The 57,671-nt window shown below is 32.4% G+C and carries 61 protein-coding genes and 1 pseudogene (1 of these 62 only partly in view); 39 read left to right on the top strand and 23 right to left on the bottom strand.

All coding sequences use genetic code 11. The features are described 5' to 3' along the window. The 6 genes from pta to HYI43_10775 all read left to right on the top strand — a co-directional run. Nucleotides 1–56 carry the 3' end of a phosphate acetyltransferase gene (gene pta, locus HYI43_10800; GenBank protein UDI79024.1) on the top strand. 934 nt of this gene lie to the left of the window's left edge, so only the last 56 of its 990 coding nucleotides appear in the window; the start codon falls outside the window, past its left edge; its stop codon occupies nucleotides 54–56. Next, on the top strand, nucleotides 56–898 hold the full coding sequence (locus HYI43_10795) for a lipoate--protein ligase family protein (protein ID UDI79023.1): 843 nt from the start codon (nucleotides 56–58) through the stop codon (nucleotides 896–898). The genes pta and HYI43_10795 overlap by 1 nt, the downstream gene beginning before the upstream one ends. Nucleotides 899–1,709: 811 nt before the next feature. Further along, entirely contained in the window at nucleotides 1,710–2,633 is a 924-nt protein-coding gene (gene mvk, locus HYI43_10790) for a mevalonate kinase (GenBank protein ID UDI79022.1), read from the top strand. Between the two features lie 4 nt (nucleotides 2,634–2,637). Next, nucleotides 2,638–3,621 (top strand): diphosphomevalonate decarboxylase, encoded by a 984-nt coding sequence (mvaD, locus tag HYI43_10785; GenBank protein ID UDI79021.1) that lies wholly within the window; start codon nucleotides 2,638–2,640, stop codon nucleotides 3,619–3,621. 12 nt (nucleotides 3,622–3,633) lie between these two features. Then, nucleotides 3,634–4,710 carry a phosphomevalonate kinase gene (locus HYI43_10780; GenBank protein ID UDI79020.1) on the top strand — a complete coding sequence of 359 codons (1,077 nt, stop codon included), beginning with the start codon at nucleotides 3,634–3,636 and terminating at the stop codon, nucleotides 4,708–4,710. 199 nt (nucleotides 4,711–4,909) lie between these two features. Further along, a complete protein-coding gene (locus HYI43_10775) occupies nucleotides 4,910–5,251 on the top strand; it encodes a DUF1450 domain-containing protein (protein UDI79019.1) in 342 nt (113 codons plus the stop codon). A gap of 168 nt (nucleotides 5,252–5,419) precedes the next feature. On the opposite strand, the gene HYI43_10770 is transcribed toward HYI43_10775, so the two are convergent. From HYI43_10770 to HYI43_10755, 4 genes are all read right to left on the bottom strand, one after another. Then, entirely contained in the window at nucleotides 5,420–7,117 is a 1,698-nt protein-coding gene (locus tag HYI43_10770; GenBank protein UDI79018.1) for an IS1182 family transposase, read from the bottom strand. A 286-nt stretch (nucleotides 7,118–7,403) separates the two neighbouring features. Further along, a complete protein-coding gene (locus HYI43_10765; protein ID UDI79017.1) occupies nucleotides 7,404–7,607 on the bottom strand; it encodes a cold-shock protein in 204 nt (67 codons plus the stop codon). 237 nt (nucleotides 7,608–7,844) lie between these two features. Next, a complete protein-coding gene (locus HYI43_10760; protein ID UDI79016.1) occupies nucleotides 7,845–9,167 on the bottom strand; it encodes an FAD-dependent oxidoreductase in 1,323 nt (440 codons plus the stop codon). Further along, nucleotides 9,154–9,594 carry an Rrf2 family transcriptional regulator gene (locus tag HYI43_10755; protein UDI79015.1) on the bottom strand — a complete coding sequence of 147 codons (441 nt, stop codon included), beginning with the start codon at nucleotides 9,592–9,594 and terminating at the stop codon, nucleotides 9,154–9,156. Before HYI43_10755 ends, HYI43_10760 begins: the two co-directional genes overlap by 14 nt. Before the next feature lie 129 nt (nucleotides 9,595–9,723). Here HYI43_10755 and HYI43_10750 point away from each other — a divergent pair, with 129 nt between their 5' ends. The 5 genes from HYI43_10750 to HYI43_10730 all read left to right on the top strand — a co-directional run bounded on the left by HYI43_10750 (nucleotide 9,724) and on the right by HYI43_10730 (nucleotide 13,955). Further along, a complete protein-coding gene (locus tag HYI43_10750) occupies nucleotides 9,724–10,659 on the top strand; it encodes an aldo/keto reductase (protein ID UDI79014.1) in 936 nt (311 codons plus the stop codon). A 245-nt stretch (nucleotides 10,660–10,904) separates the two neighbouring features. Continuing rightward, nucleotides 10,905–11,441, top strand: a complete 537-nt coding sequence (locus HYI43_10745) for a flavodoxin family protein (GenBank protein UDI79013.1) — start codon at nucleotides 10,905–10,907, stop codon at nucleotides 11,439–11,441. Nucleotides 11,442–11,565: 124 nt separating this feature from the next. Further along, nucleotides 11,566–12,042, top strand: coding sequence for a GNAT family N-acetyltransferase (locus HYI43_10740; protein ID UDI79012.1), 477 nt, complete (start codon nucleotides 11,566–11,568; stop codon nucleotides 12,040–12,042). Between the two features lie 18 nt (nucleotides 12,043–12,060). Continuing rightward, nucleotides 12,061–13,377 carry an HD domain-containing protein gene (locus tag HYI43_10735; GenBank protein ID UDI79011.1) on the top strand — a complete coding sequence of 439 codons (1,317 nt, stop codon included), beginning with the start codon at nucleotides 12,061–12,063 and terminating at the stop codon, nucleotides 13,375–13,377. A gap of 71 nt (nucleotides 13,378–13,448) precedes the next feature. Continuing rightward, on the top strand, nucleotides 13,449–13,955 hold the full coding sequence (locus HYI43_10730) for a YwhD family protein (protein ID UDI79010.1): 507 nt from the start codon (nucleotides 13,449–13,451) through the stop codon (nucleotides 13,953–13,955). 119 nt (nucleotides 13,956–14,074) lie between these two features. Here the strand turns inward: HYI43_10730 and larC are convergent, their stop codons facing one another. The 4 genes from larC to larA are packed head-to-tail and all read right to left on the bottom strand — an operon-like array spanning nucleotide 14,075 to nucleotide 18,166. After that, on the bottom strand, nucleotides 14,075–15,265 hold the full coding sequence (gene larC, locus HYI43_10725) for a nickel pincer cofactor biosynthesis protein LarC (GenBank protein ID UDI79009.1): 1,191 nt from the start codon (nucleotides 15,263–15,265) through the stop codon (nucleotides 14,075–14,077). A gap of 15 nt (nucleotides 15,266–15,280) precedes the next feature. Continuing rightward, nucleotides 15,281–16,039: a nickel pincer cofactor biosynthesis protein LarB gene (gene larB / locus HYI43_10720; GenBank protein UDI79008.1), complete on the bottom strand. Its 759-nt coding sequence runs from the start codon at nucleotides 16,037–16,039 to the stop codon at nucleotides 15,281–15,283. Nucleotides 16,040–16,051: 12 nt separating this feature from the next. Then, nucleotides 16,052–16,879, bottom strand: a complete 828-nt coding sequence (gene larE / locus HYI43_10715) for an ATP-dependent sacrificial sulfur transferase LarE (protein UDI79007.1) — start codon at nucleotides 16,877–16,879, stop codon at nucleotides 16,052–16,054. Between the two features lie 18 nt (nucleotides 16,880–16,897). After that, the gene (gene larA / locus HYI43_10710; GenBank protein ID UDI79006.1) at nucleotides 16,898–18,166 is read right to left on the bottom strand and encodes a nickel-dependent lactate racemase; all 1,269 of its coding nucleotides are present in this window, start codon (nucleotides 18,164–18,166) and stop codon (nucleotides 16,898–16,900) included. Nucleotides 18,167–18,457: 291 nt separating this feature from the next. Between larA and adhP the strand changes: the two genes are divergently transcribed. The 3 genes from adhP (at nucleotide 18,458) to HYI43_10695 (ending at nucleotide 21,400) form a co-directional block, all read left to right on the top strand. Further along, on the top strand, nucleotides 18,458–19,468 hold the full coding sequence (gene adhP, locus HYI43_10705) for an alcohol dehydrogenase AdhP (protein UDI79005.1): 1,011 nt from the start codon (nucleotides 18,458–18,460) through the stop codon (nucleotides 19,466–19,468). A 136-nt stretch (nucleotides 19,469–19,604) separates the two neighbouring features. Further along, entirely contained in the window at nucleotides 19,605–20,126 is a 522-nt protein-coding gene (locus tag HYI43_10700) for a VOC family protein (GenBank protein UDI79004.1), read from the top strand. A gap of 401 nt (nucleotides 20,127–20,527) precedes the next feature. Beyond that, nucleotides 20,528–21,400, top strand: coding sequence for a hypothetical protein (locus HYI43_10695; GenBank protein ID UDI79003.1), 873 nt, complete (start codon nucleotides 20,528–20,530; stop codon nucleotides 21,398–21,400). Between the two features lie 126 nt (nucleotides 21,401–21,526). Here HYI43_10695 and HYI43_10690 read toward each other — a convergent pair whose 3' ends face one another. Continuing rightward, nucleotides 21,527–22,090: an LPXTG cell wall anchor domain-containing protein gene (locus tag HYI43_10690; protein ID UDI79002.1), complete on the bottom strand. Its 564-nt coding sequence runs from the start codon at nucleotides 22,088–22,090 to the stop codon at nucleotides 21,527–21,529. A gap of 83 nt (nucleotides 22,091–22,173) precedes the next feature. After that, nucleotides 22,174–23,088 (bottom strand): phosphate/phosphite/phosphonate ABC transporter substrate-binding protein, encoded by a 915-nt coding sequence (locus tag HYI43_10685; GenBank protein UDI79001.1) that lies wholly within the window; start codon nucleotides 23,086–23,088, stop codon nucleotides 22,174–22,176. A gap of 696 nt (nucleotides 23,089–23,784) precedes the next feature. On the opposite strand from HYI43_10685, the gene HYI43_10680 reads away from it, so the two are divergent. Then, nucleotides 23,785–24,327, top strand: coding sequence for a hypothetical protein (locus HYI43_10680; protein UDI79000.1), 543 nt, complete (start codon nucleotides 23,785–23,787; stop codon nucleotides 24,325–24,327). Nucleotides 24,328–24,579: 252 nt separating this feature from the next. Here HYI43_10680 and HYI43_10675 read toward each other — a convergent pair whose 3' ends face one another. From HYI43_10675 to HYI43_10660, 4 genes and pseudogenes are all read right to left on the bottom strand, one after another. Next, the gene (locus HYI43_10675; protein UDI78999.1) at nucleotides 24,580–25,251 is read right to left on the bottom strand and encodes a type 1 glutamine amidotransferase; all 672 of its coding nucleotides are present in this window, start codon (nucleotides 25,249–25,251) and stop codon (nucleotides 24,580–24,582) included. Between the two features lie 256 nt (nucleotides 25,252–25,507). After that, a complete protein-coding gene (locus tag HYI43_10670) occupies nucleotides 25,508–25,957 on the bottom strand; it encodes a DUF523 domain-containing protein (GenBank protein UDI78998.1) in 450 nt (149 codons plus the stop codon). Between the two features lie 78 nt (nucleotides 25,958–26,035). Further along, a pseudogene (locus HYI43_10665) lies at nucleotides 26,036–26,144 on the bottom strand (recombinase family protein). Between the two features lie 409 nt (nucleotides 26,145–26,553). After that, a complete protein-coding gene (locus HYI43_10660; GenBank protein UDI78997.1) occupies nucleotides 26,554–26,655 on the bottom strand; it encodes a type I toxin-antitoxin system Fst family toxin in 102 nt (33 codons plus the stop codon). Nucleotides 26,656–27,015: 360 nt separating this feature from the next. On the opposite strand from HYI43_10660, the gene HYI43_10655 reads away from it, so the two are divergent. The 12 genes from HYI43_10655 to HYI43_10600 all read left to right on the top strand — a co-directional run bounded on the left by HYI43_10655 (nucleotide 27,016) and on the right by HYI43_10600 (nucleotide 37,700). Further along, entirely contained in the window at nucleotides 27,016–27,432 is a 417-nt protein-coding gene (locus HYI43_10655; GenBank protein UDI78996.1) for a DUF1934 family protein, read from the top strand. After that, nucleotides 27,429–29,090, top strand: coding sequence for an arginine--tRNA ligase (locus tag HYI43_10650; GenBank protein ID UDI78995.1), 1,662 nt, complete (start codon nucleotides 27,429–27,431; stop codon nucleotides 29,088–29,090). The genes HYI43_10655 and HYI43_10650 overlap by 4 nt, the downstream gene beginning before the upstream one ends. Before the next feature lie 93 nt (nucleotides 29,091–29,183). Next, the gene (locus HYI43_10645; GenBank protein ID UDI78994.1) at nucleotides 29,184–29,831 is read left to right on the top strand and encodes an endonuclease III domain-containing protein; all 648 of its coding nucleotides are present in this window, start codon (nucleotides 29,184–29,186) and stop codon (nucleotides 29,829–29,831) included. 90 nt (nucleotides 29,832–29,921) lie between these two features. Continuing rightward, nucleotides 29,922–30,686 carry a MerR family transcriptional regulator gene (locus HYI43_10640; GenBank protein ID UDI78993.1) on the top strand — a complete coding sequence of 255 codons (765 nt, stop codon included), beginning with the start codon at nucleotides 29,922–29,924 and terminating at the stop codon, nucleotides 30,684–30,686. A gap of 65 nt (nucleotides 30,687–30,751) precedes the next feature. Then, nucleotides 30,752–31,249, top strand: coding sequence for a DUF805 domain-containing protein (locus tag HYI43_10635; GenBank protein UDI78992.1), 498 nt, complete (start codon nucleotides 30,752–30,754; stop codon nucleotides 31,247–31,249). 198 nt (nucleotides 31,250–31,447) lie between these two features. Then, nucleotides 31,448–32,368: an ABC transporter substrate-binding protein gene (locus tag HYI43_10630; protein ID UDI78991.1), complete on the top strand. Its 921-nt coding sequence runs from the start codon at nucleotides 31,448–31,450 to the stop codon at nucleotides 32,366–32,368. Between the two features lie 242 nt (nucleotides 32,369–32,610). After that, nucleotides 32,611–33,570, top strand: a complete 960-nt coding sequence (locus HYI43_10625) for an iron ABC transporter permease (GenBank protein ID UDI78990.1) — start codon at nucleotides 32,611–32,613, stop codon at nucleotides 33,568–33,570. Nucleotides 33,571–33,669: 99 nt separating this feature from the next. Beyond that, nucleotides 33,670–34,374 (top strand): HAD family hydrolase, encoded by a 705-nt coding sequence (locus HYI43_10620; protein UDI78989.1) that lies wholly within the window; start codon nucleotides 33,670–33,672, stop codon nucleotides 34,372–34,374. A gap of 1 nt (nucleotide 34,375) precedes the next feature. Beyond that, nucleotides 34,376–35,170 (top strand): alpha/beta hydrolase, encoded by a 795-nt coding sequence (locus HYI43_10615; protein UDI78988.1) that lies wholly within the window; start codon nucleotides 34,376–34,378, stop codon nucleotides 35,168–35,170. Between the two features lie 153 nt (nucleotides 35,171–35,323). Further along, complete coding sequence (locus tag HYI43_10610) at nucleotides 35,324–35,830, top strand: hypothetical protein (GenBank protein UDI78987.1); 507 nt, start codon at nucleotides 35,324–35,326, stop codon at nucleotides 35,828–35,830. A 190-nt stretch (nucleotides 35,831–36,020) separates the two neighbouring features. Beyond that, nucleotides 36,021–36,737 (top strand): hypothetical protein, encoded by a 717-nt coding sequence (locus tag HYI43_10605; GenBank protein ID UDI78986.1) that lies wholly within the window; start codon nucleotides 36,021–36,023, stop codon nucleotides 36,735–36,737. A 153-nt stretch (nucleotides 36,738–36,890) separates the two neighbouring features. Then, nucleotides 36,891–37,700 carry an alpha/beta hydrolase gene (locus HYI43_10600; protein UDI78985.1) on the top strand — a complete coding sequence of 270 codons (810 nt, stop codon included), beginning with the start codon at nucleotides 36,891–36,893 and terminating at the stop codon, nucleotides 37,698–37,700. Nucleotides 37,701–37,889: 189 nt separating this feature from the next. On the opposite strand, the gene HYI43_10595 is transcribed toward HYI43_10600, so the two are convergent. The 5 genes from HYI43_10595 to HYI43_10575 all read right to left on the bottom strand — a co-directional run bounded on the left by HYI43_10595 (nucleotide 37,890) and on the right by HYI43_10575 (nucleotide 41,433). Beyond that, nucleotides 37,890–38,264: a transcriptional regulator gene (locus tag HYI43_10595; GenBank protein ID UDI78984.1), complete on the bottom strand. Its 375-nt coding sequence runs from the start codon at nucleotides 38,262–38,264 to the stop codon at nucleotides 37,890–37,892. A gap of 319 nt (nucleotides 38,265–38,583) precedes the next feature. Beyond that, complete coding sequence (locus HYI43_10590; protein ID UDI78983.1) at nucleotides 38,584–39,516, bottom strand: efflux RND transporter periplasmic adaptor subunit; 933 nt, start codon at nucleotides 39,514–39,516, stop codon at nucleotides 38,584–38,586. Nucleotides 39,517–39,748: 232 nt separating this feature from the next. Beyond that, nucleotides 39,749–40,675, bottom strand: a complete 927-nt coding sequence (locus tag HYI43_10585) for a DMT family transporter (protein UDI78982.1) — start codon at nucleotides 40,673–40,675, stop codon at nucleotides 39,749–39,751. 297 nt (nucleotides 40,676–40,972) lie between these two features. Continuing rightward, on the bottom strand, nucleotides 40,973–41,194 hold the full coding sequence (locus HYI43_10580) for a DUF2922 domain-containing protein (protein UDI78981.1): 222 nt from the start codon (nucleotides 41,192–41,194) through the stop codon (nucleotides 40,973–40,975). Between the two features lie 32 nt (nucleotides 41,195–41,226). Further along, nucleotides 41,227–41,433 carry a hypothetical protein gene (locus HYI43_10575; protein ID UDI78980.1) on the bottom strand — a complete coding sequence of 69 codons (207 nt, stop codon included), beginning with the start codon at nucleotides 41,431–41,433 and terminating at the stop codon, nucleotides 41,227–41,229. 141 nt (nucleotides 41,434–41,574) lie between these two features. On the opposite strand from HYI43_10575, the gene HYI43_10570 reads away from it, so the two are divergent. From HYI43_10570 to HYI43_10535, 8 genes are read left to right on the top strand one after another with little or no spacing between them, the layout of a single operon-like run. After that, nucleotides 41,575–42,132, top strand: a complete 558-nt coding sequence (locus HYI43_10570; protein ID UDI78979.1) for a tyrosine-type recombinase/integrase — start codon at nucleotides 41,575–41,577, stop codon at nucleotides 42,130–42,132. A 29-nt stretch (nucleotides 42,133–42,161) separates the two neighbouring features. Continuing rightward, nucleotides 42,162–44,564, top strand: coding sequence for a DUF4040 family protein (locus tag HYI43_10565; protein UDI78978.1), 2,403 nt, complete (start codon nucleotides 42,162–42,164; stop codon nucleotides 44,562–44,564). Beyond that, entirely contained in the window at nucleotides 44,551–44,976 is a 426-nt protein-coding gene (mnhB2, locus tag HYI43_10560) for a Na+/H+ antiporter Mnh2 subunit B (protein ID UDI78977.1), read from the top strand. The genes HYI43_10565 and mnhB2 overlap by 14 nt, the downstream gene beginning before the upstream one ends. Then, nucleotides 44,973–45,323, top strand: a complete 351-nt coding sequence (mnhC2, locus tag HYI43_10555; GenBank protein ID UDI78976.1) for a Na+/H+ antiporter Mnh2 subunit C — start codon at nucleotides 44,973–44,975, stop codon at nucleotides 45,321–45,323. The genes mnhB2 and mnhC2 overlap by 4 nt, the downstream gene beginning before the upstream one ends. Continuing rightward, nucleotides 45,313–46,812 carry a Na+/H+ antiporter Mnh2 subunit D gene (gene mnhD2, locus HYI43_10550; GenBank protein ID UDI78975.1) on the top strand — a complete coding sequence of 500 codons (1,500 nt, stop codon included), beginning with the start codon at nucleotides 45,313–45,315 and terminating at the stop codon, nucleotides 46,810–46,812. Before mnhC2 ends, mnhD2 begins: the two co-directional genes overlap by 11 nt. Next, on the top strand, nucleotides 46,809–47,291 hold the full coding sequence (gene mnhE2 / locus HYI43_10545; protein ID UDI78974.1) for a Na+/H+ antiporter Mnh2 subunit E: 483 nt from the start codon (nucleotides 46,809–46,811) through the stop codon (nucleotides 47,289–47,291). The genes mnhD2 and mnhE2 overlap by 4 nt, the downstream gene beginning before the upstream one ends. Continuing rightward, a complete protein-coding gene (mnhF2, locus tag HYI43_10540) occupies nucleotides 47,288–47,590 on the top strand; it encodes a Na+/H+ antiporter Mnh2 subunit F (protein UDI78973.1) in 303 nt (100 codons plus the stop codon). The genes mnhE2 and mnhF2 overlap by 4 nt, the downstream gene beginning before the upstream one ends. Then, a complete protein-coding gene (locus HYI43_10535) occupies nucleotides 47,565–48,086 on the top strand; it encodes a Na+/H+ antiporter subunit G (GenBank protein ID UDI78972.1) in 522 nt (173 codons plus the stop codon). The genes mnhF2 and HYI43_10535 overlap by 26 nt, the downstream gene beginning before the upstream one ends. Nucleotides 48,087–48,179: 93 nt before the next feature. Here HYI43_10535 and HYI43_10530 read toward each other — a convergent pair whose 3' ends face one another. The 3 genes from HYI43_10530 to HYI43_10520 all read right to left on the bottom strand — a co-directional run bounded on the left by HYI43_10530 (nucleotide 48,180) and on the right by HYI43_10520 (nucleotide 50,406). Beyond that, nucleotides 48,180–48,425: a DUF3923 family protein gene (locus HYI43_10530; GenBank protein UDI78971.1), complete on the bottom strand. Its 246-nt coding sequence runs from the start codon at nucleotides 48,423–48,425 to the stop codon at nucleotides 48,180–48,182. A 34-nt stretch (nucleotides 48,426–48,459) separates the two neighbouring features. Beyond that, complete coding sequence (locus HYI43_10525; protein ID UDI78970.1) at nucleotides 48,460–48,972, bottom strand: GNAT family N-acetyltransferase; 513 nt, start codon at nucleotides 48,970–48,972, stop codon at nucleotides 48,460–48,462. Between the two features lie 519 nt (nucleotides 48,973–49,491). Further along, nucleotides 49,492–50,406: a phosphatase PAP2 family protein gene (locus HYI43_10520; GenBank protein UDI78969.1), complete on the bottom strand. Its 915-nt coding sequence runs from the start codon at nucleotides 50,404–50,406 to the stop codon at nucleotides 49,492–49,494. A 343-nt stretch (nucleotides 50,407–50,749) separates the two neighbouring features. On the opposite strand from HYI43_10520, the gene HYI43_10515 reads away from it, so the two are divergent. From HYI43_10515 to HYI43_10505, 3 genes are all read left to right on the top strand, one after another. After that, nucleotides 50,750–52,384 (top strand): NAD-dependent malic enzyme, encoded by a 1,635-nt coding sequence (locus HYI43_10515; GenBank protein ID UDI78968.1) that lies wholly within the window; start codon nucleotides 50,750–50,752, stop codon nucleotides 52,382–52,384. 384 nt (nucleotides 52,385–52,768) lie between these two features. Continuing rightward, nucleotides 52,769–54,811 carry a sodium:proton antiporter gene (locus HYI43_10510; protein ID UDI78967.1) on the top strand — a complete coding sequence of 681 codons (2,043 nt, stop codon included), beginning with the start codon at nucleotides 52,769–52,771 and terminating at the stop codon, nucleotides 54,809–54,811. Nucleotides 54,812–55,137: 326 nt separating this feature from the next. Then, nucleotides 55,138–55,785, top strand: a complete 648-nt coding sequence (locus HYI43_10505; protein ID UDI78966.1) for a metal-dependent transcriptional regulator — start codon at nucleotides 55,138–55,140, stop codon at nucleotides 55,783–55,785. Nucleotides 55,786–55,862: 77 nt separating this feature from the next. On the opposite strand, the gene HYI43_10500 is transcribed toward HYI43_10505, so the two are convergent. Beyond that, on the bottom strand, nucleotides 55,863–56,606 hold the full coding sequence (locus tag HYI43_10500) for a M50 family metallopeptidase (GenBank protein UDI78965.1): 744 nt from the start codon (nucleotides 56,604–56,606) through the stop codon (nucleotides 55,863–55,865). A 218-nt stretch (nucleotides 56,607–56,824) separates the two neighbouring features. Here HYI43_10500 and HYI43_10495 point away from each other — a divergent pair, with 218 nt between their 5' ends. Then, entirely contained in the window at nucleotides 56,825–57,586 is a 762-nt protein-coding gene (locus HYI43_10495) for a WecB/TagA/CpsF family glycosyltransferase (protein UDI78964.1), read from the top strand. Nucleotides 57,587–57,671: the final 85 nt, after the last annotated feature.

Here is a 57,671-nt window from a genome sequence, read left to right as displayed (position 1 = left end):
CAACTGAAGACGTTTATAAATTATCAATTATTACAGCAGCTCAAACATTACAATAATGGACTTAGCAAGTAAATATTTTAATGATATTGATTGGCGCTATGTTGACCATTCTTCTGGTTTAGCGCCAATGCAATCATTTGCTTTTGATGACACGTTTTCAGAAAGTGTAGGTAAAGATTTGTCTTGTAACGTAGTTAGAACATGGATACATCAGCATACAGTAATTCTTGGTATTCATGATTCTCGCTTACCATTTCTTAAAGATGGTATTCGCTATTTAACTGATGAAATTGGTTATAATGCCATTGTGAGAAATTCAGGTGGCCTTGGCGTCGTGTTGGACCAAGGGGTATTGAATATTTCGCTTATCTTTAAAGGTCAAACTGAAACGACGATTGATGAGGCATTTACAGTGATGTACTTATTAATTTGTAAAATGTTCGAAAATGAAGACGTAGAGATTGATACGCGAGAAATTGAGCACTCATATTGCCCGGGAAAATTCGACTTAAGTATAGACGGTAAGAAATTTGCCGGCATTTCACAACGTCGTGTTCGTGGTGGCATTGCTGTACAAATATATTTATGTGTTGAAGGCTCAGGTTCAGAACGTGCAGAGATGATGCGTGTCTTTTATGAACGTGCGCTTAAAGGTGAGACAACAAAATTTAAATATCCAGATATACAACCTGAATGCATGGCATCATTGGAAACACTGTTTGGGCGTGAAATCAAAGTACAAGACGTCATGTTCCAATTATTACATGCGATTAAAGATTTAGGTGGAAATCTTAATATGGATCCAATCACAGAAGATGAATGGACGCGTTATGAAGGTTATTTCGATAAAATGATTGAGCGCAATGAAAAAATGAATCATTCTATGAATGAAAAGTAAACGCTAAATCTACTAATATAAAAAATATGATACAGTTTTAAAAGATTCTGGTATAAAAATAATATGATTCAGCTGTATTGCATAGTTGCAATCAGTTGAGTGAAAAGAGAAGGTGCTTTAAACAAGCATCTTCTCTTTTTTAATTCTTAAGGTGGCCAGGGGCCCAGTATAAAGAATTTTAAGTAGAAATTTTACAAACAAAGCAGGAAGGGGGGGATAAGACGAATTCGAAAATCTTTCGGTTCCAGTTTCCCTTTTTTATACTGCTGAAAATTGAAAATTGGTAGAATAATAAAGGGAATTCATGATAAATAGCTATATTCCTAATAATTTTTATAGTAATATAGTTTAGGTGGATAAATTTAAGGAAAAGGTCAATATAAATAGTTTAGGCCGAATAAGCATTTAAAAGTTAGTCATAAAGTTAGGTTAACAGAATAATCAGTACAAAATTAACCTTATAGTTCTGACAACGTAATGTATTTAAGCTCTCAATACATATAATGTTATTAAATTTAACTTTTAGGGTATAAATATTTTTAAGTTTTGAACTAAATTTGTCAAAGTTTTATACTATATATTGTTCAGTATTTTATAACATAATTTTTATTAAAATTAATTATGATAATTATAAGACTATACATCGGCATTTAATCGATAAATGATAACCACGATATAGAAGATAGGCATAGGTTAAAGACTAATTGTGTGGTTATTGTAAGTAAATTAAAACATTGAGGTTGTACGTCATGGTATGCGTGTGTGCGAGCCTCGAAATAATTTTCAGAAAGAATATTAAAGGTGAGATATCATGGTACAACGTGGCTATGGGGAGTCTAACGGTAAAATAATATTAATTGGAGAGCATGCGGTGACATTCGGACAACCAGCGATTGCTATTCCATTCACTTCAGGAAAAGTTAAAGTCTTAATTGAAAGTCTAGAAAAAGGTAATTATTCAGCTATTGAAAGTGATGTTTATGACGGTCCATTGTATGATGCACCAGAGCATTTAAAATCACTTGTAAGTCATTTTGTTGAAAGTAAACAAGTAGAAGAACCACTACTCGTAAAAATTCAGGCAAACTTACCACCTTCACGCGGACTAGGTTCAAGCGCAGCAGTGGCAGTAGCGTTTATTCGAGCAAGTTATGATTATTTAGGTTTACCATTGACTGATAAAGAATTATTGGAAAATGCTGACTCTGCAGAACGCATTGCACATGGTAAACCAAGTGGTATCGATACGAAGACGATTGTTACGAACCAACCTGTGTGGTATCAAAAGGGCGAAGTAGAAATATTGAAAACCTTAAATTTAGATGGCTATATGGTCGTGATCGATACAGGTGTTAAAGGTTCAACTAAGCAAGCTGTGGAGGACGTTCATCAACTATGTGATAATGATGAACAATACATGCAAATTATTGACCACATTGGTTCATTAGTATATTCAGCGAGTGAAGCAATTGAACATCATAGTTTTGATGAATTGGCTGATATTTTTAATCAATGTCAGGATGACTTAAGAACGTTGACTGTAAGTCATGACAAGATTGAAATGCTACTTAAATTAGGCGAAGAGAATGGCTCAGTTGCCGGTAAATTGACTGGTGGTGGCCGTGGCGGTAGCATGCTTATTTTGGCTAAAGAATTGCAAACTGCTAAGAATATTGTAGCTGCAGCTGAAAAGGCCGGTGCCCAACATACATGGATTGAGAAGTTAGGAGGATAAGTCATTGAAAAAGAGTGGTAAAGCACGTGCACATACGAATATTGCGCTGATTAAATATTGGGGTAAGGCTGATGAGGAATTAATTATTCCAATGAATAATAGTTTGTCAGTCACATTAGAACGTTTTTACACGGAAACACGTGTAACATTTGATGACACCTTAATCGCTGATCAGTTAATCCTTAACGGTGAAGAGGTTGATGCGAAAGAGAGTGCTAAAATTCAACGTTATATGGATATGATTCGTAAAGAAGCAAGCGTTACAGAATATGCGCGAATTGAAAGCGAGAATTTTGTTCCGACTGCTGCTGGGTTAGCTTCTTCTGCAAGTGCTTATGCAGCATTAGCTGGTGCGTGTAATGAAGCTCTACAACTTGGTTTATCAGATAAAGATTTATCACGTTTAGCCCGTCGTGGTTCAGGTTCGGCCTCACGTAGTATTTATGGTGGATTTGCTGAATGGAAAAAGGGTCATGACGATGAAACGTCATATGCTCATCATATTGACGCAAATGGCTGGGAAGAAGACTTAGCCATGATTTTTGTTGTCATAAATAATAAATCTAAAAAAGTATCAAGTCGCTCAGGGATGTCATTGACCCGTGACACATCACGTTTTTATCAATATTGGTTAGATCACGTGGATGCTGATTTAAAAGAAACGAAAGAAGCGATAGCAAACAAGGATTTCAAACGTATGGGCGAAGTGATTGAAGCTAACGGCTTACGTATGCATGCGACTAATTTAGGAGCACAACCACCATTTACATATTTAGTACCAGAAAGTTATGATGCCATGCGTATTGTAAACGAATGTAGAGAAGCTGGGTTACCTTGTTACTTTACAATGGATGCTGGTCCTAATGTTAAAGTACTCATTGAAAAGAAAAACCAACAAGCAATTGTAGATAAATTTTTACAAGAATTTGATCAAACAAAAATCATCACAAGTGATATCACACAATCAGGAGTCGAAATTATTAAGTAAGGAAGAGATATAATGATACAGGTGAAAGCGCCAGGAAAACTTTACGTAGCAGGTGAATATGCAGTAACTGAACCAGGATATAAGTCCGTACTAATTGCAGTTGATCGTTTTGTTACTGCGGCAATCGAAGCTTCAAATGAAGTCACAGGCACTATTCATTCTAAGACATTACATTATGAACCAGTTACATTTGATCGTAATGAGGATAAAATAGAAATCTCTGATGCCCATGCAGCAAATCAATTGAAATATGTTGTTACAGCTATTGAAGTATTTGAACAATATGCAAGAAGTTGCAATATTAAATTAAAACATTTCCATTTAACAATTGATAGTAACCTAGCTGATGATTCGGGTCAGAAATATGGCTTAGGCTCAAGTGCTGCGGTATTAGTAGCTGTAGTTAAAGCATTGAATGAATTTTATGAACTACAGTTATCTAACTTGTATATCTATAAATTAGCTGTGATTGCGAATATGAGATTACAAAGTTTAAGCTCGTGTGGTGATATCGCTGTCAGTGTGTACAGTGGCTGGTTAGCGTATAGTACATTTGATCATGATTGGGTTAAACAACAAATGGAAGAGACTTCTGTTAATGAAGTGCTAGAAAAGAACTGGCCAGGCCTTCATATTGAGCCATTACAAGCGCCAGAGAACATGGAAGTGTTAATTGGTTGGACAGGATCACCTGCATCATCTCCTCATTTAGTGAGTGAAGTTAAACGTTTGAAATCAGATCCTTCTTTTTATGGAAAATTCCTAGATCAATCACAGGCTTGTGTGGAAAATTTAATTTATGCCTTTAAAACAAATAATATTAAAGGCGTTCAAAAAATGATTCGTCAAAATCGTAATATTATACAACAAATGGATAACGAAGCGACCGTCGATATTGAAACGCAAAACTTAAAATTATTATGCGATATTGGTGAACGCTTTGGTGGCGCTGCTAAAACTTCAGGAGCAGGTGGCGGTGACTGTGGTATCACAATTATTGATAACCAAATTGATAAACAACGCATTTATGATGAATGGAAAGCATATGGCATTAAACCATTAGAATTCAAAATATATAATGGACAATAATTGAAATTGCTGAATGAGTAGGACAGAATTCACACGTTGAATACAAGTCTTGCTCTTTTTTATTGAAAACGATATGTACTTATAGACATGTGCTTGAATTTTTTAATAAAAAGAGTAAAATAAATAGAGTTAAATTAAGTGACTCGTATTAAGTATTGATATAAAAAATGGGATAATACATAGAAAGGTGGGTAGCAAGGTGAAAAATAAATTTTTGATTTGTGATGAATGTCAGGCGGTTAATCTTAAATCACTAAAAAGAAAGCTTGAAAAACTAGATCCTGAAGCGGAAATTGAAATAGGCTGTCAATCTTATTGTGGTCCCGGACGCCGTAAAACGTTTGCTTTTGTGAATAACCGTCCACTTGCTGCGCTAACTGAAGATGAGCTAATGGAAAAAGTTACAGCTCAACTTAAAAAGCCACGTGATCCTGAAGAAGAGGAACGTTTAAGAAAACGAAATGAAGAACGAAAACGTCGTAAGGAAGAACAAGATAAAAAATTAAAAGAAAAATTAGCTAAACGAAAAGCTGCTAAATAAATGACGAATATTGAAGTGTAGAGCTTAAGTATTAATTTATAATGTTAACAATTAAATGATGTAGAAGTTGGGGTGGGACAGAATTCGATTTGAATTCAAAGTTCCGCCCCAATTTGCTAAGTAGCCTCATAATATTTTATTGTCTCATAATCGTTTTTGTAGCTAGACTTATAGATATATTGATTTAAATACAAAAAAAGAGTTCGGGACATAAAGTTCTTGGATAAGTGAATAAAAGACAATTTCTATTGAAATAATATAGAAATTGTCTTTTTTATAAATTTTTTGATTATTTTCAGCTCGTTGAGCTACTACTTTTCTTATATTAAGTGCCATTAATACAAAACCAAGTTCTCTTTTGACTTTATTGAGTCCTCGGACAGACATCCGAGTGAAACCCAAAATAGCCTTCATAAATCCAAAAACAGGTTCCACATCAATTTTTCTTTGACTGTAGATATTTTTTGTTTTTGGTTCTGAAAGCTTTTTGTTAATTTGGGATTTAAAATATTCCCAGTTATAATTCTTCATTATTTTTTTGTTTGTTTTTGAATTGAAGTTCATACATTGATTTTTCAGAGGACATTCTGAACAATCGTCACATTCATATAATTTGAAGTCTCGCTTGTAACCATACTTATCATGACGATAGGCATATCTTTTAAAACCTAGCCGTTTATTATTCGGACAAATGAATTCGTCATTAATTTCGTCATAGTCCCAATTTTGAGTATTAAAGATGTCACTTTTATATTTTTTAGTTTTATCTTTTATAAACATTCCATATGTTATGAGTGGCGTTCGATTAAAGTCATCTATAATTGCCATATAATTTGATTCACTACCATAACCTGCATCAGCTACAATATATTCAGGTAAATGACCGTAGGTCTCTTGAATTGAATTTAAAAATGGAATCATCGTTCTAGTATCCGTTGGATTTTGATACACATTATAAGATAAAACAAATTGGGAATTTGTCGCTATTTGTAAATTATACCCTGGCTTAAGTTGTCCATTTTTCATGTGATCTTCTTTCATTCTCATAAATGTCGCATCATGATCTGTCTTAGAATAACTATTTCTATCCTTTAAAATAGATTTTTGAAATTCGTATCGATACTTTCGCTCAGAATAATCATTGATTTGCTTTTTGTATTTTTTGATTTTAGTTCTTTTGAGACGTATTTGTTTTCTTGTTTTAGTACATTTTTCATTGTTGATATGTTGGTTTAAATCTTCGATTTCTTTATCTAAATGACTACCAATCAAATCTATTTCTTCTTTTGTTAATTCATTATCATGATCTTCTTTGATTTCCGGTATGATTTTATTGGTTACCAATTCATGGTAGAGGGCTTTAGAATCCTCATTCATCTTTGATTCATGGTTTTGAATACTCTTTTTCCATACAAATGTATATCGATTGGAATTTGCTTCAATTTTTGTACCATCAATAAAAATAGCTTTATCATCTATAAGATTTTGTTTTATACACTGACTGTAAAATTGAATAAATAAAGATTCTAATAAAGCATCTACTTTTGGATTTACTCTAAATCGATTAATTGTTTTATAAGAAGGTTTTTGATTTTGTGATAGCCACATCATTCGGATGCTATCATTAAGCATTTTTTCTATTTTACGACCTGAGAATACAGATTGTGTGTAGGCATATAGAATCACTTTTAACATCATTTTAGGATGGTACGAAGTTGCACCACGGTGATGTCTGAATTCGTCGAATTCATTGTCAGGAATTGTTTCAACAATATCATTTACATGTCGTGAAATATCATTTGTGGGGATAAGAACTGAAGTTTCCATTGGTAGAGTAAGTTGAGTCATGTTATAATTTTTATACATAAGGCACCTCGTTAATTTAGTTTAGTGATGTTTATTAAATTATACGAAAGTGCTTTATTTTTTTAAAGTATTACAATGTAAAATTACATATAAATACAAAGTATTTTGGCGAGACTCTTGAGGGAACAGGACAAGCTGAAGACTACAGGCTGAAGCTGTCCCCTAAGAAAGCGAGCCAACAATACGGAGTATTGTAAATAAAGAAGCCAGTAAATGAATTTGTTAAAACTCATTTACTGGCTATTTCTCTAGGAATTATGTCCCAGACTCTTAAGTAGGTTCAATCCTATGACATTACAACTACGTTAGTTGCTTGTTCGCCACGTTGACCTTCAGTGATATCGAAGTCAACTTTTTGACCTTCTTCTAAAGTTTTGTAACCTTCACCAGCAATACCGCTGAAGTGTACGAATATGTCACTACCGTCTTCTCTTTCGATGAAACCAAAACCTTTTTCTGCGTTAAACCATTTTACTGTACCGTTATTCATATAGAATACCTCCATGTGTGCTTTTGCACTAAATATTTGTAACAAATTCATTTATAAAAAAGAGAGTATTCTAGACAAACACACTACATTTAAATTCACGAGCTTTTATTACGTTAGGTCAACTATAACTTGAATTGAATAATAAGTAAAGCTTTTTATTTTTAAAAATATTGATAATTTCAATTTATAACCTGGTGAGGCTTGCTATGACTGAATTTATGCATTGAAAATAAATTTTTAAAAATTAAATAAATCATTAAATGATTCTACGATGGTTGGGTGTGTATAAATATTATCTCTGAGTACTTGATAAGGAATATGTTGGTCTATCGCTAATTTAATTAGATTAATGATTTCTTCCGATTCTTTGCCGTAAAGCGTAGCGCCCAAAATTTCATTGTTATCTTTATTAATGACTACTTTGAATATGCCGCGAGGGTCATTATTAATTTTATGTCTTGGCACGGTATTAATTAGAAGGGTATTTTCAGCGTAATTAAAGTGCTGTGCCTTCGCTTGTTCTGCCGTTAATCCTACACGAGAAAATGGTGGATCAATAAATACTGTGTATGGTATTACACCACGATTATTAGTAGTTCGTGAGTGGTCACCAAATAATTCAGACTGTAAAATTCTAAAATCATCTAATGAGATATAAGTAAATTGTAAGCCACCTTTAACATCCCCAGCTGCATAAATGTTCGCAACTGATGTTTGTAAATGGTCATTCACTTTGATTTCGCCACGTTCACCAAGTTCAATGTCAGTATTTTCAAGTGCTAAGTCTGTGTTAGGTATACGACCCGTAGCTAGTAATACGGCATCAGCTAAGAAATTACCTTTAGAAGTTACTATCGTCGTTTGATTGTTTTCATTTTTAAATGCTTGTGTTTCTACATTTGAAATAAACGAAATACCTCTGTCTTCTAAATCCTTAATTGCGTGAGCAACCACGTCTTGATCTTCTCGTGGCATGATTTGTGAACCATATTCTAAAACAGTAACTTTAGTACCAAAATTTGCGAACATTGAAGCGAATTCTAAGGCGATATAGCCACCGCCAATAATTACTAAGTGATCAGGTTGTGTAGGAATATTTAATAATCCGCGTGAGTCGTATAAATTTTGTGCGGTTTCTATCCCTTTAATAGAAGGAATGTTTGATTTCGCACCAGTATTAATAACAATCTTATCTGCTGTTAATGTCTGAGCAATAGTACCATCTTCGCTTACAAGATTAACTTCAGTATTTGATTTAAACTGAGCTTTGTTAGTGAATACATCAATATTTGCATCATTTGCCAAGTTGCCATAATTTTTCTTATTTAAGGCACTGACAACGTCTTTTTTTCTTGAAAATGCAGAACCAAAATCTATACCGTCAATACCATCATGTACGAGTACTTTAGACGGGATACAACCGTGATTTATGCATGTACCTCCAAAATTATCTGATGATTGTTCTACTAAAGCAACGTGTTGACCTTGTGCTGCTGCATATTTGGCAAGTGTTTTACCTGCTTTACCGAAACCAAAAACTAATAAATTATAATGTGTCATATGTTGTGTCCTCCTGAAGTGTATCTTTGATGACGTCGTTAATTGTCAAGTTACGATAAAAGTTGAGTATTAAGGTAGTTTCTTGCTCTTTATATTTAGTCATAGTGGTAGCGATATTTTTAGAAATCGTACAATGACTCTCTTCGCTACCAGTAAAAATACGTTGTGCAGAAACTTTGTCTAACACAAAAAGTTGATACAGTGTATCTAACGTAATCGTGGGTGTGATCTCATTCGCTCGATAACCACCGCCTTTTCCGCGAATAGTGTCTATAAGTTGGTGGTTATTGAGTGTAGTGGCAACGCGTCTTAGTTGCACTGGATTAAGACAAGTAAGGGTTGCTAATTCTTGACTATTGAAATGTTTCTTTGAGTGCTTGGCAAGAAAGCTTAGCACGTGTACAGCAATGTTAAATTCTAAATTCATCATATATCACCTTTAATGTAACTTGATTAGTTACATTAAAATATATCTTATATAAAATGTCAATATGAATGTCTTAAGTCGAAACGGGTAAACTATAAATAGTTAATAAGTATAAAGGAGCGAGTATGAATGGCAGATTTAGTACAATTAGGTAAATCAGATGTTCGTGTATTTCCAATCGCATTAGGTACCAATGCGGTAGGTGGTCACAATCTATACCCAAACTTAGATGAAGAACAAGGTAAAGAAGTGGTACGTAAAGCAATCGATAATGGTATTACATTATTAGATACTGCTTATATTTATGGCCCTGAACGTTCTGAAGAATTAGTCGGTCAAGTGGTTCAAGAGTATCCTCGTGAACAAGTTCAAATCGCAACGAAAGGTTCTCATGTCATTAAAGACAATGATGACGTCGTTCAAAATAATGATCCTGACTATTTAAAGCAACAAGTTGAGAATAGCTTGAAACGTCTTCAAGTAGACTATATTGATTTATACTATATTCATTTTCCGGATGAAAATACGCCAAAAGATAAAGCTGTTGCAGCGTTAAAAGAGCTTAAAGATGAAGGTAAGATTAAAGCGATTGGTGTATCAAACTTCTCATTAGAACAACTTAAAGAAGCGAATAAAGACGGGTATGTAGATGTCGTGCAATTAGAATATAACTTATTACATCGTGAAAATGAAGAAGTTATGAAATATGCAGCAGAAAATAATATCACATTTATACCATACTTCCCATTAGCATCAGGTATCTTAGCTGGTAAGTATGAAGAAAACCAAACATTTGATGATCACCGTGCGCCTCGTCGTGACTTCCAGCCAGAGGTATTTAATGATAATGTTCGTCGAGTGAAACAATTAAAAGGTATTGCAGAAGCGCACAATACCTCTATCGCAAATGTGGTTCTAGCATTTTATTTAAGTCGTCCAGCGCTTAATGTAGTTATTCCAGGTGCCAAACGTACTGAACAAGTCGTTGAAAATATTGAAGCGGCAAACATTGAACTAACTGATGAAGAAATTAATCAAATTGATGAACTATTTCCAATTGAATAATATTCGATAAAATAATTAAAGTAATTCAAGCTCTTACACCGTTTATATTTGTGTAAGAGCTTTTTTAGAAACTTGAATAAATAGTAATGATTCTTTTTTATTTTGTAAAATTGTACATATATGATATGAAATAAGGGTACAAGGCAAATATGTAAAATATTAAATTAGTATAAAGTATTTATGTAGCGAACCAATTTGGAAATAAACGTCATATTTTTAAATATAATTAAGAGAGAGTGGTAAAAATGATTACAGTTTTATTTGGAGGAAGTCGTCCAGAAGGTAATACTGCACAATTAACTAAATTAGCGTTAGAAGGACTTGATTATAAATGGATTGACTTAACGGACTATCAATTTAATCCAGTAAGAGATTTTCGTCATGATAATAGAGATATTAAAAGTTATAACGATGATTATAAACAAGTTATTGATCAAGTTTTGGAAAGTGATACGGTCATTTTTGCGTCTCCAGTTTGTTGGTATAGTGTATCTGCCTCATTAAAAGCATTTATCGACCATTGGTCTGAAACACTGATTGATCCAAACTATAGTGATTTTAAAGAAAAGATGTCTCAAAAAGATTTCAGATTAATACTCGTTGGTGGTGACTGTCCTAAAGTGAAAGCTAAACCATGTATCACGCAAATGAAATATACTTTAGATTTTATTGGTGGCGAGCTTAATGGTTATATTATTGGTACAGCTGAAAGACCAGGAGATATTTCTAAAGATGCATTTGCCCTTGAAAGAGCGCGAGAATGGAAAGCAACATTGGCATAAATTTAAAATTAGAAATCATATGATACTCATTTTGAAAAAATCAGTGATTTCTCAATAAGCGATAGTCTATGGACTATGATATAATTTCATTATTAATTCCATTGTAAAGTCAGGAGAATCAAGTATGTATAAAGTCAGAGAAGCAACAGCAAATGACGTGGTAGCAATTAGAGATGTTGCTACTAAAGCATGGTATAACACATATCTAAATATTTATGCTGCATCAACTATTAATGAGTTACTTGCTGCCTCTTATAATGAGCAACATTTAAAAAAACGTTTAGAAGATCAGTTATTTTTAGTAGCTGAAGAAAATGAAGAAATTATTGGTTTTGCTAACTTCATTTATGGTAAAGAACTTTATTTATCAGCACATTATGTTCATCCTGAATCTCAACATAAAGGGTATGGCTCAAGCTTACTTGATAAAGGGTTAGAACATTTTCAAGGTAAATATGATGACGTTTATTTAGAAGTTGATAATAAAAATAAAGATGCAATTAAATACTATCAAAATCAAGGATTTGATATCATACGTTCTTATCAACCAGAAATGTACGGCGAACAATTAGATTTAGCTTTAATGAAGAAAAGTTTATAACATATCCATTATTCTGTTATGAAAGGAAGGGTCCATTTGACGCAAACACCTTATGTTGAACAAAAATTAGCTGAAGAAAAAGTATTTAAAGATCCAATTCATAAATACATTCATGTCAAAGATCAGCTTATTTGGGATTTAATCAAGACGAAAGAATTTCAACGTTTACGTCGTATTAAACAGCTAGGAACATTGTATCTTTCTTTTCATACTGCAGAACATAGCCGATTTGGTCATTCCTTAGGTGTTTATGAAATTGTACGAAGAATGATTGATGAAACCTTTGTGGGTCGAGAAGCTTGGCATAATGAAGATAGACCATTGGCACTTTGTGCAGCTTTACTACACGATTTGGGACATGGTCCTTTTTCACATAGTTTCGAGAAAATCTTTAACACTGATCATGAAGCATTTACGCAAGCTATCATTACTGGACCAACTGAAGTGAATGAAGTGTTGAGTAGAGTGTCTAGTACGTTTCCTAAAGAAGTGGCGGAAGTCATCAATAAAACACATAGTAATAAATTAGTGATTTCCATGATTTCATCTCAAATAGATGCTGATCGTATGGATTATTTACAACGTGATGCGTATTTCACTGGTGTTTCTTATGGCACGTTTGATATGGAACGTATTTTACGTTTAATGAGACCAACTAAAGATGAAGTACTTATTAAAGAGAGCGGTATGCATGCGGTTGAAAACTTCATTATGAGTCGCTATCAAATGTATTGGCAAATTTATTTCCATCCTGTAAGTAGGGGCGGAGAAGTATTGCTTAACAATTGTTTGAAACGTGTGAAACAATTGTACAAAGAAGGCTATCAATTTAAAATGTACCCACAAGATTTTGTGCCATTTTTCGAAGGGGAACCAACCATTGAACAATATGTTGATTTAGATGAAGTAGTTGTACTATATTACTTGAAAAAATGGATACATGAAGATGATAAAATATTGAGTGATTTAGCACGCCGGTTTATAAATAGAGATTTATTTAAATATATTCCATTTGATGGTTCAATTATTACCATTACTGAATTACAAGAATTGTTTATTGAGGGCGGAATAGACCCTAATTATTACTTTGTTAGTGAAGCTTTCTCTGATTTACCATATGATTACGATCGTCCTGGATCTAATCGTCAACCTATTCATTTACTTAGACGTAACGGCAGTATCAAGGAAATTAGTAGTCAGTCATTAGTTATTTCAAGTATCACAGGTATTAATCGTGAAGATTATAAATTATATTACCCTAAAGAAATGATACTTAATATTGAGAATCCACAAATAAAAGGTTCAATTATCAATTTACTGAATGAATTAAATTAAGTCATTCAAACGTTTTAAGATTACTCATAATAGTATAGTTATGAGTTCAAAGTTTTACGGAGGTGTCACTTGTGTCAGAGAATAAAGGATTTAAATTTAATATTATTAAAAATGACCCTCTAGACGGTCATAAAGGAACGAATATAGGTTCAATCAGCTTGGACAATATTGCGCCAGTATTTATCGATGTTGCTAATAAAGAAGCGTTTATTGATATTGGTGGTATGCATGCCCGTGCCCAAGTTGAAAAAGGCGTTAAATGGATAACTGATAAAGCAGAAGTAGAAGGTGAAGAGGCTAAAGCGTATTGGCTTTGCTGGGTTACTACAGAACGTGGTGAACAAGGCCCATACTACGCTGGTGTTACAGCTTGCTATTTACTTGTAAATAAAAGTAAACGTCGAGGTTATAAAAGTATGCCAGAACATGTGAATATGATGGATAAATCTATGAAGCGAAAAGTGATCATTGACCAAATCGGTGAAGATAATAAAAAAGTATTAAAAGACTTTTTAAAATCTCATAACGAAGAAATGTGGAATAATTCTAGCGAAGAACTATTCAAAGCCTTTGAATAAGTTGTGATAGCATGACTAACCAACATTTAAAATAGCGATGAAGATATCTAACGTCATAGATAACTTCATCGCTATTTATTTAATGTTTAAGCGCACTACACTGGATGCATAGTACCATACTATGCTAACGGTTCTCCTACGTTATATACATCATAAATTTTATTTAAAACTTCATTGTATACAGTTTGCAGTGGTTTGCCAGATGTATCACTCAATATTTTTATGTCCTCAAATTCAGGTTTCATTTTTAAGATGTTTCCATTTTTCAGTGCAAATTTTACTTTTACATTGCCGTAAGCGGTTTCTACATATCGAAATTCTCTTTTTAAAATCTGACGGTTAACGGTATAACTGCGTACACCTAATGATGAAGTGTGTGTTAATACTAAATCTTCAATGTACTGTTTATCCGTTACTTTGCAAATGAGTGTGAATTGGACGCCTGGGCGATTCTTTTTCATCGTGATAGGCGTGTAATAAATATCTAATACACCATGTTTTATAGCTATATCCATAAAATGACCCATGATTTCAGGTGTCATATCATCAATCTGACATTCTATTACTTGGACTTGATCATTCGAATGTTTTAAGGCATCTTGAAATTGAATCACACGTAAAACATTTGGGAAATCAAAATCTTTATGACCTGCACCATAGCCAATGTTTTCCATAGTTGTTGCGGGGAATGGGCCATAGTGTGATACTAAAGTTTTAGCAAATGCCGCTCCGGTAGGTGTAGTCAATTCACTCTGTACGTCAAATTCAGCAAGTGGTATACCTTTTAAAATTTCAGCAGTTGCAGGAGCTGGAACTGGATAAATACCGTGTGCGATATTGATTTTGCCATTACCTGTAGGAATAGGAGAGCAATATAGCGTATCTATACCCAGTTGTTCAAGTGCAATACAACCACCTATAATATCTATGATTGAATCCATCGCGCCCACTTCGTGAAAGTGTACGTCCTCGATTGTCATACCATGAATTTTAGCTTCGGCATACCCAATCGTTTCAAATATTTGTTTGCTACGTTCTTTAACTCGATTTGCTAAATGGCTATGATCAATCATTTTGAAAATATCTGATGCTTTGCGATGATGATGGTGTTCGTGAAAGTCTATTTTTAATGTCATGGCATTAATGCCTTGTTTTACTTTCTTTTCAAAATGTAAACCAAACTCATCAAGCGGTAATTGTTTCAATTCATTTTCAATTTCAGTCGGATTAGCACCCAAATCGACAAGTGCAGAGAGTAACATATCTCCAGCGATGCCAGCATGACAATCTAAATATAAAGCATTGCTCATCATTTTAGCTCCGTTCTATTGATTTTCTAACATACTAATAATCATTGATGCATTGTATCCGGCACCAAAACCATTATCAATATTCAGAACGCTTGTGCCTGGTGCACAGGAATTGATCATTGATAATAAAGTTGTAACGCCGTTGAAGTTTGCGCCATATCCAACGCTTGTAGGGACTGCGTAAACTGGGTGATCCACTAAACCACCTACAACACTTGCAAGTGCACCTTCCATACCTGCAATTACAATGGATACTTTACCGTTACGAATATCTTGAATATGTTCAAATAAGCGGTGAATACCAGAAACGCCTACATCATAAAAACGTTTCACTTGAATACCCATCACTTCGGCTGTAATTGCTGCTTCTTCAGCAACGGGTAAATCAGATGTGCCAGCACAAAGTACGGATATATATTGCTGTGATTTCTCTATAGATTCCAGTGACGTACAAACAATATTTGCCTCTTTATGATACGTTAATTCAGGATGTTGTTTTAAAACATATTCTGCTTTTTCTTGGTTGATACGTGTCACTAAAATAACGTTATGATGATTAGATAAACTTGTAATGATTTGATTGATTTGTTCTTTTGTTTTACCTTGGCCAAATATCACTTCTGGAAATCCTTGGCGCTTTGCTCTATGTAAATCAATTTTAGCAAAGCCCAATTCGTCGTAATGACTGAGTTGGGCTTTAGCTTCATCAATTGATATTTGATTTGATTTAACACCTTCGAGCAAGTCTTCAATAAAATTAGAATCTTTACTCATGTGTATACTTCCTTATACTAATTTAGTCGCTTTCGTATCAATGACTTCGTTCATACTACCTGTTCTGTAGCCTTCTAAATCAACAGTAACATAGTCGAAACCAAGTTCTTTTAAACGCAATGTAATGTTATCTTTGTTTTTAATGACAGTTGCCAAATCATCTTCTGATACTTCGATACGTGCAATATTGTGATGGTAACGTACTCTTACATTATTAACACCTAAACTTAAAATGTGTTTTTCGGCTTCGTTTACTTTATTTACTTTTGTGAAACTTAATGCTTCGCCGTAAGGAATACGTGACGCTAAACTACATAAAGCGGGTTTATTCCAAACTGGTAAATCATGTTGTTTACTTAATTCTCTGATTTCTGCTTTGTATAGTTTTGCCTCTTGTAATACACTGCGAACACCAAATTCGTCTCTTGCTTTTAAGCCAGGACGGAAGTCTTCTAAATCATCCATAATCATGCCGTCTAAGACATAGTTGAAACCTAAGTCTTCTTTGATTTGCGTTAATTTGCCATACATTAAACGTTTACTGTAGTACCAGCTTTCAGGTGTGTTTTTAACGATATTCGCATCTTCTAATTCAGCCATTTCAGTTTCCATTACTTCAATACCTAGTTCACGACCTAATTCAATGGCTTGGTTGAATTCTTCATTTCTGAATAACTCAGATTTAACAACTACTGGTTTAACATTACCAGAACCTAATACATCTATTGCTTTTTTAAGTACTAAACTACTATCTACACCGCCTGAAAAAGCGATCACGACGCTACCCATATCTTCTAATAATTGATTTAATTTAAGTTCTTTATTTTGTAATTCAGTCATATTTATCAATCCTTTCGATTATGCTTCGTCTTCTACGTATGGAATTGTTAATGGACCTTGTGGCATAACACCAATACTTAGTTTTCTACCATATTGTTTTTCTAATTCTGCAATCGTTTGTTCAATATCTGACGTTGGATTTAGCATAGAATCTTTAAGCTGTTGGTCAGTGAGTTCTGAATACACATAAACATTTGCGAATGTTTGAATGCTAGCTTGTTTTTGAACTTGCCATTGGTCCACTTCTGAAAAGTTCGGATCATGGATTAAGTCTAAAATGCCTTGTAGTGTGTCCGCCATTTTAAATATTTCAGCAAATTTACCATGATCAGGGAAACCATCAGCACATTCAGATACCATAATGATGTTGCCACCTTTTTTAACAACTTTACTAGCAGCACTCATACCTTTAACGGTTTGATATAAGTTCTGATCGAGAGGATAGCCAGAATTTGAGGCTATTACTACATCGAAGCGGTCATCACATTTGAACATTGCGTGTTCTTTAACGTATGCACAACCTTCTTTATGTGCTTCAAAAACGTCTCCACCGAATGCGGCAGTGATTTTTTTATCTTTATTTAAGGCAACATTTAACATAAAGTTTGGTTTACACATTGTGTTAACTTCACGTGCCATATCTTGTACAGGATTATCTTCTAAATTACCCCAAGTTGATCGTGGGTCACCAATCATTTTAGCGTTGTGGAAGGTCTTAATCGTTTCAAGACCTGCGATACCAGGCATTATACCTTTAGGACCTCCAGAGAATCCGGCAAAGAAGTGGGGTTCGATAAAGCCAGTTACAATTTTAAAGTCAGATTCAACATAATCTCTATTTAAATAAGCATCACAACCATATTTACTATGACCAACTTTAATCAAGCTTTCTTTTTCATCGCAATGATTATGAACAATTCTGACACTATCCACAATATCTTCGCCTAACATTTGGATTAGTTCTTCACGTGTTTGATCACGGTGTGTACCCGTACCATTAATAATTACGAAATTTTCACGAGGCACGTGGTTTAATTCCTCAATTAGTAAAGGTACCAGTATATGATTTGGTGTTGGCCGAGTGATGTCACTAATAACAATTGAGACTGTATCATCACTTTTTACCAAATCTTTTAGAGGTTTCGAACCTGTTGGATTTCTTAGAACCTCTTGAATTGCTGAAGTGTAATCATCTAAAGCATCTATTTTTTGAGGTTCGATAACTGTACTATCATCAGGTACATTCACTTCTACTTCAGACTTGCCATATAGGACATGTGTTTTCACGAAAAATCCCTCCATAAGTCTTGATGTCATCAATCTATATTTATTTGTATCTTACAAGTGAAATTATAGCATATTTATATCGCTATTTTAATTGGAAGGGAGGTAAATATAAGATTGAAAATAGTTATAGGAACGGGGTTTATGAACTTTTAAATAACTAAAAAACAAAGAAATTTGAAAATTAAAAAATATTTGAGTGAAAATAATACCATTTTTGAAAGCGATTTCATATAATGAAGATAGATTTACAGATTCATCATTAAATGTTAATTGAACAAGGAGTGATTGACCATGAAAGCAGCAGTAGTAACACATGATCATAAAGTAAGTGTAGAAGATAAAGAAGTACGTGACTTGAAACCTGGTGAAGCTTTAGTTCAAACAGAATATTGTGGTGTTTGTCATACAGACTTACACGTTAAAAATGCAGACTTCGGTGATGTTACAGGGGTAACATTAGGTCATGAAGGTATTGGACGTGTCATTAAAGTAGGCGAAGGCGTTGAATCTCTTAAAGAAGGCGATCGTGTATCAATTGCTTGGATGTTTGAAAGCTGTGGGCATTGTGAATACTGTACGACAGGACGTGAAACTTTATGTCGTGATGTAAAAAACGCTGGTTACACAGTAGATGGCGCAATGGCAGAACAAGTTATTGTTACAGCTGATTATGCTGTAAAAGTGCCTGAAAACTTAGACCCAGCGGCAGCTTCTTCAATTACTTGTGCTGGTGTAACAACGTATAAAGCTGTAAAAGTGAGTAACATCAAACCAGGTCAATGGATTGGTGTATTTGGTATTGGCGGTTTAGGTAACTTAGCACTTCAATACGCTAAAAATGTATTTAACGCGAAAGTAGTCGCATTTGATATTAGTGATGATAAATTAGATTTTGCGAAAGAATTAGGTGCAGATGCGGTAGTTAATACTAAAAATCAAGACGCCGTTGAAGAAGTGAATAAATTAACTGACGATAAAGGGTTAGATGCAACAGTTATTACAGCTGTAGCTAAAACACCATTTAACCAAGCAGTAGATGTGGTGAAAGCAGGTGCACGTGTTGTAGCTGTAGGTTTACCAGTTGAAAAAATGGACTTAGAAATTCCACGTCTCGTTCTTGATGGTATTGAAGTTGTTGGTTCATTAGTAGGTACACGTCAAGACTTGAAAGAAGCATTCCAATTTGCTTCTGAAGGAAAAGTAGTTCCTAAAGTACAAACGCGTGAGTTAGAAGAAATTAATGATATCTTTGAAGAAATGGAAGAAGGTACAATTACCGGACGTATGGTAATTAAATTCTAATATATAAATGTAATGAGTTATTACAAACTTTTATAAGTCAGACGAGGGACAGAATACAATTTGAATTCTGTCTCTCGTCTTTTTAATTTCACTGATTTAGGGTAAACATGTTTTGAAAGAGGAAAGGAAGATGTTTATGAGTAATATTAAAGGTATCAATCATATTGGATTAACAGTTTTAGATATTGAAGAAGCAACAACATTTTTAAAGGAAGCGTTTGGCGCAAAAATTGCATACGATGCACTTACCTATGATGACGAACCACGTGAAGGTGCAGAAGTGGAACGTATGCTAGGTCTTACTCAAGGGGCAAGAATTGTACGTCAAAGAATGATTGTTATTGGAGACGGTCCAAATATTGAAATGTTTGAAGTTGAAAGTAATAATCAGAAAGAACCACTTAAATTAGAGGATTTAGGATTTAATCATATTTCATTGATGGTAGATGGAATTGAAGATGTACTAGACAATGCGACACGTGCAGGTGCTGAGCCATTGTCCGAAACACATGATAATTCAACATATGAAGATTCAGAAGGTAGTAAAAGTGTTTATGTTAAAGCGCCATTTAATGCTTTAATTGAATTACAGGCTATTCCAAATGGTTATTATTATCCAGAAGATAGTGAAGCCAAAGTATTTATACCTGGTGAATAGGTTTTTTATATCATCCATCAGTTTTAGCATCATTTTTTCTATAAATATACAAGACTTCTTAGAAAGACATCATTATGACATAGTATAACTTTAATGCAGTGAAAATATTTTTGAGTGTAGACAACCTTTACAGGATGACTATGAAGAAAAGTGAAAATAGTATCAATAAGTATGACGAGTTAGGGAACTTAGAGATAGAATTTAAGAAAAGTAATGGATTATAGTGAACCTTAAAATTTGTGCGTCTGTATAGTATGACTAATAAAAAGGCTTGTTTCCTAAATATCAGGATGCAAGCTTTTTAATTTGGGTTAAAATCAAATACTTTAGAACATTTTATTCTCAAACGGACGTATTGTGTCTTTTTAGATATGTATATTACGTCTCGGGGGTGGTAAAAATTGGATAAAGCAACACGCGTTTTATCGTTACTTACACGTTTAATAAATGGAGATGTCGTCAAAAAATCAGAATTTAGTGATATTGCTAATGTTGGAGAAAAGTCAATACAGAGAGATATTAACGACTTAAATAATTTCTTTTATGAAAGTAACTATTGGAATAATAAGCACACTAAAGTCGTTTATAGTCGTGCTTTAGATGGTTATACATTATCGAACGGTTCATATTCAAAAGATAGTGTTGCATTGCTAAGTCTATTAATTAAAATTAAAAGTTTAACACCCGTCTTACATATAGATGTATATAATTTATTTTTAGATTATTTATCACATAATCGAATTGAAGATAAGTATTTGTTGAAAAATGCACTAGATCAATTTAATTTGAGAAATGAACCACTACCAGGTGTCAATTTAATGAAGTTGCAAAAAGGGATCACTAAAAGCTTAAAAGTTCGCATTGATTTAAATGATAAAATGATAGTTAAACCATTATCACTTGCATATATGCATTATGATTATTGGATAACGTATGAATACGAAGCTAAAATTTATTCTGAAAGAGTACGTGACATTAAGTCTGTATACATATTAGAGTCGTCATCATATTGTGGTGTTTCTAATATGGAACCAATTAAATTTGAAATTGATATGTCCATATGGTCTCAATTTAAACAACAATTCTCTATTGAAAAAGTCTTAGAGTACAAAGATGAAAAAGTCATCGTTTTAGTATCATGTACTGAATTGGATGCTTATTATATCGCTTATCAATTAGCTCCATTGGTACGCATGTTAGGCCCACAAACTTATATCGATTCTTTCATAAATCGTTTAGATGAAATCAAATTTACTTACCAATCATTTACTTAATAAGTAGTATTCATAATTTTTGTGAAATTAAACTACAATAGACAAAAATAAAACCACCTGTATCACAGGCGGTTTTACTTTTGAACTAATTAACACTAGTCTTGATAAGTGTTTTAAATATGACAATTACTTTTCTTTAGAAAAGCGTTTAAATGTTAACAATGACCCAACTGCTAATAATATTGAAGCAATAATTGTTACGAATGTAGTATTTGTTGAATCTTCACCAGTTTCAGGTAACTGCTGTGTATCCACTTTAGATGGTTGTTGAATTTGTTGAGAATCAGTAGATTGTTTATTTGTTACATTATTAGAATACTGATTATTATTCGTAGGTTTAACAGATTGAGTATTGGTTGTTGAATTGTTGCTCACATCATTTCCTTGAATATAGTTTTGTGCTTCTTTAGGATAAACATATTCAATAGGAGATAGGCTTTCGCTTAGACGTTCACCTTTTTTAACTCTGCTGAGATACTGTTGATAAGTTTCATTTCCAAAAACTTCGGTAACATCTGAACCAGGTCCACCACCAAAGCCTTCAGTTTCACCTGTTTTGTGTTCATTAAATTCTTTTTCAGTAAACACATAAATAGGGCGTTTCTGTTCAGCCGCATGTGCTTGTCCTGTTAAAATACCTGTTGTTAACATTGTTCCTACTAACGCAGTTGTAACTAATCTCTTTTTCATATTTTCTAACCTCCATTTATTTAATTACAATTTGATTTTAAAAAATTAGGAGGTCATAGGTTGTCCAGTTAGTAAACTTTATATTATTCTTCTTTTTCAATTTTATTTCTATATTGTCTTACTTCATCAAAGTCTGAATCTTGTGCTTTCTCATAGCCTTCATGTCCGTAAATCTCACTAATAATTTTATTTCCTTTTCTTGATTGACTTATATTGATAAATGCATCACTAATTTTGTTCTTCCAAGATTTGCGCATATCACTTCTTACAGAGATGGTATCATTAGGGATTTTTGAACTTCGATAAATCACTTTCGTATCTTTATAGATATTTGGATAATCTTTCTTTAAATCTGCTCTTGCATCTTGATATGTAGCAACAGCATCAACATCTTTATTGAGTAGTGAAATTAATGCTTGATCATAACCTTTAATTTGTTGCACTTTTATGTCCCGTTTTGCAACACCTTTTTCTTCCATACTTGCTAGGGGATAGATATATCCCGATGTTGACTGAACATCTTGAAGTCCAATCTTTTTACCTGTTAAATCTTCTAAGTTTTTAATTTTACTATTTTTGTTAACTACTATTTGTGAGCGATAATAATCTACTAATTTATTCGTCTTGTTTCCTTTACTATCGACTAAAAATCCTTTTGAAACTAATAGCGCATCAGCAGATCCTTGATCATGCGCAATGGTATATGAAACGGGGGAGATAAAAGCAACATCGACCTTTTTAGACTTTAATCCTTCAATAATCGTATTATAATTAGTCGATATATGTACGTTCACAGGTACACCAAGCTCTTCAGATAATAATTTTTGTAATGGTTTGATTTTTGCTTCAAGTCTTTTGTTATTTTGAGAGGGCACAAATTCTACATTTAATGTTTTTGGTGCATATGATGTTTTTTGGGATGAGTCAGAAGCCTTATCACAACTAGCAAGTAATGTGATTAAAATAAGTGGTAATAATAAGATGCATAATTTTTTCATAATTTCCTCTAATTTTATATTATATATAGTTTTTAATTCTTAACACTCTAGAAATCATTTTTATTTTAGAAAATCCAACATAGACGTCGAAACATCTTACTATTTTTGTAATGAAGGACAAGAATGGGTTAACGAATGCCTAATTATAGTGATTACTCAGCATAAGCATAATTAACTCAATCTATTGCTACTGAAGTTTAAGATTCAAATGTGGAAAAGGATTTCGAGAAAAAGTTAATTACTTATCTTAGTATTTAAATGAGCACCTGAGAGGTAAGAATTGTGTACATTATATCATTGACATACTGTGAGAGACAGATAGATTTTCATTAGTAACTACTTTAATTAGTCGAAGTACAAAATTTGTGAAACAATTTTACTCAGTATTCGTAATTTGACGTATTTAATTAAAATCTTAAGTAGAATTAATGTTAAAAATATGTAAATTTAATGTAAATATTGTAAATTTAAATGCATAAATAATCCATTTAATTTATAATTATTCTTAATTTGGAACTGTATAAAAAAAGAATGTTGATTTAAAAGGGTTTTATATCATATAGAAAATTAGCACTTATGTATAAAATTTTGTAAATTGTAAAATTGCAATTTAAGAAATATTTTTGTAATATTGTAATCGAATCGTAACATATTAAGGGTTATGGCGATTCTATAAAAAATGAGAGGAAGATTCATATGAATAAAACTGCCAAAGCAATTGTTAGTGCAACTTTAGCCATGGGAACAGTATTCGGAGTCGGAGCCTCAGTAGAACAACCACACAATAATCAAGCACATGCAGCTACTACACCATATTATACGTATAGTGGCTACGTAAACAACGATGGTTCATTTTTATTAAATAAAACGTTTAAAAATGCGGTTAAGTATGGCAATGTTACGTTTAATGGAACTAAAATAGTACCTCAAACGGGTACAAGCAGTAAGTTGAATACCTTCAGTAAATACGATCAATCGTTTGATTCTATGAAATCTGGAGAAAAGACTGCAACATCTGTTCAAATCAAAGTGAACAATGTAACTGTGAAACAACTTAAATCTGTTTATGGTAACGACCTTGTAGAACAAGCAGATGTTCACGGTCATAAAAATCCTAATAGTGATGATTATAAATTAGTTGGTGGCCAAAATGGTAATTATCATACACCCGTAACTTTTGTACAAAAGAACGGTAAAGTACAATCAGCAATTATTGGATTTGAAGGCTCAGGCGCTTAAAATATACTTAAATCACAATTTCAAAAATAGTTGGAGTAACATCAATTTTCTATGATTTGTTCAAGTAATAGTCAATTGAATTCCTTGATTTACTAGGGTTATAATCAAATAATGAAAATGATTAACAATTAATGCACAATCCCCACACTACTGAAATAGTGTGGGGATTTTTTAGTGTGGTTAATGTCGCATATTTTTACTTATTAAGATTATGTTTTTTGAAATTAATTTATGAAAATACTTAAAATTAATCTATCTACCAGTTATATAATCAAGTAATTTAAACATAACTTCTTTATTCTCTTTAGGAACATCGTGTTCAATAATTTCTTGTGGAGTTTGGTTTAATACAGAATCAGCCGCATAAGAAAAATCGTTAGTTACAATTTCTTTAACTTCAAATGGTCCTGGTTCGAAATGAAATTGCAATCCAATAACATTGTTATTTAACAAAAAACCTTGATTAGTTAAATATTCACTAGAGAAAAGTAATTCTGCATTTTTAGGTATTTGGAACATTTCTTCATGCCAATGCAATGCCATTAATTCTTTTGGTAAGTCTGGTATTGTATTTGTTTCAAGATATACTTTATCCCAACCTACTTCTTTTACTGGTGCCTTACTTACTGTATAACCAATTGCTTTCGTTATTTGTTGAGTACCAAAACAAGCACCAAATATTGGCTTTTTCTCTTTTAACAATACTCTTATCAATTCTCTTTCTTTAAGAATCCAATCATCTAAATCATTCGGACTCATAGGACCACCTAAAATGATAAGTAAATCTGTTTCTTCTGCTTTCGGTAGAACACCATTATAAAAATAAGGATGATAAATATATAAGTCATGCCCATTCTCTTTAGCCCAACCTCCAATAGTGCCTACACCTTCATTAGGTGTGTGTTGTAAAACGTTGATTCGCATTTCATCAACTCCCTAAAATAATAACTAATTATACAGTAGGATATCTTTTATTACTATGTTTAGTTATTCATTGATGTTGAGCATGTATAAAAAATAAATGAGCATAATAGCACCGGCATTTAATATAAGTGGAGATAATATGAAATTGACAAAAGAAGGGTGAATATTATGGAGAAAAATCTATAAGCAAATCAATAGAATCAATTCAATATTCACATTTAATAGGATTATCATTGAATCAATCGGAATAAAGTATTTAAATATTATAGTTTTTTTCGTTATAAACTTGTATTCCGTTTTTTATTAGTAGTGCGGAAAATATTCCTACTCCTTGTTTTTTGTTTCCGTTGAATTCACCAGTGTAAATATTTTCTGAACTGCAAGTTGGGCTATCGGATTTTAGTATTAAAGTTTTGCAGTTCATTTTTTGACAAGTATCTAATGCTTTTTTCGCTCCATTTACATATTCTTCTGTAACATCGTTTCCTTGATTATCAATGATTTTAGCTTTATTTTCTAAAACGTCAAAACCATCTCCTCCTACGATTTCTGCAGGATTTCTTGGAGTTGATAATCCTCCTAAGATTTCGGGACATATTGGTTTTGCTACACCTTGGTCTACAAGTTTTTTTAAATTGTTGTTGAGTTTGTTTCCTCCGTCATATCTAACATTTTGGCCGACTAAGCATGCACTTATAAAAATCATTTATTAACCTCCAGATTTTAGGTTTTTGGAAACAAGTTTCTTCTTTTCTTGAAATGTCGTTCTATTTTCAATAGATTAGCCAGATTTTTTTCTGTGACAACTTTTTCAGCTCCAAACGTTTTTAAACTATCAAGTTGTCTTTCTAGATTTAATCAATTGATGATACGCTTGCATAACCAACAATCATATATTTCACTCCGTAATTAATATACACCCTAATCATACGTTTAAGTTACTATGAATTCAATAACCATATTTGTATGATTAGAGTGTACACAAATTGAACAATCCCGATAATTTAGCATATCAAATAAAGAGTTCACCTATTACCAACACAAATATATAGACAATCGCTTTAATAATAAGAATTGGGAGATTGGTTATCCTCATGTAAATTTGAAAAATTAAAAACTTTTCTGTCCATTATACATATTCAATTTTTGTTCCGTCCTTTTTAATACTATTGAAAATTGTATTTTGCATTCCTACCTAATATGGTGTTATAATTTAGATAACAAGAGCTTCGTGCATTATATGCACCAATCCCCTCACTATTGCGAGTAGTGAGGGGATTTTTAGGTGCTGGCTAATATCGCCTATTTTTTCTTATTGTTACGTGTACGTAGCCAATGCGTAAATAACGCAACAATACAACCACTGATGACTGTGGTCGTGATGTGAACAAGAGCTTCGACCATCTGATATGCACCTCCTCTCTGCGTCTAAATTGACGCCTGAGAGATAGGCGACTTGTATATTATAACATCTCCGAATATACGATGATCGCTAACTTCTGATAAGTCATTTTATGTGAATATTTCTCAAAATAAAACCTATCTGTAATTTCTTTAATCCGTGTTTATTAAAATAGAGGAAAATCGTTGAATATCTCTTACATTAATTATTATTAAGTCATAATCCATACTCAATTTATATTTTACTTAAGGGTATAATAATGTTTTCAAAAATGCTTTAAAACTCAGAAGTATCAACTACAAGCACTATCTAATTTATGCTATAATGTAGTGTATTATTTAGAAGCTAAGGTGAGGCAAACGTTGGATAAGAATATACACATTCAAACGAAGCAAGTCCTAAAACAAAATGGTGAAAAGCAAAAATTTGAAGCAGCAGTGCAAGGGTTATGGCAAAAGAAGAATGCAGATTACATTCGATACCAAGAACAAATTGAAGATGCTGTAGTCAATGTAACAATTAAAATCGAAGAGACTGGCATCAAATTAATTCGTAAAGGTGATATTAATATGAATCTTCACTTTGTAGAAGGTCAAGATACCACGACACTTTACGATATTCCTGCGGGACGTATCCCATTAACGGTTAAGACACGAAGTATATTACATTTTATTAATGATAATGGTGGGAAATTAAAAATCCAATACGAGTTACACCAAAATGATGAAAAAATGGGTTCATATCAATACGAAATCAATTACAAGGAGATAGGCGAATGAATATTATTGAACAAGTAAAATCGACATTAGTACAAGAAATCGAAGCAAGTATTAAAAAAGCTGGACTTGCTGAAGATATTCCTGAAATTAAAATAGAAATTCCTAAAGACACTAAAAATGGAGACTATTCAACTAATATTGCAATGGTCTTAACAAAGATTGCAAAACGTAACCCACGTGAAATTGCTCAAGCAATCGTTGATAATTTAGACACAAGTAAAGCAAACGTTAAGCAAGTAGACATTGCTGGCCCTGGTTTCATCAATTTTTATTTAGATAACCAATATTTAACTGCAGTAATCCCAGAAGCGATTCATAAAGGGGATAAATTCGGTTATGCTGAAACATCTAAAAATACGAATATTTTATTAGAATATGTATCAGCAAACCCAACTGGTGATTTACACATTGGACATGCTAGAAATGCAGCTGTAGGTGATTCTTTAGCGAACATCTTAACTGCAGCTGGCTATAATGTGACACGTGAATACTATATTAATGATGCTGGGAACCAAATTACTAACTTAGCGCGTTCAATTGAAACACGTTTCTTTGAAGCACTTGGTGACACAAGTCATGAAATGCCAGCGGATGGTTATAACGGTAAAGATATTATCGAAATTGGTAAGGATTTAGCTGATAAACACCCTGAAATGAAAGACTACTCTGATGAAGAACGTCTTAAAACGTTTAGACAATTAGGTGTTGATTATGAAATGGATAAATTGAAAAAAGATTTAGCCGATTTCAATGTCCACTTTGATAATTGGTTCAGTGAAACATCATTATATGAAAATGGTGCCATTGATAACACATTAGCTAAAATGAATGAACTCGGCTATACGTATGAAGCGGATGGTGCGACATGGTTACGTACATCTGATTTTAAAGACGACAAGGACCGTGTGTTAATTAAAAAAGATGGCAATTACACTTATTTCACACCAGACACTGCATACCACTACAATAAAATTAATCGTGGAAATGATATTTTAATCGATTTAATGGGTGCCGATCACCATGGTTATATCAATCGTTTGAAAGCAAGTCTTGAAACATTTGGTGTGGATAGTGATCGCCTTGAAATTCAAATTATGCAAATGGTTCGTTTAATGCAAGATGGCGTTGAAGTGAAAATGAGTAAACGTACAGGTAATGCGATTACTTTACGTGAAATCATGGATGAAGTAGGTATTGACGCTGCACGTTATTTCTTAACAATGCGTAGTCCTGACTCTCATTTCGATTTTGATTTAGAACTTGCGAAAGAAAAATCACAAGATAATCCAATTTATTACGCTCAATATGCGCATGCTCGTATATGTTCAATTTTGAAGCAGGCGAAAGAACAAGGTGTTGAAGTTACTGCTGATGCTGACTTTTCAACAATTACGAATGAAAAAGCAATCGATTTATTGAAGAAGGTTGCTGAATTTGAACCAACTATTGAAAGTGCAGCGGAAAGTCGCGCACCACATCGTTTAACGAACTACATTCAAGATTTAGCATCTGCATTCCATAAATTCTATAATGCTGAAAAAGTATTAACAGATGATGCAGAAAAAACAAAAGCACATGTTGCTTTAGTAGATGCAGTTAGAATTACGTTACGCAATGCTTTATCATTAGTTGGTGTATCAGCACCTGAAACAATGTAAATAATTATGAAATAACATAGATATCAATAATCATATTACCCTCATAAATTGCGATTTGTGAGGGTATTGTTATGTGAAGAATGGAGTGAGAGCATGCCAACGCTTACGACAGAAGCTCTTTATAAAATATTATTAGACAATATGGGGCCTCAACATTGGTGGCCTGCTAAAAGCCCGGAAGAAATGATGCTCGGGGCGATATTAGTACAAAATACAAATTGGAAGAACGCAGATATGGCTTTAATGCGTTTAAAAGAGGAAACACAATTTGATGCACAAAAAATTCTGAATTTGCCATTAGAAGAACTACAAGACATTATTCGTTCTAGTGGGTTCTATAAAAATAAAGGAAAAGCGATTCACGCCTTATTTCATTGGCTCAATGATTACCAATTTGATTATAACTATATCGCTCAAGTTCATGGGAATAGCTTAAGAGAATCATTGCTAAAAATTCGTGGTGTAGGTAGTGAAACGGCAGACGTATTATTAGTCTATATCTTTGAAGGTATCGAATTTATTCCAGATAGCTATACACGACGTTTGTATCGTAAACTAGGGTACGCTTACACTGAAAGCTATGATAAATTCAAAAGACATATGACATTACCAAATCATTTTACCAATCAAGATGCCAATGAATTCCATGCGTTACTAGATAATTTTGGAAAGAATTATTTTAATGGGAAAGGGAAACAACGATATACATTCTTAGATAAATATTTTCTAGAAAATGATTGACCTTGACGTTACGTTATAGCGCATACTCCTTTGTAGATGATGAATATGAGTTAGTTAGAAAAGATTAAACATTAAGGTGGTATAACAACAATGAAGAAAAATGATTATTTTACCCCTAAAGAAATAAGCCGAATCACAGATATAAGCACGCACACTTTACATTATTATCATGAAATTAAATTACTCATACCGAGTCTTGTTAAAGACAATGGCTATCGGTACTATTCAACGCAAGATATTGCCAAACTTCAAACAATTTTATTCTTAAGACAGCTGAATTTATCACTTGAAGCTATTCAAAGCTATTTTGATAAAAGCATTTCTGAAAAAAACAAAATTTTAGAAGGTAACGTAAGTCAACTTGTGCAAAAACGCGATCAACTTAATCAAATGATTAACTATCTAAATCATCATCTCAAAAATCATGAAAATGAGGAGATTAATATGGAGAAGTTCAATGATTTTGACGTACATGAACAATATGATAAAGAAGCGGCCTTAAAATACGGAGATACTGATTATTATAAAATGTATAAAGCACGAAGAGACCACTTGAATATTGATGACAAAAAGCAAAACGACAAAGATATCAATCAACAACTTAATGATTTTTTCAATTTAATGAACCAATTCTTGGAAGAAGGCTATTCTGCCAATGAGGCACATGTGAATCAGCATATTGCAGACTTGAAAAATATACTTCGAACACAAGTGCCTAATGCAGATAACCAATTTTTAAATTACATGGCACTGACTTATGAAAATGATGAACGTTTTGCTAAAAATATCAATAAAAATCGTAACAATCATTTAAATGAATATATTGCGAAAGCAATTCAAGCTTACATCCAATAAATTGTTTTCTTATCTTCTTTATTGTGCAATGATTATAATGAATCATATTTAAGGGAGACAATATAATGATTGAAGCGTATCAATTGTTTTGGAAGAACTATTTAAATGTAAAAGATCGGACACGTCGCCGACATTATTGGTTTGCTTTATTATGCAATATTATCGTGTTAATCATTATTAGTTTAATATGCGATTTGTTTATTAAATTATTTAGTAGCACAGAACTGTTTTTCAATGTACTTTATACGGTTATTGATTTAATTGTATTAATCGGGGTATTTACGATGTCTGTGCGTCGTTTTCACGATACTGGTCGCACTATGACAATACCACTTATTCTATTGATATTTATGTTAATTCAAGAAGTCGCGAATATTATTGATCATAATGAAACTGTATCAATTGATCATTTCTTCAGTGGTGTCATGGCAATCATCGCAGCTATTATTTTAATTATATTTTCTGTTGCTTTATTGGCATTATTGATTATCGCTGTTATATATTGCGCCACTGATAGTGAAAAAGGCACAAATCAATATGGGCCTAATCCGAAAGGCGAATAATTATTGAATTAGGACATAGAATATTTCTAAATTTAGAAATATTTAATGTCCTTTTTTATTAGCTTTTTGAAAATGATTCACAAATAGTCGATGATATAAAATTTAAATTTTAAAATATGAAAAATATAAATTAATTAGAATAATAATTTGGTATGATAAATACATACATATCATCAGAAAGGAAGGAATAACGTAACAATGCTAAATAGAAAGGTATGGTTTGTACTTATCGCATTAATGCTAGTATTAGCAGCGTGTGGACAAAGTGGGCAAAATAATCAAGGGGATAAACATAACGACTCGAATAAAACAACGAAACAGTCAGCATCTAAAAACAGCCCCTCATATAAACGAATTGTGTCATTAATACCAAGTAATACGGAAATCCTCTATAGATTAGGATTAGGAAAAGACATTGTAGGTGTTTCGACAGTGGATGATTATCCTAAAAATGTTAAAAAAGGGAAAAAGCAATTCGATGCAATGAATTTAAATAAAGAATCTTTATTAAAGGCGAAACCGGACTTAATATTGGCTCATGAATCACAAAAAGGATCTGCCAAGAAAGTGCTAGACAGTTTGGAAAAAAGTGGCGTAAAGGTTGTGTTTGTGAAAGACGCACAATCGCTTAACCAAACATATGACACATTTAAACAAATTGGGAAAGTAACTGGACGCGAAAAAGAAGCAGCTGACTTGGTTGATGAAACGAAGAAAAATGTTGATAAGGTCATTAAATCTGTACCAAGACACCATAAATCACAATCAGTATTTATGGAAGTATCATCTAAACCAGAAATTTATACAGCAGGTAAAGATACATTCTTCAATGATATGTTAAATAAATTGGATGCTAAAAATAGCTTTTCAAATATAGAAGGTTGGAAAGCAGTTGATAAAGAAAGTATTATCAAGAAAAATCCTGATATATTAATTTCAACTGAAGGTATATCTAAAGCAGACTACTATAAGATTCTAAAAAAACGAGATGGTTTCAAGCAAATCAATGCAATAAAAAATGAACGTGTTGAAACTGTCAACGGCGATGAAATTTCACGACCAGGTCCTCGCATTGACGAAGGATTAAAAGAATTGCGAGATGCGATTTATAAACGCTAAAGTGTAAAATACTAGTTTTTTACACAATGAACATAAGATATAAATAATAGTTTGAGGCTACTTAGCAAAGTCGCAGTAGCTGACTGAATTGAGAAGACGCTTATATTAAGTTCTTCTCAACTCTAGTCATCCTTGCAGGGGTGGAACAATGAATTCAAATTGAAATTCTGTTCCACTCCGATTTGTTATATCATCAGTTATAATAAGAGAAATGATAAAAAGATAGTTGAAGAGTTGATAAAATGACTGGAAAAATATATATATCATTTTTAATATGGATTATAAGTTTATGCTGCGTTATTGCATTAAGCTTATTATGGGATTTAGGCAGTTTATCTGACACGTTTAATCAAACCATCCTATATAAAGTAAGGTTACCGAGAACGATTGAGGCGCTTTTAACAGGTGCCATTCTAACGTTAACAGGATATATGTTCCAAACAGTTTTAAATAATCCATTAGCTGATAGTTTTACATTAGGATTAGCGAGTGGTGCGACGTTTGGTTCGGGATTTGCTATATTCTTAGGATTATCATTTATGTGGGTTCCTTTATTTTCAATCGTATTTAGCATTTCTACGTTAATCATCGTATTAGTGATCGCAGCAATTGTATCAAAAGGTTATCCAGTTAAAATGCTCGTTGTAACTGGTCTGATGATTGGGGCATTATTTAATGCGTTACTATATATTTTAGTATTAATCAAACCAAATAAAATGAATCAAATTGCTAATTACTTTTTCGGTGGTTTTGCAGCAGCTGAAACAAGAGAAGTCATTTATATCGGACTTATCGCTATACCAGCGATGATCTTACTATTTTGTATGATTTCAGCTATTAAGCTTTTACAGTTAGGTGAATTAAAAAGTCAGTCATTAGGACTCAATGTCCAACGTGTCACGTTTATTGTATTGACATTAGCATCCATTATGACTGCTGTGGCAGTCGCGTATATTGGTGTTATAGGATTTATTGGAATGATTGTGCCACAACTAGTCCGACGTTACTATTGGCGGTATACGCTCGGGTTGCAAATGATGTTAAATATATTAATCGGTGCAACGGTTATGATACTGGCTGATTGGATAGGTAGCATCGTAATTAATCCGGTTCAAATACCTGCTAGTATTATATTAGCTTTGATAGGTATTCCAGCACTGTTTTATATTTTACTAAAGCAATCAAATGCTAATAGACAATAATTTACGCCATTTGATTATTTGATTTATCTTGAAAATGTTACGAGAAATAGTGATATTTGCTAAAATAAGAATAATTATAGAACGATGAGGGAAATAACAATGGACTTAAGTCATATAAAAGCAGTGGTATTTGATTTAGAGGGTACATTATTAGATCGAACTAAGTCTAGAGATAAATTTATTGAAGAACAATATGAACGATTTCATGATTATTTCGTCCATGTTCAGTTAGCTGATTTCAAGCGTAAATTTATAGAATTAGATGATGACGAAGATAATGATAAACCTGATTTATACAAAGCGATAATTAAGCAATTTCATATAGATCGATTAACTTGGAAAGATCTATTCAATGATTTTGAAATGCACTTTTACCGTTACGTCTTTCCATACTACGATACGCTTTATACTCTGGAAAAGTTATCTCAAAGCAATTACATATTAGGGGTTATTGCTAACGGTAAATCAAAAATAAAACAATTTCGTTTACATTCCTTAGGTATTGGGCATGTGATTAACTATCTTTCTACTTCTGAAACGGTAGGATACCGTAAACCACATCCTAAAATATTTGAAGATATGATTGATCAAATTGGCGCAAAACCTGAAGAAATCATGTATGTCGGCGATGATGCTTTAAATGATGTTGCACCGGCACGTGCTATGGGTATGGTAAGCGTATGGTTTAAACATGATGATGCTGAAATTGAACCTTTAGAAGAAGAGGTTGATTTTATTATTACAACCAGTGAAGAATTATTATCTATCTTGCCAATAACGATGACACAGGAAGGAGATTCATAAGATGGATTTATTTACTCAAGCAAATGGTTTATCGATACATTATGATACGATGGGAGAAGGTTACCCAGTTGTTTTGGTGCATACGGCGTATGAAAATGCCTCAATTTTTCAAAATGTATCCAAAGAATTAGCAAAGACCTTTCAAGTCGTCTTAATAGATTTAAGAGGGCATGGTTACTCGGATAAACCAAGACATATTAAATTTAATGAATTTGCGAATGATATTATTCTATTACTAGATTATTTATATATAGACGAAGCAGCATTTATTGGTCATGAATTAGGAGCAACAATTATTGCAAATTTAGCAGAACGCTATCCTAAATATGTTTCTTCATTAATCATGGTAGACCCAACTTCAATAGAAGGAGAATTACCAGAAGAACGTTTGTTTAGAAAATACTCTCATAAAATTCGAAACTGGAATGATGAGAAACAAGACAAGTTCTTAGAAAAACATCGATTTTATAAACCAAGAAAAGTGAATAAGTTCTTAAAGCATGTTGAAGATACGAATGCTATTTCTACAAAAGAAGAAACGCAAGCTGTTGAAGATGTCTTTAAACAAGAAGGCATTGCAAAAGCATTTGAACATGTGACTAAGCCAACGTTCATTATTGCGGGAGAACATGGGGAACGTATTGCTACAATTGAGTCTAAAGAAGTTGCTGATTTGATTAGTGAGGCACAATTTGATGTGTACGCTCAATCAAGCTTATATCCTTTTGAAGAAGAGAAAAACAAATTTATTGAGGATGTTACACCGTTTATCAAAAAATATATGCCTAAACATTAGTTATTTTGTATGTTAGAACGAATTACAAAAAGATTTGTTACATAAAATGATAAATTCTGTAATATTTTCGTAATAATACTGTTATTTTAGTAATATATAGGGTATACTATGAATAAGCACAAGACGAGAAACAAGATAAAGGAGAGAGTGCTTATGAAAAAATTAGTAGCGGCATTTTTAGTTTCAGGACTAGTAATGACAGGAGTAGGCGTAAACCACGCTGAAGCAGCTAGCGGTAATACAATTCAAACAGTACAACAATTGACTCAAGGTCAAAAATCATTAGAGAATATTACAATTGGTGAATCAATCAAAAATGTATCAAATAAATATGGCACAGCTATTTATTCTAAAAATCCAAGTAATAATGAAAACTATTACGAATATCGTACTAGTAAAGGGCTTTTAGTCGTAACTGCAAATGGTAAAAAAAATCAAGGTTACGTAACTAGAGTTTCTATGACTTATAATGAAGCAAATGGACCAACTTATAAACAAGTGAAACAAAATCTAGGTCAAGGTGCTATTGCACGTGCTGAATATAATAAAGTGAGCGGTAACTTCGGCTATATTCAAAAAGGAAATACAAGCTATCAATTCGGTTCAAATTCACCACAAGATAAAAACTTAAAATTATATCGCATTGATCTTGCTAAATAGTTTAATATAGCGCATTCTTTATAATGTATTCTAGTATAATAATAGGAGTAAGATAGTGAATTCTGATTTAGAATTCTATCTTACTCCTGTTTTATTTTTTCAAAAAAGAAATTAAGTCTAATGTATGATAAAATGCTTAATTGAACGTATACATGAATATAATTGCTAAATTAGCTCAAAGGAGTAACTCATGAGAACGAACGATAAAGTGTTACTTGAAAACATAAATGATTACTTTAGCCATAAAGGCATGGCGCCAAATCTTATTGACGATATTAAAGAAAATTTACGCACAGATTTAAAAAAATCAGAATATAGAGATCAAGATTATCTTGAATACCGAGGAAAGTCACCAGCGCAAATTATTTTGACGATACAACGTAATTTGTTTGGATTACAATTGAATCCAGTTATATTTTTTATTATGAATTTTGTCTTGATTTCGTATTTGTACGATAAGCAGTATGTGCCATTTCAAGCCGCCACTGCTATATCAATCTTTTATTGTATTATTGTTTTTCCGCTAACGATTTTTATCAATATTCGTATTGAGCGGAAAAAATACTTGTACAGTAATCGCTTTGAACTTATTTTAGGATACATTGTAGCTATTATTGCTTTAATTTTAATTGTTATGAGAGCATTTAATTTTAATTGGGGAATTATTCCAATTACAATGTATAGTCATCAATTTGTCTTTTTTATAGGTATATTATTAAGCTTATTTGGTATTTTCTTTAAAAGGTTAGAATATACCGCAATTGGTTTACTATTTTGTCAAAAGACAATAGATGCCATTATAACAAATCCTGAAATCGCTCAAATCTTTTCACTAGTTATTTGGATTTTAATTGTAGCGTTAATTATTTTCTATACTATTAAATTATCATCTAGAACTAAATCGTAATATGTCATTAGATAACACCATCTTCATTGAAGGAGATGGTGTTATTTTTTTTATATAAAATAATTATAAAATATATTTATAATTAAAGTTAAGAACATTCATAGCATATCTTTTATTGAAATGGGTATAGTAAAGACTAAGGGAGGTGCCAATGTGAAGAAGATTGAAACATTAGACCATACCAAGATAGCGTATCAAGATAACGGAAATGGCATTCCAATTATCTTAATTCATGGCTTAGATGGTAATTCCGCTGCCTTTGATTTATTAAATAGGCAACTACAACAACAATATAGAGTTATTGCATACGATACAAGAGGACATGGGAAATCGACTCGTCCCAATTCGTATGGTTTAGCCGATCACATTAAAGATTTATACATTTTAATAGATAAATTAAATTTAGGGCAAGCGCATATTTTAGGCCATGATATGGGAGGCATTATTGCTAAATCGTTTGCCGAAAAATATGAAGATAAAGTGCTATCTTTAACAATCATTTCTTCAAAAGCTGAGGATATTGTTCATGGTTTTACAAAATTAATGATTGAGCACCAAGATGAGATAGCAGGTTTTAATAAATCCGAAGCGTTACTACTACTATTCCCTTACATTTATAAAGAACGTGAAGAAGCAATGAAATGGTTTCAACGACAACGTTTGTATAGTAAACAAAATTCGGAAGATAGTGCGATAGCTAGTAGAGCACTTCTAGATACTTTTAATGCTAATCGAGAATTTACGAATTATGTTAAAGTTCCTACACTTATTATTAATGGGCGTTATGATCCAATTATTGATAATAAAGAGTACTACAAATTAGAAGAACGTTTTGAAAATGTGGAAAAAGTCTTATTTGAAGATTCAGGTCACGCCCCATATGTAGAAGAAGCTGACAAATTTTTAGATATATATTTAAATTTCTTAGAAAATGTAGAACGTATTACTCAACATAAAATATAATACTTTTTAATAAATAAACTATACTAACTTTGAACGTTATTTGTGAGTATAGTTTATTTTTTTATGCAAGTGTGTCTAATTAAAAAAAGGCAAAAAAATAAGCCCTAAAGTGATTTCAAATTGATTTGAAACAACTTTAAGACAATGCAATCCTATCGAAGATATTAAACTAGAAAAGCCACAAAGAAATTATAAATCTGTTTCTTTATTAGCTTCTTCAATACGCGTATTTACTCTACTTAATAATTCATCGATTTTTTTACGTTGCGTTCCATTTACAAGAATCAATACTGTTCTTTCATCATGTTCGTTACGTTTTTTATCGAAATAGTCTTCTTGAGATAAATTTTTAACTGCTTTTACTACTTGTGGTTGTTTGTAGTTTAAGTGGTTAATAATATCTTTTAAATAATATTCGTCCTCTTTACTTTGACTAATATATGTTAATACTGCGAATTCTTCAAAACTAATTGAAAATTCTTTTTTAATAATACTTTTTAATTTATCTGCGTACGTAATCATAGCTAATAATTCGAAACAATCGTTAATTTTTGAAATAGCCATTTTGAAACCTCCCCAATCAATCTTCTATTTATATTTTGTTTTGCCCGTTAATTTATATATAACGTGTTTAATAGTTAAATTTACTTTAATAATTTAGATTAAAAGAATTTTATTAAATTAATTTAATGCTATATTATTTAGTTTATTATAACTAAATGAATTTAAGAAGTAAACAAAAAAGCACTTAATAAAACAATATTTTGATTATTTAATTCTTTGTTTGAAATTCAAAGCAAATTTTTAAAACTAATTATTTTAGAACAATTAGTGTTTGACTCTATTTAATAAAAAAACATCTCAATATTTCCTTACAAAAAAATCACTTATCGCTGTGTAAAAGTGATGATGATGGATGTAGGATCACTTTATCCCCAATATTTAAACCACTGGATACCATAATATACCCATTTTGATGACTTTTTGTATAGTTTATTTTTCTTTTAATAATTTTGTTATTTTGTGTAACTAAAACATAATATTTTTCATAAATTACATTATCTGGCAATTTAAATTCAGATGTACCTACATCGATATCAAAATGTCGTCCAATTTGATAATGATCTTGTGTGGAAATATCGACGTGATAGATTGATTCCCCTTTTTCTACTGAAAAGGGTACAGAAGAAATAGATAGAATCTTTGCAGTGAACAATTTCGAATGATTGAATGTAACATTGACGTCTTGATTCACTTTAATATGCGCTAGTTGCGATTCAGTTATATTAGCACGAATAATATATTTGTTGCTATTAATTTGCATTATTTTTGTATTTCTTTTTGATGGGAACGGTTCTAATAAGGAAATTTTGCCTTGAATCGGTGAGGTTATTTGTGTATGAAGATGGTTTTGTAGGTTTGAAATTTGATTTACTAAATTCAATTGTTGGATAGTATTTTGTTTAGGGGAATGATTAAGTAGTGTTGATAATGCTTTCTTTTTAGATACAATATTCTTTTCAATAGAAGGATTATAATATTCAAGTAGTGGTGTTTGTGGTGTGATTGTTTCATCATTTTTAACGAAAATCTTAGAAACATTGCCGAGATTTGGATTGAAATATACTGTAAAACTTTGTTGAGGCTGTTGAACACCTATAAATGAGAGAGAATACAGAGGTTTAGCTTTAATTGTCTCAAGTTTAGAAATATCAGGATTGGAAGGAATCTTTAGATAAATGTAGTAGCTAAAAGAGATTACAAGAAGAGTTAGTACACTTATTAAAAGTGTTAAAGGAGTAAAAAATTTTTTCAAACGAGGCACCTCTATTCATTTTTTATACATTCATTATACATTAAAAGCAGATGGAAGTGTGGTACAAAATGAAAAGTAGACGTATATATTTATAATGTTTAGTGATAAAACAAGCACGCAAACACGTTAGACTGTAAAACTAACTTGTTTGCGTGCATATCGGACGAACATTTTATTCGCGGTTATGGTTATTTATATGATTGCCTTTTCAAAAAATGAATTTACTTACAATTTAAAATAGGCGCAGTAATATGATGCCTATTGCAATGGCTATTAATCCACATGATTTACGCAGTGTGATTGGGTTTTTCTGCACGCCTAAACCAAAATGGTCAATAATAACACCCATGAGCATTTGTCCTAGCATTGCTATGATCGTTGTTAATGCAGCACCTAAAAAGGGCATAAGAATAATATTAGATGTTACAAAGACTACGCCTAAAATACCACCGATAAAATGTACGGGTTTAATCTTACCAATATTTGGTTGTTCAGATTTTATTTTCAAACTTCTATTAAATATTAATGTCAAAATGAATAATGCGATTGTACCAACAGTGAAAGAAACTAAAGATGCAAATAGTGAAGAATGCATTTGTTGTGACAGACCGCTATTAATCGTTGTTTGTAAAGGTGGCGCAAAACCGAATACAAATCCTATTAAAAGCCATAAATAAAATAATGAGTTTGCTTTCTCTTCCAGTTTATTCTTAGGTATATAATTCATTAATAATATTCCAAAGAACAGGATGATAATACCAATTGCTTTAAGTAATGTGAAATGATGCTGACTTGCACCTAATAAACCAAAAGTATCAATGACGACACCCATGATAATTTGACCAGCAACGGTCATAACTACAGTTAATGCAGCACCTAAACGAGGTAGTAATAATAAGTTTCCTGTTAAGAAACAAACGCCTAGTAATCCACCTACCCACCAATGATAATCTACAGAATGACCACTATAAAAGTCACCTGTAAACATTTTAGTATTGAAGATAACATTTAAAAGGAGTAAAAATAGTGTTCCTACAAAAAATGAAATCGTTGATGCATAAAATGAAGATTCAGTATATCTACCTAAGCGAGAATTGATGGAAGTTTGAATTGGAACCATCATACCTGCAACAATGCCAAGTATAAATAAAAATATCACTCGTTAATTTCCCCCTTAGTTTTCATATGTAAAAGACATAACAATTATACGCATTATATCTGTGATTTTCAAAGTTACTTTATCGCCTAACCCAAAATGAATTCTAGTTGAAATAAGAAAAAAGGACTGGAACAGAATTCTCGTCGAATTCATCGTTCCAGCCCTGTAAGGAAGACTAGTACTGAGAAAAGCTTGATAAATAAGGCATCTCAGATTAGTCAGTTACTTCGAATCTATACTAAGTAGCCTGAAAATTTTATTTTTGTCTCAAACTCAGTATAGATTGGTAACAATTCATTATTTTGCTTCGAAAATTGTTGTACTTGTTACATCAATCATTTTAGCTGATGCAGCTTTAATTGGTGTGCCAGAAGTGGGTTTAAAAATATTTAAATTAATAATATTTTCCATAGCAGCTTTGGCAGTTGCTTCTGAAACTGGCGCCTCGATTTGTGGGAATTGCAATTTAGCAGTTTTGTTTAAATTTGTTTTAAATGTAAGTTCTAATGATTTTGTCATGTTATACACCTCCTTGTCAGTTTGTTAGTAGATTAGGCTAAAGTATGCGTTTGGACGACTTCAATTTTGTCAAACTGTTCTCCAGTTAAGTGAGAAACGGTATCGACAAAAGATCTGATATCAGCTTCTGTAGCTTTTAAGTTCAAATTAGCAAAACGACGTTTCGTTTCTTTAGCTTTACCATTTGCGTCATGAGTGATATGAGTACAAACAACAGTTAATTGAGTTACTTCGTTCATGAGTGCGTCACCTCCTTTCACTTTATATATCGAAATAAATTGAAAGAAGGGACACTTCAAAGTAAAAAAAATGAGCAAAAACATTTAATGTTACTCAAATATATATTATCATTAAATAAGAAACTTTTATGAGGTGGATAGATGAATCAAGTTGAACCAATTAGAAATAAAGAAGATGTTAAAAAGATGTATAACGTATTAAAAGAAAAGTCTGAGAGAGATTATCTTTTCTTTAAATTAGCAATACATACAGGTATACGTTTGATGGATTTAATCAATTTAAAAGTTAGAGACGTGAAAATGAATGATAGAGAGGATATTAAAGCTTCTTGGATACAGCCATGTGCACCTTCTATAAAGATTATGTTACCTGCTGATTTGAGAATGGAATTAAATCAATTTATTGAAGATTATAAACTCATGAATGATCAATTGCTTTTCCAATCTTTAAGAACGCATAGTGCTTTATCAAGACAACAAGCATATCGAATTATTCATCATGCAGCTGAAGAATTAGGTTTAAATCATATCGGTTTAACGACCTTACGTAAGACATTTGCATATCATGCCTATAAATCGGGTATTTCTATTGCAATCATACAAAAATATTTGGGGCATCAGACTACACATGAAACGGTTAAGTTTATTGGTTTGTCTCAAAAGGAAGAACACCATACTATTATCGCTTTGAATTTATAACTCAATATTAATTATAAAGGAGGCTTTTGATGAGCTTAGTTTATCTGCTAGGTGGACTCATAGTTATTATGGGTATTGTCTTAATAACATTATTTATCAAACCATTAAGACGATATTCAGGATATATTGCTTTACTAGCACCTATCCTAGCTTCAGGGTATTTTCTATTCCAGATTCCCAATATTATGCAACAACATTTTATAGCGTTCAAAATTCCATGGATGCCTGCGATCGATGTTAATCTTGATTTAAGATTAGACGGTCTAGGTTTAATGTTTGGATTAATTATCTCCATTATTGGGATAGCGGTTTTTTTCTATGCTACACAATACTTATCGCCTAACAGCGATAACTTACCTCGTTTCTTCCTATATTTACTACTATTTATGTTTAGTATGTTAGGAATTGTAGTTTCTAATAATACGATTCTGATGTATGTGTTCTGGGAATTAACAAGTGTATCTTCATTCTTATTAATTTCTTATTGGTATAGTAATGCGGATAGTCAATTAGGGGCAATTCAATCTTTTATCATAACGGTATTAGGCGGTCTAGCCCTGTTAACCGGATTTATTATGTTACATATCATTACTGGTACAAATACGATTTCAGAATTACTTTCACAAGGCCATCATATAAGTGAACATTCTCTATTTATACCAATGATGATCATGTTGCTCATTGGTGCATTTACTAAATCTGCACAATTTCCTTTCCATATATGGTTACCTAAGGCAATGGCAGCACCGACACCAGTTAGTGCTTATCTACATTCAGCAACGATGGTTAAAGCAGGTATCTTCTTGCTATTTAGATTCACACCTGTCTTAGGTTTAAGCGATAGTTATATTTATATTGTTACATTTATCGGATTAATTACAATGATTTTTGGTTCTATTACTGCTCTGCGACAGTATGATCTAAAAGGTATTTTAGCTTATTCAACAATCAGCCAATTAGGTATGATAATGTCAATGGTCGGCTTAGGCGGAGGTATAGCACAGCATCCAACTGGAGCAATGGCAGAAACATATACTTTAATTTTGTTTGCTGGCTTATTCCACTTAATGAATCACGCTTTATTCAAATGTGCTTTATTTATGGGCGTAGGTATCATTGATCATGAAGCAGGTACGCGTGATATTCGTCGATTAAGTGGCATGCGTAAATTCTTCCCTAAAATGAATGTGGTTATGACACTTGCAGCACTCTCTATGGCGGGGGTACCGTTGTTAAATGGTTTCTTAAGTAAAGAAATGTTCTTCGATTCGTTAGTCAGTGCAATGCAATTAGAACAATTTGGTCTAGTTTTAACCATTATTGTCGTAGCGATTGGTGTCATCGCAAGCGTATTTACATTTGTATATGCAGTTTACATGCTTAAAGAAACGTTTTGGGGTGCTTTTGATGATAAACAAGTGCCGAAAAAACATATTCATGAACCATGGCTTTTCAGTTTACCAGCAGTAGTTTTAATGGTGATGTTACCAATTATTTTCGTTATACCTAACTTTTTCACAGAGCATATCGTATTACCTGCGTTGAGAAATGTGACGCATTTAGGTACTAAAGTAGATGCAATTGCACCACATGTATCACAATGGCATGGTATTAATTTACCACTTATTTTCAGTATCATTGTGATTGTAGTTGGCCTCATTTTAGCGATAAAAGTAGATTGGAAAGCATTGACGCACAAAGTTATCAAGTATGCGTCTATTACAAATTCTTATCGAAAAGCTTACCGTACATTTGAACGTTACTCAGGTCAAAGTATTCGTAGCTTAATGAATAACCGTTTAAATCACTACAATATTATTACTTTGCTCATCTTCTCAATACTTGTTGCTTATGGCATATTCCAAGTTGGTTTGCCAAAGTTGCATGAAATTAAAGTATCTGAGTTTGGACCATTGGAAGTTATTCTCGCAATTATCATTAGTATTGTGGGTGTAGCCTTAGTATTTATTCGTCAACGTTTAACAATGGTTATTTTAAACGGCATTGTTGGATATAGTGTAGCGTTGTTCTTCTTATTAATGAGAGCACCTGATTTGGCGTTGACACAATTAGTAGTAGAAACGATTACGACAATTCTATTTATAGTCAGTTTCTCTCGCTTACCTAACATTGCACGTACGAAACCTAATTTGAAAAAGGAAAGCGTTAAAATTATCGTGTCATTTATTATGGCAGGTGCAGTGGTTACGCTCATATTCATTGCACAACAAGGCGATGGTTTCGCTTCAATTTCTACTTATTATATGAATGCCTATAAATTAACAGGTGGTAAAAATATCGTTAATGCAATCTTAGGAGATTTCAGAGCATTAGATACAATGTTTGAAGGTATTGTGTTAATTATTGCTGGTTTAGGTATTTATACATTATTAAATTACAAAGATCGGAGGGGCCAAGATGAAAGAAAATGATGTCGTCTTAAGGACGGTTACTAAAATAGTGGTATTTATATTATTAACATTTGGATTCTACGTCTTCTTCGCTGGACATAATAATCCAGGAGGAGGATTTATTGGCGGCCTTATTTTTAGTTCAGCTTTCATACTCATGTTCTTGGCATTTGATGTTCATGAAGTATTAGAAAGTTTACCCATCGATTTTAAAAAATTAATGATTGTTGGTGCTATGATTTCAGCACTAACCGCTATTGTTCCTATATTCTTTGGCAAATCTTTCTTATATCAAAGTGAAGCACACCTTCATTTACCTTTAATGGGTGAGCTACATGTCACAACGGTTACGCTTTTTGAACTAGGTGTTCTATTAACGGTTGTTGGCGTCATTGTGACAGTAATGCTGTCCTTAAGTGGTGGTAAATCATGAATTTGATTTTACTCCTTGTGATAGGCTTCTTAGTATTTATAGGAACGTACATGGTACTATCACTCAATTTAATTCGAATTATTATAGGGATTTCAATTTATACGCATGCAGGAAACTTAATTATTATGAGCATGGGTCATTATAGTAACAAAATGACTGAACCATTAATCCATGGCTCGAATACAAATTATGTCGATCCGCTGCTTCAAGCAATTGTATTAACAGCAATTGTAATTGGTTTCGCGATGACAGCATTTTTACTCGTGCTTGTGTATAGAACATATCGCGTAACGAAAGAAGCAAATATCGATGTATTAAGAGGAGAGGAGGATGACAATGAACAGTAATATATTGATTCTTCCAATCCTTTTACCATTATTTTGCGCACTGATACTTGTATTTACTAAAGATAAGAACAAGCTATCGAAAGTTTTATATATTGGCACAATGTCGATCAACACAATTATTTCACTGTGTTTACTCATTTATGTATTAGGCCATAAACCGATTACATTAGACTTCGGTGGGTGGAAAGCACCTTATGGTATTCAATTTCTAGGTGACTCACTTAGCCTGCTTATGGTCACTGTCGCTTCATTTGTAGTGACTTTAATTATGTCTTATGGATTTGGTCGTGGAGAAAATCGTGTTAATCGTTATTATTTACCAACGTTTATTCTATTCTTAACGACAGGTGTGCTTGGCTCATTCTTAACTTCTGATTTGTTTAATTTATACGTTATGTTTGAAATTATGTTACTAGCATCATTCGTATTAGTGACTTTAGGACAATCAGTTGAACAGTTAAGAGCTGCCATCATTTATGTAGTATTAAATATTATAGGGTCATGGTTATTCCTGTTAGGTATTGGACTGTTATATAAAACAGTCGGTACGTTAAACTTCTCTCAGGTTGCTTTACGTTTAGATCAAATTCACGATAATAAAGCAATTATCATCATTTCTATTGTATTTATTGTCGCCTTTGGTTCAAAAGCTGCATTAGTACTCTTTATGTGGTTGCCTAAGGCATATGCAGTCTTAAATACAGAACTTGCAGCACTGTTTGCGGCATTGATGACGAAAGTGGGCGCTTATGCACTGATTCGATTCTTTACTTTACTCTTTGATCAACATACCGGTGTGACGCATCCACTATTAGTATTTATGTCTTGTATTACGATGATTGTTGGTGCATTTGGTGTGATTGCTTATCGAGACATTAAAAAAGTGGCATCCTATCAAGTTATTTTATCGATTGGATTTGTTATTTTAGGCTTAGGTTCTAATACATTTGCTGGCGTACATGGCGCTATCTTTTATTTAGCGAATGACATTATTGTGAAGACAATGCTCTTTTTCATTATTGGTAGTTTAGTCTATATGTCAGGCTATCGTGAATATAAATATTTATCTGGTTTGGCTAAGAAGGAACCGTTCTTTGGGGTAGCCTTTATCATAATGATATTTGCTATAGGTGGTGTACCACCGTTTAGTGGTTTCCCAGGAAAAGTACTTATCTTCCAAGGTGCGATTGAAAACGGAAATTACATTGGCTTAGCTTTAATGATTATTACAAGCCTTCTTGCAATGTACAGTTTATTTAGAATCCTATTCATTATGTATTTTGGCGATAATGATGGTGAGCAAGTAGACTTTAATCCATTGCCAAAACATCGTAAGTCTATATTGGGTATTTTAATTGCAGTTGTACTTGCAATGGGTATTGCTGCACCAGTAGTTATGCACGCTACTGAAAATGCAACAAAACTCAATATGAATGATAACTATTTCCATAGTTTAGTAAATCCACATTTAAAGGAGGAGAATAGATGAGACAAATTGTATTAAATATCTTAATTGCGTTTCTTTGGGTTCTTTTCCAAGATGAAGACGCATTTATGTTCTCCACCTTTGTGTCTGGTTTTATCATCGGGCTCATAGTGATTTATATTCTACATCGTTTTTTTGGACAGGAATTTTATCCGAAAAAAATATGGGTAGCTATAAAGTTTCTGTTTGTTTATCTATATCAGTTAATTACTTCCAGTATTAGTATTATTAATTATATTTTATTTAAAACAAAAGATATGAATCCAGGCCTTTTAACGTATGAAACTAATTTGAAAAACGATTGGGCGATTACTTTTTTGACCATTTTAATTATTATAACGCCAGGGTCAACTGTAATAAGAATTTCGAAAGCGACGAATAAATTTTTCATTCATAGTATAGACGTTTCAGATAAAGAGAAAGAAAGCTTACTTAAGAGTATTAAGCAATATGAGAATTTAATTATGGAGGTGACACAATGATTGAAACATTCACAAATTTCTTTATTACAAGCGCATTAGTATTATTCGGCATCGCGTTCTTAATCGGCTTATTTCGTTTGATCAAAGGGCCAACGACCGCTGATAGAGTTGTCGCATTCGATGCTTCCAGTGCAGTGCTCATGTGTATTGTAGGTGTAGTAAGTGTGATTTATAATACTGTGTCATTTCTCGATTCAATTATGTTGATTGCTATTATTTCATTTGTAAGCTCGGTGTCTATTTCTAGATTTATTGGAGGAGGTCGCGTATTCAATGGAACAAATAAAAGAAATCGTTGATTTAATCGCAACTATCCTCATATTTCTAGGAAGTATTATTGCAGTAATTAGTGCTATTGGCATTGTGAAATTTCAAGATGTATTTTTACGAAGTCATGCATCTACAAAGAGCTCCACATTATCAGTATTACATACATTAGTAGGTGTATTAATTTATTTTACGAATGAACAAAGTTTCTTTAGCGTAAGATTATTGTTATCTATCGTATTTATTAATTTAACTTCGCCAGTGGGCATGCATTTAGTTGCTAGAGCAGCTTATCGTACTGGCGCATACATGTATCGAAAAGATGATGTGCCACGACAATCTTCTATATTATTAAGTTCCAAAGAATATAATTCGAAAGAGGAGCTTGAAAGTAGAGCGAAAATGCGGGAAGAACGTCGAGAAAAAATATATTATGATGTTCAGAAACAAAGACAAAAGGAAAGAGAAAAACAACAAGAAGAAAATATAGCGAATTTATCGAAAGCTAGAAAAGAAACAAAAGATTGATAAAATTAATGAGATTGAACACAAATGAGTAGTAGGGGAAGCAACTGATTCGAATGTTCAATCTCATTTTTAGTTTTATTGAGCATGTATAAGTTAACGTATTGATTGGTTGTTATATTGTTGGGACAAGATGAGATTCGTAATGAGCCAAGCAATTTGTATAATAAAAGGAACTAAAAAGACAATTCCCATAATAATGATGCTTATCCACTTTAATTCAGGTGTTTGTGTGACGCCGGCGGCATCTACAGAACGGTTCCAAAGGAATAAAGTTATGCCTATGAAACTTAAAACGTCAATAATGCTTACTATCCACCAAAAAATCCACGAAATCTTCATAATATCCTCCGTTTCATTCATAAATGTTTTACGCTTATTTAAAGAAATATCTATTATGCTCATCTTCTAGATTATCAAAAGAAGAATCATATGAAAAACCTAAGCTCAATGCTGTTTTTATAGAGGGTTGATTATCTTTTTTTGTAAGTGCAACCATTTTAATATGATCATTAATGCAATTCATTTCTAAATAATTTATTACTGAGACACATGCTTCTTTTGTATAACCATTTCTCATAAATTTAGGGTTGATGCGGTAGTATAAGTTGAGATAATTTTCGTTTACTATTTTTTTATAACGGAATCCACAGACGCCAACAAGTTCGTGATTTTTAGTAAGCATTAAGAAATATCCGAATCCATAATTTTCCCAGTGTGTTAACCAATCATTGAGCATAGCTTTAGTTTGTTCTATATGATTATGAGGCGCTTTAGGGCTATATAAATAGGCTTGAGGATCGGAGTGAATATGATGTAAATCATCTAGATACTTAAAGTCAGGTTTAGCTAAATATAAGTTTTCAGTTTCAATAATCATTTCCAACATTACTCCTCCTTATAAACTAAATATATTTATGATATAAATTTCAGGTTTAACACTACAGTAAAATAAGTTTTCGAAGATATTTTTAAGATTCATAAAGCTTGAAATGTGTAAATATTCAATTTGTTTAAGTAACAAAATTTTAACATATTTAGTAATTTGAATTCTCTTTATTATGAATGATAAAAATTAGAAAAAACACGGGAGTGGGACAGAATTCTTTTTAAATTCGTCGTCCGACTCCCAGCTTGCTTTGCTTGTAGAATTTCTTGATGAAATTCTCTTTGCTGGGGCCCCGACTCCCAACTTGCTTTGCTTGTAGAATTTCTTAGTGAAATTCTCTTTGTTGGGGCCCCGTCCGCAAGGATGACTAGAACTGGAAAAAGCTTGATTTAAGCGTATTTTCAGTTCAGTCAGCTACTGCGAATTTGCAAAATAACATTATTTTATTATTTATGTCCCAGGCTCGCCAATTATACATATATTAGATTGATGCTAAAATAACAACAAGGTTGATAATGATTATTTACTAGAATGTGATGTGGAATTTAAATTCAGTTTATGCATAATAAAATCTGCAATGACCATTAAAGAAAACATAATAATTAAACTCATAGTAACGTCACTAGTGAAATGTGCTCCTATGCGAACGCGACTTATTGCCATTAATATGCTGTATATTAATCCAATCGTGAACATGATTTTTCGTGATGATAGTTTTTTAAAATAAAAAGCTAAAAACATGAGAAAGGCACCATTTCCCGTATGACCTGATGGGAATGAACTATGACCTGTATTGCCGTTAATTGTGAGCCAATTAGTAAAATGTGCCCCTTTGTCGCTAAGTTCGTATGGTCTCACACGTCCCCAAAGTTCTTTCATATTATCCACGAGTTCTAAACCAATAAATAATACCATAAAACTAATGACAGAAACTTTAAATAATCTATCGAGTTCAGATAAGTCTAGATTTTTTAACCAAAATTGATACAAAGCAAAAGCAATGACTAACAAAATAATAAACGAAATCAAAAAGCTTAAACCAAGTGATAATGCATTTCCAGCGTTTCCTTCATTATTGGCCATACCCATAGGTTTGTGATGTTTAATATTATTAGATGTTGATAATATGTATTGAACTGTTTCAGATATAAGTGAATTTGTTTTAATGAGTGTAAACACAAATGTAAGTAACATAATAATTACTTTAGCAAAGGTATTTTTTAACGTTTTAATGATATAAAAGTTAAAAACAGTCATAGAAATAATTAAAATTAATGTGGGTGGAAATAAACCATAATTTTGAAATAGAGTACCAAATATAGAATTTTGATCAATAAAGTGACTAGATATGGATTGATCTGCAAATGTTGCGATAAGAATAACGAGTATTAAAATACTAAATGTTATAAGTGATAATTTTCTTGAAATAACCATTTTAAACCTCCTTTAATATTGTGCAAAACGTAAAGATTACTGTTTAAACAACTCTTATTAAAGGATAGTAGTCCAACTTTAATTAAATATTAGTTAAATTTTAAGTTTATGTTAAGGTCTTATCTTTAAATATTGGAATGATTAAAAGAACTGGCTTTATAGTAATAGAACATTAATTTTTTATATATAATAATTTTTTATTTCCATAAATTTTAATAAAAACGTTTTCATTAAGATAACTTTTGAATGGAATCATTTATTTGGGGTAAGTATACACATAAATAGTCAATGTAAAAACGCTCGAACTTTTATTGACTAAAATGATTTTAAAAGGATGATTCCAATGAAAGGCATTGAATTACTTAACAACCCATTTTTGAACAAAGGAACAGCATTTACACAAGAAGAAAGAAAAAAATTGGACCTAGATGGTTTACTTCCGGCGAAGGTGCGTACGATTGAAGAACAAGCACAACAATGCTACGAACAATTTAAAGCTAAAAAGACAAATTTTGAAAAACGTCTATTTTTAATGTCCATTTTTAATCGAAATAGAACACTATTTTATAAACTAACTTCTGAACATATCGTAGAATTTATGCCAATTATTTATGATCCTGTGATTGCAGAGTCTATTGAAAATTACAATGAGAACTTTAGTCGTCCACAAGATGCAGTATTTTTATCAATTGATCATTCTGACAATATTGAACAAGAATTGAAAAATGTTTCAACTGATCGAGATATTCGATTAATTGTTGTTACAGATGCAGAAGGGATTTTAGGCATAGGTGATTGGGGTGTCAATGGTGTCGATATCGCAATAGGTAAATTAATGGTTTATACTGCGGCAGCGGGAATCAATCCATCTCAAGTATTGCCAGTTTCATTAGATGTCGGTACGAATAACGAACAGTTATTAAATGATGAATTGTACTTGGGAAATCGTCATAAGCGCGTAGATGATGAAACATATTATGCATTTATTGATAAATTTGTTAATGCTGTGCGAAAACAATATCCTAACGCATTATTACATTGGGAAGATTTTGGTAGAGGCCATGCTAAAAATATATTAGATAAATATGAAGATGTGTTACCTACATTTAATGATGATATTCAAGGTACTGGAATTGTAGTGCTTGCAGGTGTTTTAGGTGCATTAAATATTTCAAAAGAAGATTATACCCAACAAAAATTCTTAATATATGGCGGTGGAACTGCTGGCATGGGTATTACAAATATTTTGAAAGATGAAATGGTTAAACAAGGGTTATCGGAAGAAGAAGCGCATCAACACTTTTATATTATGGATAAACAAGGGCTATTATTTGATGATATGAACGATTTAACTAATGCGCAACAAGCATTCGCTAAAAGTAAGAAAGATTTTTCTGATGAAATGAATTGGAAAAATATTAAAGACGTGATAGACAAAGTCCAACCTACTGTATTAATTGGTACATCTACACAACCAAAGGCGTTTAAAGAAGACGCTATAAAAGCAATGTTAAATTATACAAAACGTCCATTAATATTTCCACTTTCTAATCCTACAAAATTGGCTGAAGCAACAGCCCAAGATTTATTGAAATGGACTGATGGGCAAGCTTTAATAGGTACAGGCATACCTTATAAAGATATTGAGTATAAAGGAACAAGTTATAGTATTGGACAAGCAAATAATGCATTAATGTATCCGGGATTAGGCCTAGGATTAATCGCTTCGAAAGCAACTCGATTAAATCAACAGATGCTGTCAGAAGCGAGCCATGCACTTGGAGGCATGGTTGATGCGGATGAACCTGGTGCTGCAGTATTACCCCCAGTAGAGCAAATCCAACAATGTTCGCTTGCTATTGCGAAAGCTGTAGCACATAGCGTTATTGATCAAGGATTAAATAGAGAACCTATTGATGATGTAGATAAAGTGATTAATGAAGAAATATGGAAACCAGAGTATCAATCATACATTTAAAGTTTGTAACATGAAAAGAAATGAATAGCTAAATGAAATGTGAATGGGTTAGTAACTATTTTATTAATAATGTTTGCTAACCCATTTTTTAGTAATATCTCGTTTGTACTTATGCTCATTTACAAAAAAGAATATAAGTGATTTTGAATAATTTATATAAGATTTTAAGATGAATTGGCATTCTTATAAAATGGTAACAATTTAATTTGATTTGTATAAACAATAGTGCAAGTTAGTTAATTCATAGTCAGAATAATGGTAAAATTATAAGTAACCAATTAAGAGTTTAAGATCAATCATTTGTGGATATAATTAGACATAAAAAAACTTTATCAAGCAAATCTTAATTCTTTAATTAAATATGACATATAATGGGGTGGAAGTTTGGAAATATTTGAAACGATTCTAATATTTCTGGCTGTAGTTATAGTAAGCTCCTTTGTTCATACTCTTATTCCTAAAGTGCCTCTGGCATTCATACAAATTGCGTTAGGAATGCTCCTCTTTTTACTACCAGTACCAGTAGAATTTAACTTCGATTCAGAACTCTTCATGGTAGCAACCATCGCACCGTTACTATTTGTTGAGGGAGTTAATGTCTCCAGAGTTCATTTACGTCGTTACATTAAACCAGTGATGTTAATGGCATTAGGACTAGTCATTACAACTGTTATTGGTGTAGGACTCTTTATTCACTGGATTTGGCCAGATTTGCCAATCGGAGCAGCGTTTGCTGTTGCTGCCATTCTATGTCCTACAGATGCTGTAGCAGTTCAAGCTATTACACAAGGTAAGGTTCTACCTAAAGGTGCTATGACTATTTTAGAAGGTGAATCATTACTTAATGACGCAGCTGGTATCATTTCTTTTAAAATTGCAGTTGGTGTGTTAGTTACTGGCGCTTTTTCTTTAGTGGAAGCGGTCCAACAATTTCTTGTTGCTTCAATTGGTGGCGCTATTATCGGTTTAATCATTGGTATTGCACTTGTAAGATTTAGATTAACGCTTACTAGACGCGGTATTGAAAATATCAATATGTTTACATTCTTACAACTACTAACACCGTTTGTTACGTATTTAGTTGCAGAAATGTTTCATGCCTCAGGTATCATTGCTGCTGTAGTTGCTGGTTTAGTTCATGGATTTGAACGTGATCGAATTACACAAACACGTACACAACTTCAAATGAGCTACAACCATACTTGGAATATCTTAAGTTATGCGTTAAATGGCTTTGTTTTTTCAATATTAGGATTTTTAGTTCCAGAAGTTGTTGGGAATATTGTAAAAACTGAACCACATAACTTGTTATTTTTAGTAGCGATTACTGCACTTGTTGCATTGGCTGTTTATCTATTTAGATTTATATGGGTGTACGTGTTATATCCACTATTCTATTTATCAGTCAGTCCTTTCCAAAAATTAATGAATGAGGAAGGCGACGACAAGAAAAAAGAGAAACCACCTAAACGAAGTATGTATGCTCTGATTATGACATTATGTGGTGTCCACGGAACTATTTCGCTGGCTATCGCATTGACGCTACCGTATTATTTAGCTGATCATCATTCATTTACTTTCCGCAATGATTTACTCTTTATTTCATCAGGTATGGTTATCATTAGTCTTGTATTAGCGCAAGTCGTGTTACCGTTTGTCACTGCAAATAAACCGAAACCTAAAATTGGAAGTATGAACTTTAAGGAAGCCAGAATATATATACTTGAACATGTTATCGATTACTTAAATCAACATTCATCATTTGAAACAAGTTATAGATATGGAAATGTTATCAAAGAATATCACGATAAACTGACATTTTTGAAGTCAGTTGAAAAAGAAGATGAAAACTCTAAAGAACTAGAACGACTACAAAGTTTAGCGTTTAAAGTTGAAACAAAAACACTCGAAAAACTTGCGAGTGAAGGTGAAATTACGGCTAGTGTTTTAGAAAACTATATGCGTTATGCTGAACGTACACAAGTTTATCGTCAAGCATCATTAATTCGTCGTATGATTGTAATGGCAAGAGCATTACTATTAAAACGTCGAATTCGTACACGTACGAATGCTGCATCTTCACTTAGTGTTACAGATAACTTAATGGAATTATCTAAGATTAATAAAATCGTACACTATAATGTAGTGAGTCGTTTAGTAGATGAAGCGAATGAAGATAATAAATTAGAGGTAGGTATGATTTGTGATGGTTATCTTATGAGAATCGATAACCTATCTCCATCTAATTTCTTCAATACACGTGCAGAAGATTCTATTACAAAGATTAAATTGAATGCGTTAAGAGAACAACGTCGTATTTTAGCTAGTCTCATAGATGATGAAGAAATAACTGAAAGTACGGCATTGAAACTTAGAGAAGCAATTAACTATGATGAAATGGTGATTGTTGACAGTTTAACTGACTAGTTTAATTCGTGTTATTAAGAAGTGAGTATGAGTTTGGCAGATAGAATCTAATTATTGACTAGACTGCAAATTCATAGTTGCTGACACTGAACTAAGAAGGCGTTCATGCCAAATTGTTTTAGTGCATGTCATTCTTGGGAGTGAGATGAATGAATTCGTAATGAAATCATTCTCACTCCCATTATTTTTTGAAAATGACAGCACGCAACTTGTTTGCGATATACATATTTGTAGAACGTATATGGTCCTGCATTTTAAAAATGAGTCAATAACATTCGTAATCAATTCGTGATACAATAAGGTGAATGTATGTGTGAGGTGAAATGATGTTAACTGAAGAAAAAGAGGATTATCTAAAAGCAATCTTGGCTAATGATGGTGACAAATCTTTCGTTTCAAACAAAAAATTATCTCAGTACTTAAATATTAAACCTCCATCGGTTAGTGAAATGGTAGGGCGTTTAGAGAAAACGGGTTATGTGGTAACGAAGCATTACAAAGGTGTGAAGTTATCAGATGAAGGTTTAAAACATACCCTTGATATTATTAAACGTCATCGTTTGTTGGAGCTTTTTTTAATAGAGGTATTACACTATAATTGGGAAGAAGTGCATCAAGAAGCAGAAATCTTAGAACATCGTGTTTCTGATTTATTTGTCGAAAGATTAGATAATCTTCTGAATTACCCTGAAACGTGTCCGCATGGTGGCATTATTCCGCGTGATAATCATCTTGATGAGAAATTTACGGTGTCATTACTTGATTACGAACCGGGGGACAAGGTTGTTATTCAACGTGTACGTGATAAGACAGAATTACTTGTTTATCTCTCAAGCAAAGACATATCGATTGGGAATGCAGTTGAAATAATGACGAAGGATGATACTAATAAAGTCATTATCGTTAAACGTAACGATGTTATTACGATTTTAAGTTATGATAACGCGATGAATATCTTCGCGGAACGTGCATAAATAGAAATAAAAAATCTCCAATAAGGACAATGTGATGTTGAATCCTTATTGGAGATTATTTTATGGAAAATCATCGATTAAAGTATGAATTGAAACATGAGATAAATCGCGAATAGATTAATCGCAATCCAAATTGTGCTATATACGATAGTTGGAATGTGTGTAATTTCTGTTAAAGTACTTCCATCCCAACTAGGTCTTGGTCTTTGAAAAGTAAGCTTGAATATCGTCCAACTTGATTGGAGTACTTCGCCAAGTAATACGCCTAAGATAAGATGGTAAAGTAAAACAACTAAGTAATAGAACATCATTTGATTATCATGTTGTACTAAAAAATATAACAATGTGATAAGTATGATAAGCACCACAATAGGTGACAGTTTACGCGAAGTAAGTACTAAATAATAGATAAAAATAAAAATATAGGACACGAGAAAGAGACTTGGATGACCATAATGTGCAACACTGATACCAATTAGTAGCATGATAGGTGGCATAATATAACCACCTAAAGTAGTAATGAATTGCCCAATCAGACCTTTAGATTGAGTGATAGCATAACCTTGCTGCATCGTTTGTAATCTTTCACTGGGGCGCGTGACGATAACTAAATCTTTTGCGCGACCACCACTAAGTTTATTAAATAATACATGACCGAATTCATGTGTGAGAACTGGGATATAATTGAGATAGACATCTAAATATTGATTTATTTGACGATGTCTATTTTGGTGAATCATAATATAAATAATCGCAATAATAATGATTAAGTATATATTTAACGCAATGATTGTTGTAAAGAAATTTTCTAAATAGACCATAGTTGACCTCGCCTGAATAAGGATTATAGTATCTATTATAAGTCAAAAGAGGTGCGTTGGCGTTTGGACTTTAGCCTTATTTTCTAGAAACTTGAAATGTAAATTAAAGATGAGTTAGCTTTTTTAAAATTTGTAAAAAGAAATTAGTATGTATTTTTGTTATATTTTCATATAATAGATGCATATGAAATTGTATGGACAGTAAGGAGAATGCTTAAATGCATAATCAAAAAGAAACAACAAACAAAGTAGATATTTTAGGTGTTCAATTTGACAATGTAACTATGATTGAGATGATTGAGTACGTTAAGTCATTTTTCGCTCAAGATGCTAAAGACAATTTATTTATCGTGACTGCTAATCCTGAAATTGTTGATTATGCAACGGAACACGTGAGTTATAGACAGCTGATTAATAGTGCGGATTATGTCGTTCCAGATGGTACAGGTGTCATTAAAGCTTCTAATCGTTTGAAAACACCATTAAAGAGACGTGTGCCTGGAATTGAATTGATGGATCATTGTTTGAAAATCGCACATACGAATTACCAAAAGGTTTATTTACTTGGAGCAAAAAGTGAAGTTATAGAACTGGCATGTGATAATTTACGTCATAAATATCCTCAAGCTGAATTTGATTATCACCATGGCTATATTAACTTAAATGATGAAACAGTTATTAAACGTATCCAACGTTTTAATCCTGATTATATTTTTGTCGGAATGGGTTTTCCTAAACAAGAAGAATGGATTCAAAAGTATCGTCACACATTCGAGCAAACAGTATTGATGGGCGTTGGAGGATCATTTGAAATATTTAGTGGTACTAAAAAGCGTGCACCAAAATTATTTATCAAACTCAATATCGAATGGGTTTATCGTTTGTTAATAGATTGGAAGCGTATTGGACGTTTAAGTAGTATACCTAAATTTATGTTTAAAGTATTTAAAGTAGAAAGAAAAATGAAAAAGAAAAAATAGGAGAAGATGGTCAGGGATTACCATCTTCTCCTATTTTGTTTAAGGGGAGAACAATGCATCATCACATTTGAACAGGGATAATATG

The organism is Staphylococcus taiwanensis, assembly GCA_020544305.1.
Classification (GTDB): domain Bacteria; phylum Bacillota; class Bacilli; order Staphylococcales; family Staphylococcaceae; genus Staphylococcus; species Staphylococcus taiwanensis.
Note: the sequence above shows the minus strand (reverse complement) of the source record. Positions and strands in the feature narration are given on the sequence as shown.

Bases quoted from the DNA above. Each gene is read 5' to 3' on its own strand.
- HYI43_10795 (UDI79023.1), top strand. From the start codon at position 56: ATGGACTTAGCAAGTAAATATTTTAATGATATTGATTGGCGCTATGTT.
- mvk (UDI79022.1), top strand. From the start codon at position 1,710: ATGGTACAACGTGGCTATGGGGAGTCTAACGGTAAAATAATATTAATT.
- HYI43_10780 (UDI79020.1), top strand. From the start codon at position 3,634: ATGATACAGGTGAAAGCGCCAGGAAAACTTTACGTAGCAGGTGAATAT.
- HYI43_10770 (UDI79018.1), bottom strand. From the start codon at position 7,117: ATGTATAAAAATTATAACATGACTCAACTTACTCTACCAATGGAAACT.
- HYI43_10765 (UDI79017.1), bottom strand. From the start codon at position 7,607: ATGAATAACGGTACAGTAAAATGGTTTAACGCAGAAAAAGGTTTTGGT.
- HYI43_10760 (UDI79016.1), bottom strand. From the start codon at position 9,167: ATGACACATTATAATTTATTAGTTTTTGGTTTCGGTAAAGCAGGTAAA.
- HYI43_10755 (UDI79015.1), bottom strand. From the start codon at position 9,594: ATGAATTTAGAATTTAACATTGCTGTACACGTGCTAAGCTTTCTTGCC.
- HYI43_10750 (UDI79014.1), top strand. From the start codon at position 9,724: ATGGCAGATTTAGTACAATTAGGTAAATCAGATGTTCGTGTATTTCCA.
- HYI43_10745 (UDI79013.1), top strand. From the start codon at position 10,905: ATGATTACAGTTTTATTTGGAGGAAGTCGTCCAGAAGGTAATACTGCA.
- HYI43_10740 (UDI79012.1), top strand. From the start codon at position 11,566: ATGTATAAAGTCAGAGAAGCAACAGCAAATGACGTGGTAGCAATTAGA.
- HYI43_10735 (UDI79011.1), top strand. From the start codon at position 12,061: ATGAAAGGAAGGGTCCATTTGACGCAAACACCTTATGTTGAACAAAAA.
- larC (UDI79009.1), bottom strand. From the start codon at position 15,265: ATGAGCAATGCTTTATATTTAGATTGTCATGCTGGCATCGCTGGAGAT.
- larB (UDI79008.1), bottom strand. From the start codon at position 16,039: ATGAGTAAAGATTCTAATTTTATTGAAGACTTGCTCGAAGGTGTTAAA.
- larE (UDI79007.1), bottom strand. From the start codon at position 16,879: ATGACTGAATTACAAAATAAAGAACTTAAATTAAATCAATTATTAGAA.
- adhP (UDI79005.1), top strand. From the start codon at position 18,458: ATGAAAGCAGCAGTAGTAACACATGATCATAAAGTAAGTGTAGAAGAT.
- HYI43_10700 (UDI79004.1), top strand. From the start codon at position 19,605: ATGAGTAATATTAAAGGTATCAATCATATTGGATTAACAGTTTTAGAT.
- HYI43_10690 (UDI79002.1), bottom strand. From the start codon at position 22,090: ATGAAAAAGAGATTAGTTACAACTGCGTTAGTAGGAACAATGTTAACA.
- HYI43_10685 (UDI79001.1), bottom strand. From the start codon at position 23,088: ATGAAAAAATTATGCATCTTATTATTACCACTTATTTTAATCACATTA.
- HYI43_10680 (UDI79000.1), top strand. From the start codon at position 23,785: ATGAATAAAACTGCCAAAGCAATTGTTAGTGCAACTTTAGCCATGGGA.
- HYI43_10675 (UDI78999.1), bottom strand. From the start codon at position 25,251: ATGCGAATCAACGTTTTACAACACACACCTAATGAAGGTGTAGGCACT.
- HYI43_10670 (UDI78998.1), bottom strand. From the start codon at position 25,957: ATGATTTTTATAAGTGCATGCTTAGTCGGCCAAAATGTTAGATATGAC.
- HYI43_10660 (UDI78997.1), bottom strand. From the start codon at position 26,655: ATGGTCGAAGCTCTTGTTCACATCACGACCACAGTCATCAGTGGTTGT.
- HYI43_10650 (UDI78995.1), top strand. From the start codon at position 27,429: ATGAATATTATTGAACAAGTAAAATCGACATTAGTACAAGAAATCGAA.
- HYI43_10645 (UDI78994.1), top strand. From the start codon at position 29,184: ATGCCAACGCTTACGACAGAAGCTCTTTATAAAATATTATTAGACAAT.
- HYI43_10640 (UDI78993.1), top strand. From the start codon at position 29,922: ATGAAGAAAAATGATTATTTTACCCCTAAAGAAATAAGCCGAATCACA.
- HYI43_10635 (UDI78992.1), top strand. From the start codon at position 30,752: ATGATTGAAGCGTATCAATTGTTTTGGAAGAACTATTTAAATGTAAAA.
- HYI43_10630 (UDI78991.1), top strand. From the start codon at position 31,448: ATGCTAAATAGAAAGGTATGGTTTGTACTTATCGCATTAATGCTAGTA.
- HYI43_10625 (UDI78990.1), top strand. From the start codon at position 32,611: ATGACTGGAAAAATATATATATCATTTTTAATATGGATTATAAGTTTA.
- HYI43_10620 (UDI78989.1), top strand. From the start codon at position 33,670: ATGGACTTAAGTCATATAAAAGCAGTGGTATTTGATTTAGAGGGTACA.
- HYI43_10615 (UDI78988.1), top strand. From the start codon at position 34,376: ATGGATTTATTTACTCAAGCAAATGGTTTATCGATACATTATGATACG.
- HYI43_10610 (UDI78987.1), top strand. From the start codon at position 35,324: ATGAAAAAATTAGTAGCGGCATTTTTAGTTTCAGGACTAGTAATGACA.
- HYI43_10605 (UDI78986.1), top strand. From the start codon at position 36,021: ATGAGAACGAACGATAAAGTGTTACTTGAAAACATAAATGATTACTTT.
- HYI43_10595 (UDI78984.1), bottom strand. From the start codon at position 38,264: ATGGCTATTTCAAAAATTAACGATTGTTTCGAATTATTAGCTATGATT.
- HYI43_10580 (UDI78981.1), bottom strand. From the start codon at position 41,194: ATGACAAAATCATTAGAACTTACATTTAAAACAAATTTAAACAAAACT.
- HYI43_10575 (UDI78980.1), bottom strand. From the start codon at position 41,433: ATGAACGAAGTAACTCAATTAACTGTTGTTTGTACTCATATCACTCAT.
- HYI43_10570 (UDI78979.1), top strand. From the start codon at position 41,575: ATGAATCAAGTTGAACCAATTAGAAATAAAGAAGATGTTAAAAAGATG.
- HYI43_10565 (UDI78978.1), top strand. From the start codon at position 42,162: ATGAGCTTAGTTTATCTGCTAGGTGGACTCATAGTTATTATGGGTATT.
- mnhB2 (UDI78977.1), top strand. From the start codon at position 44,551: ATGAAAGAAAATGATGTCGTCTTAAGGACGGTTACTAAAATAGTGGTA.
- mnhC2 (UDI78976.1), top strand. From the start codon at position 44,973: ATGAATTTGATTTTACTCCTTGTGATAGGCTTCTTAGTATTTATAGGA.
- mnhD2 (UDI78975.1), top strand. From the start codon at position 45,313: ATGAACAGTAATATATTGATTCTTCCAATCCTTTTACCATTATTTTGC.
- mnhE2 (UDI78974.1), top strand. From the start codon at position 46,809: ATGAGACAAATTGTATTAAATATCTTAATTGCGTTTCTTTGGGTTCTT.
- mnhF2 (UDI78973.1), top strand. From the start codon at position 47,288: ATGATTGAAACATTCACAAATTTCTTTATTACAAGCGCATTAGTATTA.
- HYI43_10535 (UDI78972.1), top strand. From the start codon at position 47,565: ATGGAACAAATAAAAGAAATCGTTGATTTAATCGCAACTATCCTCATA.
- HYI43_10530 (UDI78971.1), bottom strand. From the start codon at position 48,425: ATGAAGATTTCGTGGATTTTTTGGTGGATAGTAAGCATTATTGACGTT.
- HYI43_10525 (UDI78970.1), bottom strand. From the start codon at position 48,972: ATGTTGGAAATGATTATTGAAACTGAAAACTTATATTTAGCTAAACCT.
- HYI43_10520 (UDI78969.1), bottom strand. From the start codon at position 50,406: ATGGTTATTTCAAGAAAATTATCACTTATAACATTTAGTATTTTAATA.
- HYI43_10515 (UDI78968.1), top strand. From the start codon at position 50,750: ATGAAAGGCATTGAATTACTTAACAACCCATTTTTGAACAAAGGAACA.
- HYI43_10505 (UDI78966.1), top strand. From the start codon at position 55,138: ATGTTAACTGAAGAAAAAGAGGATTATCTAAAAGCAATCTTGGCTAAT.
- HYI43_10500 (UDI78965.1), bottom strand. From the start codon at position 56,606: ATGGTCTATTTAGAAAATTTCTTTACAACAATCATTGCGTTAAATATA.
- HYI43_10495 (UDI78964.1), top strand. From the start codon at position 56,825: ATGCATAATCAAAAAGAAACAACAAACAAAGTAGATATTTTAGGTGTT.